37 protein-coding genes, 1 pseudogene and 2 riboswitches are annotated in these 43,045 nt (G+C 76.2%); of the genes and pseudogenes, 31 read left to right on the forward strand and 7 right to left on the reverse strand.

Going from position 1 to position 43,045, the window contains the following annotated elements; all coding sequences use genetic code 11:
* The 8 genes and pseudogenes from ACFU5J_RS19225 to ACFU5J_RS19260 all read left to right on the forward strand — a co-directional run.
* Nucleotides 1-1,135, forward strand: a pseudogene (locus ACFU5J_RS19225) (DUF5107 domain-containing protein); the annotation flags it as partial.
* 26 nt (nucleotides 1,136-1,161) lie between these two features.
* A complete protein-coding gene (locus ACFU5J_RS19230) occupies nucleotides 1,162-3,672 on the forward strand; it encodes a beta-galactosidase (RefSeq protein WP_430579788.1) in 2,511 nt (836 codons plus the stop codon).
* Entirely contained in the window at nucleotides 3,669-5,003 is a 1,335-nt protein-coding gene (locus ACFU5J_RS19235) for a cellulase-like family protein (protein WP_430579789.1), read from the forward strand. Before ACFU5J_RS19230 ends, ACFU5J_RS19235 begins: the two co-directional genes overlap by 4 nt.
* Before the next feature lie 168 nt (nucleotides 5,004-5,171).
* Nucleotides 5,172-5,876 (forward strand): hypothetical protein, encoded by a 705-nt coding sequence (locus tag ACFU5J_RS19240; protein WP_430575877.1) that lies wholly within the window; start codon nucleotides 5,172-5,174, stop codon nucleotides 5,874-5,876.
* A gap of 68 nt (nucleotides 5,877-5,944) precedes the next feature.
* Entirely contained in the window at nucleotides 5,945-6,640 is a 696-nt protein-coding gene (locus ACFU5J_RS19245) for a SipW-dependent-type signal peptide-containing protein (protein ID WP_430579790.1), read from the forward strand.
* 87 nt (nucleotides 6,641-6,727) lie between these two features.
* Nucleotides 6,728-7,735 carry a hypothetical protein gene (locus ACFU5J_RS19250; protein ID WP_430579791.1) on the forward strand — a complete coding sequence of 336 codons (1,008 nt, stop codon included), beginning with the start codon at nucleotides 6,728-6,730 and terminating at the stop codon, nucleotides 7,733-7,735.
* Nucleotides 7,732-8,370: a signal peptidase I gene (locus ACFU5J_RS19255; protein ID WP_430579792.1), complete on the forward strand. Its 639-nt coding sequence runs from the start codon at nucleotides 7,732-7,734 to the stop codon at nucleotides 8,368-8,370. Before ACFU5J_RS19250 ends, ACFU5J_RS19255 begins: the two co-directional genes overlap by 4 nt.
* Nucleotides 8,363-9,289 carry a hypothetical protein gene (locus ACFU5J_RS19260; RefSeq protein WP_430579793.1) on the forward strand — a complete coding sequence of 309 codons (927 nt, stop codon included), beginning with the start codon at nucleotides 8,363-8,365 and terminating at the stop codon, nucleotides 9,287-9,289. Before ACFU5J_RS19255 ends, ACFU5J_RS19260 begins: the two co-directional genes overlap by 8 nt.
* 81 nt (nucleotides 9,290-9,370) lie before the next feature.
* Here ACFU5J_RS19260 and ACFU5J_RS19265 read toward each other — a convergent pair whose 3' ends face one another.
* Nucleotides 9,371-11,953, reverse strand: coding sequence for a LuxR C-terminal-related transcriptional regulator (locus ACFU5J_RS19265; protein ID WP_430579794.1), 2,583 nt, complete (start codon nucleotides 11,951-11,953; stop codon nucleotides 9,371-9,373).
* A 76-nt stretch (nucleotides 11,954-12,029) separates the two neighbouring features.
* Here ACFU5J_RS19265 and arfB point away from each other — a divergent pair, with 76 nt between their 5' ends.
* Nucleotides 12,030-12,467, forward strand: a complete 438-nt coding sequence (gene arfB / locus ACFU5J_RS19270) for an alternative ribosome rescue aminoacyl-tRNA hydrolase ArfB (protein WP_430579795.1) — start codon at nucleotides 12,030-12,032, stop codon at nucleotides 12,465-12,467.
* Nucleotides 12,468-12,554: 87 nt separating this feature from the next.
* Here the strand turns inward: arfB and ACFU5J_RS19275 are convergent, their stop codons facing one another.
* Nucleotides 12,555-13,610, reverse strand: a complete 1,056-nt coding sequence (locus tag ACFU5J_RS19275; RefSeq protein WP_430575870.1) for a LacI family DNA-binding transcriptional regulator — start codon at nucleotides 13,608-13,610, stop codon at nucleotides 12,555-12,557.
* A 251-nt stretch (nucleotides 13,611-13,861) separates the two neighbouring features.
* Here ACFU5J_RS19275 and ACFU5J_RS19280 point away from each other — a divergent pair, with 251 nt between their 5' ends.
* From ACFU5J_RS19280 to ACFU5J_RS19300, 5 genes are all read left to right on the forward strand, one after another.
* Nucleotides 13,862-14,683 (forward strand): carbohydrate ABC transporter permease, encoded by an 822-nt coding sequence (locus ACFU5J_RS19280; RefSeq protein WP_430576470.1) that lies wholly within the window; start codon nucleotides 13,862-13,864, stop codon nucleotides 14,681-14,683.
* Between the two features lie 4 nt (nucleotides 14,684-14,687).
* Nucleotides 14,688-15,602 (forward strand): carbohydrate ABC transporter permease, encoded by a 915-nt coding sequence (locus ACFU5J_RS19285; RefSeq protein WP_430575869.1) that lies wholly within the window; start codon nucleotides 14,688-14,690, stop codon nucleotides 15,600-15,602.
* A 74-nt stretch (nucleotides 15,603-15,676) separates the two neighbouring features.
* The gene (locus ACFU5J_RS19290) at nucleotides 15,677-17,020 is read left to right on the forward strand and encodes an ABC transporter substrate-binding protein (RefSeq protein WP_430579796.1); all 1,344 of its coding nucleotides are present in this window, start codon (nucleotides 15,677-15,679) and stop codon (nucleotides 17,018-17,020) included.
* A 116-nt stretch (nucleotides 17,021-17,136) separates the two neighbouring features.
* Nucleotides 17,137-18,921 (forward strand): beta-galactosidase family protein, encoded by a 1,785-nt coding sequence (locus tag ACFU5J_RS19295; protein WP_430579797.1) that lies wholly within the window; start codon nucleotides 17,137-17,139, stop codon nucleotides 18,919-18,921.
* Between the two features lie 116 nt (nucleotides 18,922-19,037).
* The gene (locus ACFU5J_RS19300; RefSeq protein ID WP_430575848.1) at nucleotides 19,038-19,682 is read left to right on the forward strand and encodes a YrhK family protein; all 645 of its coding nucleotides are present in this window, start codon (nucleotides 19,038-19,040) and stop codon (nucleotides 19,680-19,682) included.
* A 27-nt stretch (nucleotides 19,683-19,709) separates the two neighbouring features.
* Here the strand turns inward: ACFU5J_RS19300 and ACFU5J_RS19305 are convergent, their stop codons facing one another.
* Entirely contained in the window at nucleotides 19,710-20,504 is a 795-nt protein-coding gene (locus ACFU5J_RS19305; protein ID WP_430575847.1) for a GTP pyrophosphokinase family protein, read from the reverse strand.
* Nucleotides 20,505-20,684: 180 nt separating this feature from the next.
* Nucleotides 20,685-20,798, forward strand: a riboswitch (SAM riboswitch).
* A gap of 372 nt (nucleotides 20,799-21,170) precedes the next feature.
* Here ACFU5J_RS19305 and ACFU5J_RS19310 point away from each other — a divergent pair.
* From ACFU5J_RS19310 to ACFU5J_RS19390, 17 genes are all read left to right on the forward strand, one after another.
* Complete coding sequence (locus ACFU5J_RS19310; RefSeq protein ID WP_430579798.1) at nucleotides 21,171-22,394, forward strand: LLM class flavin-dependent oxidoreductase; 1,224 nt, start codon at nucleotides 21,171-21,173, stop codon at nucleotides 22,392-22,394.
* 85 nt (nucleotides 22,395-22,479) lie between these two features.
* On the forward strand, nucleotides 22,480-23,424 hold the full coding sequence (locus ACFU5J_RS19315; RefSeq protein WP_430579799.1) for a DUF1684 domain-containing protein: 945 nt from the start codon (nucleotides 22,480-22,482) through the stop codon (nucleotides 23,422-23,424).
* Complete coding sequence (locus ACFU5J_RS19320) at nucleotides 23,421-24,470, forward strand: amino acid ABC transporter permease (RefSeq protein ID WP_430579800.1); 1,050 nt, start codon at nucleotides 23,421-23,423, stop codon at nucleotides 24,468-24,470. Before ACFU5J_RS19315 ends, ACFU5J_RS19320 begins: the two co-directional genes overlap by 4 nt.
* On the forward strand, nucleotides 24,467-25,315 hold the full coding sequence (locus ACFU5J_RS19325; protein ID WP_430579801.1) for an amino acid ABC transporter ATP-binding protein: 849 nt from the start codon (nucleotides 24,467-24,469) through the stop codon (nucleotides 25,313-25,315). Before ACFU5J_RS19320 ends, ACFU5J_RS19325 begins: the two co-directional genes overlap by 4 nt.
* Before the next feature lie 72 nt (nucleotides 25,316-25,387).
* Nucleotides 25,388-26,422, forward strand: a complete 1,035-nt coding sequence (locus ACFU5J_RS19330) for an ABC transporter substrate-binding protein (protein ID WP_430575842.1) — start codon at nucleotides 25,388-25,390, stop codon at nucleotides 26,420-26,422.
* A 90-nt stretch (nucleotides 26,423-26,512) separates the two neighbouring features.
* Nucleotides 26,513-27,697, forward strand: a complete 1,185-nt coding sequence (locus ACFU5J_RS19335) for an LLM class flavin-dependent oxidoreductase (RefSeq protein ID WP_430579802.1) — start codon at nucleotides 26,513-26,515, stop codon at nucleotides 27,695-27,697.
* A 33-nt stretch (nucleotides 27,698-27,730) separates the two neighbouring features.
* Complete coding sequence (locus ACFU5J_RS19340; protein ID WP_430579803.1) at nucleotides 27,731-28,120, forward strand: rhodanese-like domain-containing protein; 390 nt, start codon at nucleotides 27,731-27,733, stop codon at nucleotides 28,118-28,120.
* A gap of 31 nt (nucleotides 28,121-28,151) precedes the next feature.
* Nucleotides 28,152-29,303, forward strand: a complete 1,152-nt coding sequence (locus tag ACFU5J_RS19345; RefSeq protein WP_430575839.1) for an LLM class flavin-dependent oxidoreductase — start codon at nucleotides 28,152-28,154, stop codon at nucleotides 29,301-29,303.
* Complete coding sequence (locus ACFU5J_RS19350) at nucleotides 29,303-30,430, forward strand: LLM class flavin-dependent oxidoreductase (RefSeq protein WP_430575838.1); 1,128 nt, start codon at nucleotides 29,303-29,305, stop codon at nucleotides 30,428-30,430. Before ACFU5J_RS19345 ends, ACFU5J_RS19350 begins: the two co-directional genes overlap by 1 nt.
* Before the next feature lie 113 nt (nucleotides 30,431-30,543).
* The gene (locus ACFU5J_RS19355; RefSeq protein ID WP_430575837.1) at nucleotides 30,544-30,993 is read left to right on the forward strand and encodes a thioredoxin family protein; all 450 of its coding nucleotides are present in this window, start codon (nucleotides 30,544-30,546) and stop codon (nucleotides 30,991-30,993) included.
* A 37-nt stretch (nucleotides 30,994-31,030) separates the two neighbouring features.
* Nucleotides 31,031-31,492 carry a DUF4395 domain-containing protein gene (locus ACFU5J_RS19360; protein ID WP_430575836.1) on the forward strand — a complete coding sequence of 154 codons (462 nt, stop codon included), beginning with the start codon at nucleotides 31,031-31,033 and terminating at the stop codon, nucleotides 31,490-31,492.
* 185 nt (nucleotides 31,493-31,677) lie between these two features.
* Nucleotides 31,678-31,791: riboswitch (SAM riboswitch) on the forward strand.
* A gap of 75 nt (nucleotides 31,792-31,866) precedes the next feature.
* Entirely contained in the window at nucleotides 31,867-33,504 is a 1,638-nt protein-coding gene (locus ACFU5J_RS19365; RefSeq protein WP_430579804.1) for an ABC transporter substrate-binding protein, read from the forward strand.
* 1 nt (nucleotide 33,505) lies between these two features.
* Nucleotides 33,506-34,546, forward strand: coding sequence for an ABC transporter permease (locus tag ACFU5J_RS19370; protein ID WP_430575834.1), 1,041 nt, complete (start codon nucleotides 33,506-33,508; stop codon nucleotides 34,544-34,546).
* Entirely contained in the window at nucleotides 34,543-35,451 is a 909-nt protein-coding gene (locus ACFU5J_RS19375; RefSeq protein WP_430579805.1) for an ABC transporter permease, read from the forward strand. Before ACFU5J_RS19370 ends, ACFU5J_RS19375 begins: the two co-directional genes overlap by 4 nt.
* Nucleotides 35,448-37,190: a dipeptide ABC transporter ATP-binding protein gene (locus tag ACFU5J_RS19380; RefSeq protein WP_430579806.1), complete on the forward strand. Its 1,743-nt coding sequence runs from the start codon at nucleotides 35,448-35,450 to the stop codon at nucleotides 37,188-37,190. The genes ACFU5J_RS19375 and ACFU5J_RS19380 overlap by 4 nt, the downstream gene beginning before the upstream one ends.
* Nucleotides 37,187-38,563, forward strand: coding sequence for a M20/M25/M40 family metallo-hydrolase (locus ACFU5J_RS19385; protein WP_430579807.1), 1,377 nt, complete (start codon nucleotides 37,187-37,189; stop codon nucleotides 38,561-38,563). Before ACFU5J_RS19380 ends, ACFU5J_RS19385 begins: the two co-directional genes overlap by 4 nt.
* Before the next feature lie 60 nt (nucleotides 38,564-38,623).
* Nucleotides 38,624-39,142, forward strand: coding sequence for a gamma carbonic anhydrase family protein (locus ACFU5J_RS19390; protein ID WP_430575830.1), 519 nt, complete (start codon nucleotides 38,624-38,626; stop codon nucleotides 39,140-39,142).
* A gap of 78 nt (nucleotides 39,143-39,220) precedes the next feature.
* Here ACFU5J_RS19390 and ACFU5J_RS19395 read toward each other — a convergent pair whose 3' ends face one another.
* The 4 genes from ACFU5J_RS19395 to ACFU5J_RS19410 all read right to left on the reverse strand — a co-directional run.
* The gene (locus tag ACFU5J_RS19395; protein ID WP_430579808.1) at nucleotides 39,221-39,967 is read right to left on the reverse strand and encodes a GNAT family N-acetyltransferase; all 747 of its coding nucleotides are present in this window, start codon (nucleotides 39,965-39,967) and stop codon (nucleotides 39,221-39,223) included.
* A 33-nt stretch (nucleotides 39,968-40,000) separates the two neighbouring features.
* Nucleotides 40,001-41,410, reverse strand: a complete 1,410-nt coding sequence (locus ACFU5J_RS19400; protein ID WP_430579809.1) for an LLM class flavin-dependent oxidoreductase — start codon at nucleotides 41,408-41,410, stop codon at nucleotides 40,001-40,003.
* 10 nt (nucleotides 41,411-41,420) lie between these two features.
* Nucleotides 41,421-42,590: an LLM class flavin-dependent oxidoreductase gene (locus ACFU5J_RS19405; RefSeq protein WP_430579810.1), complete on the reverse strand. Its 1,170-nt coding sequence runs from the start codon at nucleotides 42,588-42,590 to the stop codon at nucleotides 41,421-41,423.
* A gap of 14 nt (nucleotides 42,591-42,604) precedes the next feature.
* The coding region (locus ACFU5J_RS19410; RefSeq protein WP_430579811.1) for a flavin reductase family protein at nucleotides 42,605-43,045 on the reverse strand (441 nt) is incomplete at its 5' end.

Below are 43,045 nucleotides of genomic sequence, written 5' to 3' on the forward strand. Positions count from 1 at the left end.
GCTGCACCGCGCCGACCTCGAGCTCGCCCGCGGCGACCGGGCGTCCGCCACCGACGCGCTCGAGCGGGCCCGGCGCGCCCCGCGGGACCGGGCGTTCCCGGCCGCGACCGACGACGACGCCCTGGCCCGGCTGCGCGCCGCCTGGCCGCACGACCCGCTCGTGGCGGGGCTGGCGGGCCACCGGCTCTACGCGGCGGGGCGGTACGCGGACGCGGTCGCCGCGTGGGAGGTCGCCGCGGCCGGCGACGGGACCGACCCGGTGGTGCTGCGGAACCTCGGCGTCGCCGCCCAGAACGTGCGCGGCGACGCGGACGCGGCGGCCGGCTGGTACGCCCGGGCGCGGGCCCTCGCCCCCGACGACGCGCGCCTGCTGTACGAGGCCGACCAGCTCGAGGCCCGGCGCGGCACCGCCGCGGCGCGCCGCCTCGCGACGCTGCTCGAGCGGCCCGACCTGATCGCCGTCCGCGACGACCTGTCCGTGCAGCTCGCCGAGCTCCTCACCGCCGCCGGTCGCGCCGCGGAGGCGGTCGACGTCCTGGCCGGGCGGTCCTTCCAGCCCTGGGAGGGCGGGGAGGGGCGCGTGCTCGCCGCGTGGGACGCCGCGCACCTCGACCTCGGCCGGCGCGCGCTGGACGGCGGCGACGCCGCGAGCGCCCTCGCGCACGCCACGGCGGCGCTCGCCCCGCCGGAGTCCCTCGGGGAGGCGCGGCACCCGCTCGCGACCACCGCCGACCTGCACCTGCTGCTCGGCGACGCGCTCGCCGCTGCCGGCGGGGCCCGGGACGACGAGGCCCGCGACGCGTGGCGGACCGCCGCCACCCAGCAGGGCGACTTCGAGGGCATGGCCGTCCGGGCGTCGGAGCGGACGGCGGCGTCCGTGCTCGCCCTGCGCCGGCTGGGCCGCGACGACGAGGCCCGGCGGCTGCGCGACGGGCTCGCCCGGTACGTCGAGGCGGAGGCCGGTCGTCGTGCGACCGTCGACTACTTCGCCACGTCGCTGCCCGCGATGCTGCTGTTCACCCGCGACGTCCAGCAGGACCACGACGAGCGCGTCCGGGCCTTGCGCGACCAGCTCGCCGCCCTCGACCGCGCACCCGCCACGGACCGGCACCCCACCGGCGCCGCGCCGGCCTGACCTGCCCCGCTGCTCGAAGGAGAGACATGCCCGACGACCTGGCGCGCCGCCGCTCCGCACCCCACCGCATGGTGGTCGCGCGCCCGGCGCCGCCGCGCCGCGGCCACCTCGGGCTGGGCGACCCGCCCGGGACGCCGGACGCGGTGGCGGTGACCGGCCGGCACCTCGAGCGGGCCGGCCGCCCCTGGCTGCCCGTGACCGGCGAGGTGCACTACTCCCGCATCCCGCGGCGGCGGTGGTCCGAGGTCCTGGGGCACGCGCGGGCGGGCGGGCTCGACACCGTGGCCACCTACGTCTTCTGGCAGGCGCACGAGCCCACGCCCGGCGAGTTCCGCTGGGACGGCGACCTCGACCTGCGCGCGTTCGTCGAGCTCGCGGGGCGCCACGGGCTCGACGTCGTGGTGCGCATGGGCCCGTGGGCCCACGGCGAGGCGCGGCACGGCGGCTTCCCCGACTGGCTCGTCGCGCGCGGCCAGGCCACCGGGATGGCGACCCGGACGAACGACCCGGCCTACCTGGAGCTCGTGCGCGCCTTCTTCGCGCAGACGGTCGCGCAGCTCACGGGGCTCGCGCACGCCGAGGGCGGCCCCGTCGTCGGCGCGCAGATGGACAACGAGCTGTACGACCAGCCCGAGCACCTGGCCACGCTGCGGCGCACGGCCGAGGAGCTGGGGCTGCGCGTGCCGCTGTGGACCGCGACGGGCTGGGGCGGTGCGCAGGTGCCGGCCACGCTGCTGCCGGTGTACAGCGCGTACGCGGACGGGTTCTGGGAGGACGCCGGCACCGCGTGGCCCGCGTTCGCGCCCGTGCACTTCCGGTACTCCGCCGTGCGCGACGACCTCGGCGTCGGCGCCGACCTGCGCGAGGCCCTCGACGGCGTGGTCGTGACGCCGGGCGCCGTGCCGCTCGACGGCGCGGCACCGCCGGACGGTGACGCCCTCCCGTACGTCACCTGCGAGCTCGGCGGGGGGATGCACGTGGCCTACCACCGGCGTCCGCTCGTGACCCCCGAGGACGTGGCCGCGCTCGCGCTCGCGAAGCTCGGCAGCGGCTCCGTCTGGCAGGGGTACTACATGTACGCCGGCGGCACCCAGCGCACCGGGGGGCACGGCACCGAGCAGGAGTCGCACGCCACCGGCTACCCCAACGACGTGCCCAACCGCACCTACGACTTCGGCGCCCCGGTGGGGGAGCACGGCCAGGTGCGCCGCCACCACCACCTGCTGCGCCGCCAGCACCTGTGGCTCCAGGAGGACGGCCCGGCGCTCGCGGCCATGACGGCGACGGTGGGCGGCGGCAGCGAGGACCCCGGCGAGCTGCGCTGGTCGGTGCGGTCGGACTCCCGCCGCGGGTACCTGTTCCTCACCACCTACCAGCCGGCCCGCCGCCCGCTGGCGGCGCAGCCGGGCGTGCAGGTGGAGGTGGTGCTGGACGACGCGGCCGTCGTCGTCCCGTCCCGCCCGGTGGACCTGCCGGCCGGCGTCTCGGTCGCGTGGCCGCTGCGGTTCCCGCTGGGTGCCGGGCTGGTGCTGCGCAGCGCGACGGCGCAGGTCCTCACGCGGCTCCCGGACGGCCCCGGCGTGGACGGCACGGGGGACGGGCTCGTCGTGCTGGTCGCGACCGACGGCGTGCCGGTGGAGCTGGTGCTCGACGGCGACGTCGACGCGACCGGCCCGGTGGCCGCCCGCCGCGAGGACGGTGCGACCGTCGTCGACCTCACGGGCGGCCCCGGCCCGGACGCCGTGGTCGGGCTGCGTGCCCCGTCCGGAGGCCCCGGCGTCCGCGTGCTGGTGCTCGACGAGGCTACGGCGGACCGGCTCTACCGGCTGGACGTGCTCGGCCGCGAGCGGCTCGTGCTCTGCGAGGCCCCGGTGCAGGCGCTGGACGGCGCGCTCGTCGTGCACACGGACGCCCCGGCCGTGACGGTGTCGCTGCTGCCCGCGCCCGCCGGCCTCGTCGCGTCGTCGGCCGCCGGCGCCGACTGCGCCGACAAGGCCCGGGTGGCCCCGGCTCCCGCCGGCCCGGACCGCGGCGCCGGCACCCTCTGGACCTCGTGGACCGTGGCGGTGCCCGGGGCGGGGACCCGCCGTCTCGCGACGGACCTGCGCCCGCACGCCCCCGCCCCGCCGGAGCCCGCGCGCGGCGGGCCGATGGACCGGCTCAGCGCGCCGACCGACTTCGCCGGCGCCGCCCGCGTGCACCTCGACGTGCCCGCCGGCGCGCTCGTGGACGTCGACCGTGCGCTGCTGCGCGTCGCGTGGACCGGGGACGTCGGGCGCGCCGTGCTGCACCGCGCCGGCGGCGACGAGGTCGTGGGCGACCACTTCTGGCACGGCCGGGACTGGGACGTCGACCTCACGCCCTGGCGCGACGACGTCGCCCGGGGCGGCCTGACGCTCGAGCTGCTGCCCTGGCGGCGTGCCACCGGCGTCTGGGTCGACCCGTCCGTGCGCGACGTGCCCGACGGGATCGCCGTCGCGGCGGTGGACGTCGTCCGCGTGGCGCGCGTGGTGCTGGTGGCGGGGGAGGACGCGTGAGCGCCGGGACGGCCCGCATGGTGACCGGCGCCGGGCAGGCGACGCCCACGGCAGGCCCCGGCCGGGCCGCGGTGCCCGCGCACCTGCCCCCGCGCCTGGCGATCACGCTCTGGGACTTCTCCTGGTACGTGCGCACCGGGCCGGGGGAGCCGTTCCAGGACCTGGACGCGGCGTTCGCCCGCGCCGCGGAGCTGGGGTACAACGCCGTGCGGGCCTGCGTGATGCCGTTCCTGCTGTTCCGCTCCGGCCTCGACACGACGGCGCTGCGGCTCGGGCCGATCGGCGGCGGCTACGCGTCGCGGGTGCGCTGGTACGACGTGCGGGAGCCGACGACGATCGACGCCCGCGCGCACCTGCTGGACCTGTTCCGCGGCGCCGACCGGCACGGCATGACCGTGATCGCGTCGTCCTGGGAGTACCAGCAGAGCCCGGCGTTCGCCGTCGACCGCGCCTGGTACGACGCCCTCGACGCCGTCGATCCCCAGGAACGGCTGACCGTGCTCGGCGAGGCGATGGCCGACCTCGTCGACCTGCTGCGGGCCGAGGGGCTGGACCACGTCCTCGCGTACGTCGAGCCGCACAACGAGGTCCAGGCGGGGCACCTCACCGCCGGGCTGCCCGGCGTCGAGGACCCGGTGGTGGAGCTGCGCGGGCGGCTCGAGCGCGGGATCGCCGCCTTCTCCGCGCGCCACCCCGACGTGCTGTGCGGGCCGAACTACGCCGCCGTCCCGGTCACCGCGATGCGCGGACTGCCCCGCAACGCCGGGGTGCTCGGCGTGCATCCCTACGTGTACGGCGTGCTGGACGACCTGGTCCGCGAGTTCGCGCTGCGCGGCGACCCCGCGGACTTCCCGCAGGACCGGGCCGACGCCGAGCTGCTGCGGCCGGGGGCCCCGCGGCTGGACGAGTGGGCACCGCCGGCCGACGAGGAGTGGAAGCGGCGCGCGTCGATCGTCGGCCACGCCGAGATCTACCTGCACGACTGGTGCGACCCGCAGGCGGTCGACCGGTGGCTGTACGAGCGGTACGGCGCGCACCGCCTCGCCATGGCGGAGCGCCTGCGCGAGTGGATCGGCGTCGCCGCCGACCACGCCGCGCGGCTCGGCGTCCCGCTCGTGCTCGGGGAGGGCTGGGTCGGCTACACCCCGCGCGACACCCGCTTCGAGGAGGGGCCGGTCGGGGCGCAGATCTGCCGCGACGCCGTCCGGCACGCGGACGCGGTCGGCGCGTGGGGCTCCGTCGTGTGCTCGAACGCGGCCCCGCAGCACGCCATGTGGCTCGACGAGGAGCTGCAGCGGGAGTGCACGGCCGTCATCCGCGGCCTGCGGTAGCGCGCCGGGCCGCGCTACTCACCCGGGGCCCGCGTCCCCACCCCTCGGGCGCGGGCCCTACTGAACGACGCCCGCGCGCCGCGCATCGAAGCGCTTGCGCACCTGAGTAGCGGGTGCCGGCCGCGCAGGCTCCTTGCATCGAGACCACCGATGCGAACGGAGCCCGTCGTGACCACCCAGCAGCCGCAGCCCGGACGTCGACCGACGCCCGGCCCGCGCGACCGCCGGCCCGCCGGCGCCGTGCGGCGTGCGGACACGCGGGCCGCCCTCGTGGCGGTCGTGCTGGTGTGCCTCGCGGGTGCCTCGTGGCTCGTGCGGTCCGCCGTCGTCGGCGACCCGGGCGCGCTCACCGACATGGACGGGCGCCAGGTGGTCCTCGAGCACGCCCCCGACGCGACGGGCGCGCAGGCCGCGCCGACCGGCGGTCACTTCGTCGCCCCCGAGCAGGGGCTCGACGTCCCGCTCCTCGCGATGACCGTCACCGGCCAGGTCGTCAACCCGCCCTCGCTGGTCGACGCCTACCTGCTGCGCGGGTACGGCTCGCCGACCGACCCCGGCTCGGGGCTGGTCGTCGTGGCCATGCACGCCGTGCGGGACGGGCACGCGCCCGGGAACGCCTTCGTGGACCCGGACGAGGGCGCGCAGGTGTCGCTCGACGCCGGGGACCCGCTCGTCGTGGACGGCGTGGCCTACGCCGTCGACGGGGTCGAGGTGCTCGGCAAGGACCGGGCGGCGCAGTCCCTGTGGGACGACGCGCCCGCCCGCGACGGCGAGCTGCTGGTCCTCACGTGCCTCCAGCGCCCCGGCACCGCCGGCGCCGCCGCCGAGAACCTCGTCGTGCACGCCACGCGCACGACCCGGGCCGGCGCCTGACCCTCCATACCCACCAGACCCGACAGACCCCACCGACCCCACCGACCCACCCACCGAAGGAGAACATCATGGCCAGCAGGAAGACCAAGGGAATCGTCGCCGGCGTCGCCGGCGGGGCGCTGCTGCTCGGCGCGGGCGGGACGTTCTCGCTCTGGGCCGACCAGGAGCAGCACCCCGGCGGCACGATCACCCCCGGCCACCTGAACGTCGACGCCGGGCCCGTGACCTGGTACGACTCGTCGCCGGACCGCCTGGACCCCACCGTCTCGTACACCCCCGGGATCGGCCAGTGGCAGGACTACAACCTGGGCCAGGAGGCCACCTGGAACGGCGTCTCGACCGACTTCGCCGGCTGGTCGGGGGAGATCGAGGGCCTCGAGAAGGACCCGAACATGTGGCGGATCGTCCCCGGGGACCAGTTCTTCGGCCACACCACCGTCAAGGTCCAGACCGAGGGCGACAACATGCGGGCGCACCTCCGGGTCGAGACCCCGGGCGTCAGCGGCGACCTCGCCGATGCGACCGGCCTGCGCTACCTCGTGGTCCGCCACGGGGGCGGGCAGGCGATGGGCGAGGCCCGGCCGCTGAACGAGCCGGTCGACGTCCCCGTCGAAGGCACCTACGGCGACGCCTTCGAGGTCCTCATCATCGGCGACTTCTCGGAGAACATCTCCGGCGGCCCCGGCGACGCGATGAGCCTCATGGGCCCGGACACCATGGCCCAGCTCGACAACCTCACGGTCACCCTCGAGCAGGTCCGCTGACCGCACCGCCGGCGCGGCACCCGACCCCTCGAGGGCAGGGTGCCCGTCGGCCTCGCCCTTCGGCGGCCCCAGGACAGGAGAAGGACCATGACACGCAGACGCGCGGCCGCGCTGACGGCCGCCGTTCTCTCCGCCGTGCTGCTCGCGGGCGGGGCGGGCGGGACCGCCGCCCGGTGGCACGCCGCGGCGCACGCCCCGGTGGGCTCCGTGGCGAGCGGCCGGCTCGCCGTCGACGTCGCCGACGGCCGGTGGGACCTCGACCCTGGGCAGCTGGAGACGCTCGAGCCCAACGCGAGCGTCGTGGGCACCTACGACGTCACGATCGACCTGCGCGGCACGAACCTGGTGTCCGACGTCGAGCTGGCGATCCCTGCGTGGGAGGGCAGCGACAACGTGCTCCTGGCCGCGCTGGACGTCGACCAGGTCGTGGACGTCGCCGGCGGTGGCACCGTGCCGTGGGGTCAGCCCTTCACCGTCGTGCCGCAGGGGCACGCCGATGCCGGCGGGGGCGGACCCGTCGTCGAGGCCGACGCCGACGGCGAGGTAGCCCTCCGGGTGACCGTCACCATCGGCGTGCCCGCCTGGCTCGGGAACGAGTTCCAGGGGAAGACGCTCCCGGACGCCGAGCTCACGGCGACGGCGGCCCAGGTGCGCGGCGGCGGCACGGCGGGCCTCTGGGACGACGCCGACGCGGCGCCCCTTCCCCGGATCGGGACGGGAACGCTCGGCGTCGAGATCGAGCGCAAGGCCACCGCGGACGACGCCGCGGACGACACGGCGCCGGACGAGAAGGCCCCGGACGAGACGGCCCCGGACGAGACGGCCCCGGACGAGGCGGACGTCACGCCGGCGCCGGACGACGAGGCACCGGCCGGGCCGGACCCGACCGCGGTGCCGGACGACCCGGCCCTGACGACGACGGAGCCACCCGACCCGGAGGACGCCGACCCGGCCGCGCCGTCGCCCGACACCCACACGACCGCCCCGGCCCCGGACGACGACCTCGCGTCCGCGAACGAGCGCGCGGGCGGCGCGACGACCGACGAGACCGACGGGCCGCGGTCCGCCGCCGGCACCGCCGAGGAGGACTCATGAGCACCGTCGAGAACGCTGCCGCACGGCCGACCTCGCCGTCGGGCGGCGCGCGCACCGAGGCCGAGAGCAGCGCGGCCGACACCAGCCCGGCCGGGACCACCACGGCGCCGCCGGCACGCCGGTCGGCGTGGGGACGGATGTCCTCGGCGGCGCTGACCGTCGTGGTGGTGGCGCTGCTCGCGCTGGCGGCCGCGGTGGTGCTGGTGCCCCGGTTGCTGGGCGCCGTGCCGCTGACCGTCCTGTCCGGGTCCATGGAGCCGGCGCTCTCCCCGGGCGACGTGGTGGTGACCCGGCCCGTCGACGCGGACCAGATCCGCGTCGGGGACGTGATCACCTTCCAGCCCGAGTCCGAGGACCCCACGCTCATCACCCACCGGGTGACCGGCGTCCGGACCGGCGCCGAGCCCGGCTTCGTCACGCAGGGCGACGCCAACGGTGCGCCGGACGCGCCGATCGTCGCCGACCAGGTGATGGGCCGCGTGGCCTACTCGGTGCCGTACGTGGGGCACCTGACCAACGCGTCATGGGCCCCGCAGGCCGTGACCGGCATCGCCGTGCTGCTGATCGCCTACGCGCTGGTGTCCGTGCTGGTCCCGGCCCGGCGACCCACCACGAAGGAGGCGCGCGATGCGTGACCTGACGACCACCCGCACCCGCCCCACCACGGCCCGGGACACGCTCGTGCGCGTCCTGGCGCTCGGCACCTGCCTCGGTGTCGCGGCCGGGGTCGGCGGCGCGTCGGCGGCCGCGGCCGCAGGAGGGACCGCGGGGACGGCGGCGGGCGAGGCCGACCCGGCCGTCGTCCTGCCCTGGGACGGCCGGGCGGACGAGGTCATCGTGGTCGACGGCGCCCTGTGGGGCCGCGTCACCGTGGTCCCCGGCGACGGGGACACCCGGTCGGTGCGCGTGCGCAACGACGGGCCCACGGCCGGCGAGCTGACCGCGACCATCGTGGACGCCGCCGCCCTGGACGCCGCGGACGACCCGACCTGGGTCGACGACGCCTTCTACGACGACCTGACGATCAACGGGGTCCCCGCCTCCGTCCTCCACCAGAAGGAGACCCTGATCCAGACGACGCCGCTCGCCGCGGGGGAGAGCACCGACGTGACGCTCATGTTCGCCTTCGACGGGCACACGGGGAACCGGACCGGCGGCGGCTACGACGAGGACGCCGGCGAGATCGTCAACCCCGACGGGGTGGGCCCGCGCGAGTTCGGCTTCGACGTGCTGCTGCGGCTGACCGGCGACGCCCCCGGTCCGGGCCCCGAGCCGAGCCCGGACCCGAGCCCGGACCCGAGCCCGGACCCGTCGGGCACGCCGAGCGAGCCCGGGGACCCCGGGCCGTCGACCCCCGCCGCGCCCGGCGGCGGTTCAGGTGGCCAGGGAGCCGGCGGGGAAGGCGTGGCCGACCACCGAGCCGGCGTGACGGGCCCGCTCGCCGCGACGGGCGGGCACGCCCTCGGCCGGGAGGGCTGGCTGCTGCTCGGCGCCGCCGCCCTCGTGCTCGTCGCCGGCGCGTCCGCGTGGGCGGCCCGCCGCCGGGCCGGCTGACGCCGCCCGTCGTCGGGCTCCCAGGCCCTCGGGCCCTCGGGATCTCGGGATCTCGGGTTCTCGGGATCTCGGCGGGCGGTCTCAGCGGCGCAGCGCGTCGGCGAGCTCGGCGCGGTGGGAGATGGCGAGCTTGCGGAACACGCGGAACAGGTGGTTCTCCACCGTCCGCACGGACAGGGTCAGCCGACGGGCGATCTGCTGGTTGGACAGCCCGTCGGCGGCGAGCTCGGCGACCTGCTGCTCCCGGTCGGACAGGTCGCCCGGCGGCGCCAGCGTCATCAGCAGGGCGACGGCCTCCGGCCCGTGCGGCTCGACGAGCGCCTGCGCGCGCTCGCGCTCCTCGGCCCGCCGCTGGGGCCCGTCCTGGCCGGCCGCCCGCACGGCGGCCACCACCGCCCGGACCCCCAGGAGGATCTGCCCGTCGGCCAGCAGGGAAGCCCCCAGGTGGCGGGCCTCGTCCGGGTCCTCGGTCACCAGGGCGCGGACGAAGCGCGCGGTCTGGCGGGCGTGCCCCGCGGGGAGGGAGCGGGCGAGCGCCAGCACCTCCTCCGCCCGCGCCGGGTCCGGGTGCAGGTCGAGCGAGTAGCCGGCCATCGCGACCGCCGCGATCCGGTAGCCGCGCCGCAGGAGGCTCTCGTACTCCTGCCACAGGGCGTCGGCGGCGTCCGGCTCACGCCCCTGCACGAGCCCGTCCCGCCCGGTGCCGAGTCGGGCGAGGGTCCAGCTCGGGGTGGTGCCCGGCAGCGGGCTGAGGCCGATGGAGCGGACGGACGCCTGGCCGGCGAACGCCCGCGCCGCCCCCATGCGGCCGTCCTGCAGGGCGATCCCCGACGCCAGCGACAGGTTCGCCGCCTCGTAGGGGCGCTGGGTGCCCGACGCGAGCCCCGTCGCGAGGACCGAGGCCAGGTGCTGGCGGAGCTCGGTCAGGCGCTGGCTCAGGAACAGCGCCATCGCGACCACGTAGCCGTGGCCGTGGATGGCGTCGACGTCGAGGCGGGCACGCCCGTCCGCCAGGTGCCGCCTCGCCCATGCCAGTCCCTCGTCCAGCCGTGCGTCGAGGACCAGCGTCAGGCCGTAGAGCACCTCGCGGCCCTGGCCGAAGTCCGACCGGTCCGGCGGCAGCCCCTCGAGCAGCTCGCGTGCGGCCGCCGGGTCGCCGAGGAACGCCAGCCGCTCGGCGCGCGTCGTCGCGACGGCGTCCGCGGCCTCGGGGGACATCGCCGCGCCCGCGAAGCGCTCCAGGGGGTCGTCGTCGGAGACGTCGTCGAGCAGCATGGCCAGGTGGGACTCGACGGCGGCGAGCATCGGGTCCCAGTCCTCGCCGGCGTGCGACCCGGCGAGCCGGACCTGAGCGGCGGGGAGGTCCTTCTCGACGAACGCGAGCACGAGGGCGTGCCAGCTCGTGAGGGTCGCCATGGCGCGCGGGTCGCCGTCCTGGGGCGTGCGCTCCAGGACGTCGCGCAGCGTCACGGCGTCCGCGTCCCCCACCAGGAGCGCGCGCAGGTACGCGACCGCTGTCGTGGGGGTGGACGACGTCTCCCAGGCGGCCTTGCGGACCAGGCGCTCGCGGCGCCAGTGCTCGAGCAGGAGCCGGTGGAACACCGCGTCCGACTCGTGCTCCGCCTCGGGTCCCGGCGGGCTCAGGGCCTCGGCCGCGGGGTTGGTGCCGGGGGTCCGGCCGTCCGGCGTCACGGCGAGCGCGTCGGCCAGGGTCTCGTCGAGGCGCAGGCGGCGGGCCGCCGACCCCGAGCGCCGCAGGTACTCCGCGACGATCGGGGGGAACACGCCCACGTGCGTCACGCCGTCGAGGGTGACGAAGCGCAGCAGCCGGCACTCGTCGAGCTCCTCGAGACGCTCCCAGCCCACCAGCCGCCGCACGAGCCGCGCCTCGAGCGTGCCCGCCAGCGCCAGGGTCTCGAGCGCCTCGCGGGCACCCACCGAGAGGTCCTGGAGCAGCGGCTCGACGGTGCGGGTCACCTCGGCGTGCCACAGGTCGGGGCCCGCCTCCCACACGCCACCCTCGCGGACGATCAGCCCGTGCCGGTCGCCCGCCCGCGCGATCGCCGCGACCAGCGCGGGGATCCCGCCGGACAGGCTGTGCACCCGGCGCGCCAGCTCCGTGGCGATCGCGCCCGGCAGGAGCTCGTCGAGCATCGACTGCGTCCCCACGAAGTCGAGCGCCCGGACCGTGATCTGCACGCCGGGCCGCACCTCCTCCGGGAGGCGGTGGGCCTCGCGCAGGCGCGCCGGCAAGGGGCGGGACACCGAGAGCAGCGGCGTCCGGGTGCGCGAGTGGAACGCGGTCAGCACCCCCGCCGTCACCGTGTCGAGGTCGTCGACGTCGTCCGCGATCACCACCGTCCGGCCGACGCGGGCGTGCGCGTCCAGGGCCTCGACGGCGGCGGCCACGGGGGAGCCGCCGTTCCGCGCCGGCACGAACCCGGCGACCGCGAGCACCTCCAGCGGGCGGTCGGACAGGGCGGCGAGGCCGTCCACCCGCACCACCTGCCACCCGTGGCCGTCGAGCAGCCGGGTCACCCCGCGGAGCAGCACGGAACGGCCCGAGCCCTTCACCCCCAGCAGGTCGACGCTCGACCCGGCCAGCAGGTGGTCGACGATCTCGACCTCGAGCTCCTCCTGGAGTGCGCGCGCACTGTCGGCCATCGCCCCATCGTCCGCCACGGCGGGACATGTCGCTCAGGCAGCAGCCTTGTGCCGGCGGGGGCGGCATGATGGGCCGGTGCCCCGTGACCCCCGCCCCGGCCTCCGGGTGACCCCTGAACTCGTCGTGCCCGAGGCCGAGCTGGCATGGCGCTTCTCGCGGTCGTCGGGGCCGGGCGGCCAGGGCGTGAACACGGCCGACTCGCGGGTCGAGCTGTCGTGGGACGTCGTGGCGTCCGCGGTGCTGTCGGACGCGCAGCGGGCGCGGGTGGTCGAGCGGCTGGGCGGCCGTCTGGTGGGCGGGGTGCTCACCGTGGCGGCGTCCGAGCACCGGGCGCAGCTGCGGAACCGGGAGGCCGCCCGGGTGCGGCTCGCCGCGCTCGTCGCGGACGCGCTCGCTCCGCCGGGGCCGCGCCGCCGCGCGACCCGGCCGACCCGCGGCTCCGTGACGCGCCGGCTCGACGCGAAGAAGCAGCGGTCGGGCGTCAAGAGGCTGCGCCGGCCGCCGTCGGACTGACCGTGCGGGTGCCGGCCGCCCGGACCGGTGAGCTGTCAGGGCCAGGGCGAGGTCTCCCCGGCGCGCGCCCTGACAGGTGCACCGGGGCTACCGCGGCGCGGGCCCGCTGCTCTGCCGCACGGTGAGCCGCACGGGCACGGTCTCGTGCGTGCCGCTGAGGTCGACGCCGTCGCGCACCTGGCGCAGCAGCAGGTCCACGAGGCTGCTGCCGATGCGCGCGAAGTCCTGCTCCACGGTCGTGAGCGGCGGCCACAGGTGCTCGGCGAGCGTGATGCCGTCGAAGCCGACGACGGACACGTCCTCGGGCACGCGACGGCCCGCCTCGTGCAGGGCGTGCAGCACGCCGGCGGCGGTCTCGTCGTTGGCGCAGAACACCGCGGTGACGTCGGGGTCGGCGGCGAGGCGGGCGCCGGCGGAGTAGCCGGTGCGGGCGCTCCAGTCGCCGTGCAGCGGGTCGGGGACGGGACGCCCGGCCGCCTCGAGCGTGGCCCGCCAGGCGTCGATGCGGCTCTGGGCGGGCAGCGAGTCGTCGGGGCCCGCGACGTGGTGCACGGTGCCGTGCCCGAGGTCGAGCAGGTGCTGCACGGCCAGGCGCGCGCCCTCGGTCTGGTCGGCGCGGACGGCGGGGTGCGTCCCGACGAACCGCGAGTCCGACACGACGACGGGCAGCTGGGCGGGCAGCGCCAGGGTGTCCGGGGTGGCGGACTCGGCGCGCACGATGACCAGGCCGTCGATGGCCTGGTGGGACAGCCGCGCGACGGCGGCGGAGACGTCGTCGGGGGAGGGGCTCTCGACGTCGACGATCGTCACGGTGTAGCCCTCGGCGCGCGCCGCATCGACGACGGCCTCGACGGTGCGGGACTCGCCGGTGCGCGCCAGGCGGTGGGCGATCACGCCGATGGTGCGGAAGCTGCCGTAGCGCAGGGCGCGGGCCGCGGTGTTGGGCGCGTACCCGAGCTCCGCCATCGCGGCGAGGACGCGCTCGCGCGTGGCGGGCTTGACGTTGTCCAGCCCCATGGAGACGCGCGAGACGGTCTGGGAGGAGACGCCGGCCAGCGCCGCGACCTCCGCCATCGACGGTGCCGTCCGCGAGCGCCCGCGTCCCTGGGGGCGCGCCTCGGGCGCACCGTTCGTCTCGACCATCCCTGCCCTCTCGTGACCTCGGCCGTCGGCCCGCGACGGCGACGTCGCGGGCCGGGTGCGGCGGCCGGGGCTTGACATCTCCCGCCGCCTCGCGACACTCTAATGCCGCCAGGATGTTTACGTAAACATTCGGCCCGTCCCCTGGGAGTTGCTCCGTGACCGCTGTCGCTCCGGCATCCTCGCCGCCCACCGTGCCCGTGCTGCGCCGCAGCGGCCGGCGCTGGACCGGGTGGGCGTTCGTCGGCCCCTTCATGCTGGTGTTCGCGCTGGTGTTCCTGGCGCCGATCGCCTACTCGCTCTACCTGTCCGTGTTCCGCACGCAGATGGTGGGCGGCACCACGTTCGTCGGCCTCGAGAACTACTCGCAGGCCCTCGCCGACCCGCAGTTCTGGGAGGGGCTGGGCCGCGTCGCCCTGTTCCTCGTGGTGCAGGTGCCGATCATGCTCGGCATCGCGCTGCTGGTGGCCCTCGCGATCGACAGCGGCCGGCTCTACGGCAAGAGCTTCTTCCGCATCTCGATCTTCATGCCCTACGCGGTGCCCGCCGTCGTCGCCTCGCTCATGTGGGGCTTCATGTACGGCACGCGCTTCGGCCTGGTCGGCAACATCAACGACGCGTTCGGCATCAGCCTGCCGAACCCGTTGTCGCCGGACCTCGTCCTCGCGTCGATCGGCAACATCGTGACCTGGGAGTTCGTCGGCTACAACATGCTGATCTTCTACGCCGCGCTGCGCGTGGTGCCGCACTCCCTGTACGAGGCGGCGGAGATCGACGGCGCCGGCCAGTGGCGCGTCATCAGCGCCATCAAGCTGCCGGCCATCCGCGGCGCGCTCGTCATCGCCACGATCTTCTCGATCATCGGCAGCTTCCAGCTCTTCAACGAGCCCAGCATCCTCAAGTCGCTGGCGCCGAACGCGATCACGACGTCGTACACGCCCAACCTGTACGCCTACTCGCTGTCGTTCTCCGGCCAGCAGTACAACTACTCCGCGACCGTGGCCATCATCATGGGCCTGATCACCATGGTGATCGCCTACGTGGTGCAGCTGCGCGGCATGCGCAAGGAGCCGTGACCCCGTGTCGACGCTGACCGCGACCCCCGCCCGTCCCGCCCCGCGCCTGCGCACGCCGCGCCACCACTCCGTGGCCCGCCCGCGTCGCAGCACCCTGCTCACCGTGCTCACCACGGTGGTGCTGGTGTACTCGCTGGTGCCCCTCGCGTGGCTGCTCATCAACTCCACGAAGACGCAGGCCGACCTGTTCTCCTCGTTCGGCCTCTGGTTCGGCGACTCGTTCTCCCTGTGGGACAACATCACGGCCACGCTGACCTACGACGGCGGCGTCTTCGTGCGGTGGTTCGCCAACACCGTGCTGTACGTCGTGGTGGGCGCCGGCGGGGCGACGTTCCTCGCCGTGCTCGGCGGCTACGCCCTGGCGAAGTTCGACTTCCCCGGCAAGCGCGGCGTGTTCGCGCTGGTCATCGGCGCGGTCGCCGTGCCCGGCACGGCGCTCGCCGTCCCGACCTTCCTGATGTTCAGCCAGATGGGCCTGACCAACACGCCGTGGGCGGTGATCATCCCTTCGCTCATCTCGCCGTTCGGGCTCTACCTCATGTGGACGTTCGCCTCCGAGGCGGTGCCCGGCGAGCTGCTCGAGGCCGCCCGGATCGACGGCGCGGGCGAGTTCCGCACGTTCTTCCGCGTGAGCCTGCCGCTGCTCGGCCCCGGCATCGTCACGGTGCTGCTCTTCACCATGGTCGCGACCTGGAACAACTACTTCCTGCCGCTGATCATGCTGCGCGACTCGTCCTGGTACCCGCTGACGCTCGGCCTCAACGCGTGGAACGCCCAGGCGGCCACCGCCGGCGGCGAGGCGATCTTCAACCTCGTGATCACCGGGGCCCTGCTCACCATCCTGCCGCTCGTGGTCGCCTTCCTGCTGCTGCAGCGCTACTGGCAGTCCGGCCTCGCGGCCGGGTCCGTCAAGGAATGACCGGGAGCGACCCGCACTCCCACCCGCAGTCCCGACACGCTCCACCCCCGTCTGACGATGAAGTGAGGACACCCATGAACGCACGACCCCGCCACCTGGTGCGCGGAACCGCCCTCGCCGGCGTGCTGGCGCTCGGCCTGACCGCCTGCGGCGCCGGCGACGACGGCGGCTCCGGCGGCGGCGACGCCGCGCCCGTCGACACCGCCTCCGTCCTCGACAAGGGCGGCGAGATCACCGTCTGGGCGTGGGAGCCCACGCTCAAGGACGTCGTGAAGGACTTCGAGTCGACGTACCCGAACGTCACGGTGAACCTGGAGAACGTCGGCACGGCGAACGACGAGTACACCGCGCTGCAGAACGCGATCGCCGCCGGCGACGGCGTGCCCGACGTCGCGCAGATCGAGTACTACGCGGTGCCGCAGTTCGCCATCTCCGAGGCTCTGGCCGACCTGGGCCCGCTGGGCGCCGCCGACCTGGACGGCACGTTCAGCACCGGCCCGTGGAACGCGGTGCACAGCGGCGACGGCGTGTACGGCCTGCCGATGGACTCCGGCCCGATGGCCCTCTTCTACAACAAGGACGTGTTCGACAAGTACGGCGTCGACGTGCCCACCACGTGGCAGGAGTACCTCGAGGCCGCCCGGACCATCCACAAGAAGGACCCGAAGGCGTACATCGCGAACGACATCGGCGACGCCGGCTTCACCACCAGCATGATCTGGCAGGCCGGCGGCCACCCCTACCAGGTGGACGGCACCGACGTGGCGATCGACTTCGCCGGCGACCAGGGCACCAAGGCCTTCACGGACGTCTGGCAGCAGCTCATCGACGAGGACCTCCTCGCGCCCGTGGGGTCGTGGAGCGACGAGTGGTACCAGGGCCTGGGCAACGGCACCATCGCGTCGCTGACCATCGGCGCCTGGATGCCGGCCAACCTCGAGTCCGGCGTGCCGCAGGGCAAGGGCAAGTGGCGCGTGGCCGAGATGCCGCAGTGGGAGGCCGGGCAGCACGCCTCGGCCGAGAACGGCGGCTCCTCGCTGACCGTGCCCGCCGCCAGCAAGAACGCCGAGCTCGCGTACGCGTTCGTCGACTACGCCACGCACGGCGACGGCGTGCAGACCCGCATCGACGGCGGCGCCTTCCCCGCGACGACGGCCGACCTCGAGTCGGACGCGTTCCGCGGCACGGAGTCCGCGTACTTCGGCGGCCAGAAGATCAACGAGGTGCTCGCCGACTCCGCCGCGAACGTCGTGGACGGCTGGCAGTACCTGCCCTTCCAGGTCTACGCGAACTCGATCTTCAACGACACGGTGGGCCAGGCGTACGTCTCCGGCACCACGCTGACGGACGGTCTCGCCGCGTGGCAGGAGCAGTCCGTCACGTACGGCAACGGCCAGGGCTTCACCGTCAACAAGTGAGCGCGGCCGCGTGACGCGGCGGCGGGGCGGTCCCCGCCCCGCCGCCCGTCGCGCGCCGTCCCGTGCCCGACGGCACGGCGCCCCCGAACCACCGCGACCGAAAGGCCCGCCACCCCATGCCCACGTTCGAGATCGGCGAGCGCGACTTCCTGCTCGACGGCCGCCCCTTCCAGGTGATCAGCGGCGCGCTGCACTACTTCCGCGTGCACCCCGACCAGTGGGCCGACCGGATCCGCAAGGCGCGGCTGATGGGGCTCAACACGATCGAGACGTACGTGGCGTGGAACTTCCACGCCCCCGAGCCGGACGCCTTCGACCTCACCGGCCGGCGCGACCTGGGCCGCTTCCTCGACCTCGTCGCCGCCGAGGGGCTGCACGCGATCGTGCGCCCCGGCCCGTACATCTGCGCGGAGTGGGACGGCGGCGGGCTGCCGGCGTGGCTGTTCGCGGACGGGAGCGCCGGCGTGCGCCGGCACGACCCGGCGTTCCTCGACGCGATCGGCACCTACTACGCGCACCTGCTGCCCGTCGTGGCCGAGCGCCAGGTGACCCGCGGCGGGCCGGTGCTCATGGTGCAGGTGGAGAACGAGTACGGCGCCTACCCGGGCGTCCCCGCCGACGAGCGCACCCGCTACCTGCGCGCGCTGGTCGACCTCACCCGCGCGCAGGGGGTCGACGTGCCCCTGTTCACCTGCGACCAGGCCGACGACGAGCACCTGTCCCTCGGCGGCCTGCCCGAGCTGCACAAGACGGCGAACTTCGGCTCCCGGTCCCTGGAGCGGCTCTCGGTGCTGCGCCGCCACCAGCCCACCGGGCCGCTGATGTGCACCGAGTTCTGGGACGGCTGGTTCGACTCCTGGGGCCTGGAGCACCACGTCACCGCGCCCGAGACCACGGCGGCCGACCTCGACGACCTGCTCGGCGCGGGCGCGTCGGTCAACCTCTACATGTTCCACGGCGGCACCAACCTGGGCCTGACCAACGGGGCGAACGACAAGGGCACCTACCTGCCCATCACCACGTCGTACGACTACGACGCCCCGCTGTCCGAGCACGGCGCGCCCACCGCCAAGTTCCACGCCCTGCGGGCGGTGATCGCCAAGCACGCGCCGGTGCCCGACGAGGTGCCGGTCGAGCCGGCCCCCGCGCCCGTGCTCGACGTCGCCCTCGACCGGCGCGTGGCGCTCGACGGCGTCCTGGACCTCGTGTCCGGGCGGACGTCGCGGACGTCGTCACCGCGGCCCCCGACGATGGACGACCTGCGCCAGTGGTCCGGCTTCGTGCTGTACGGCACGCGGGTCGGCGCCGACGACGCGGTCCTCGTGGCGGACGAGGTGCGCGACCGCGCCGTCGTCGCCCTCGACGGCGACCCGGTGGGAGTGCTCGACCGCACCACCCACGCCTGGTCGGTGCCGCTGCCGCGCCGGGCGGGCACGCTGACCCTGCTCGTCGAGGACCGCGGCCGCGTGAACTACGGCGCCCGGATCGGCGAGCCCAAGGGGCTCGTCGGGACGGTGCGCACCGCCACCCGCGAGCTCACCGACTGGGAGGCCCTGCCCCTGCGGCTCGACGTCGCCCCGGCGCTCCTGCCCGACGCCGTGTGGGGACCGGGCGACGACGTGGCACCGGCCGCCGGACCGTCGTTCCACCGCGGCACGTTCGCCTCCGTGGCGGGCGCCGACCACTTCCTGCGCCTGGACGGCTGGACCCGCGGCCTCGCCTGGGTGAACGGCGAGCTGCTCGGCCGGTACTCCAGCCAGGGCCCCACCGGCACGCTCTACGTGCCCGGCCCGCTGGTCCGCGCCGAGGGCAACGAGCTGGTGCTGCTCGAGCTGCACGGCACCGCCGCCCCGCGCGCGCGGTTCGTGGCCGAGCCCGACCTCGGCCCGACCGAGGCCTGACCGGCGCGGCGCGGCGTCCCGACGGCGCCCGCCCCGCGAGCCCCGCGGCGCGGACGTACGCTCACGACGCCGGGAGGAGCCCGGCGAGGGCCGGCCGCGACGTGGGGTGGTGCGCGATGGCGACCAGCACGCAGGGCACCCGCGAGCGCCGCCTGCGCCGGGAGGCGTGGGGGTTCGCGGCGGGGTCGGTCTGCTTCCTGGTGGGCGCGCTGCCCGCGTACGCCGCGTGGGCGGGGCCCGTCGGCACGGGGATCACGTTCGTCGTGGGATCGGTGCTGTTCACCGCGGCGGCGGTGGTGCAGCTCGCGCTGAGCGGCCGCCGCCCGCCCGGGCCCGGGGCGGTCGCCGCCGACCGGTGGGACTGGTGGTCGGCCGCGGTGCAGCTGCTCGGGACGCTGCTGTTCAACGTCAGCACCACCGTGGCGCTGACCGCGGCCGTGGTCGACCCGGGCGACGTCGGCGCGGGGTGGCGGCCGGACGCGTACGGCTCGGCCGCGTTCCTCGTGTCGAGCGCGATGGCCCTGGTCGCGACGTCCGACCGGGGGCGGCTGTGGGACACGGACGCCCGGACCTGGCACGGCACCTGGCTGAACATGGCGGGCTCGGTCGCCTTCGCCGCCTCCGCGGTGGGCGCCTACGTGGCGCCGGGCACGGACGCCGACCTCAGCCCGTGGTGGTCGACGGCGGGGACGCTGGTGGGCGCGGCCTGCTTCCTCGTCGCGGCGCTCCTGTCGCGGCGGGCGGTCGAGGCGGCGTCCTGACCGGGTCGCTCGGCGCCCTGCGCCGGCTCAGTCGTCGCGGGACGAGCGCATCGCGATGCCCTCGGCCCGGGCGGCGCCCCAGAAGTTGTGGAACAGCTCCTCGGGGGTGAGCTGGTCGTCGCGGTGCTCGACGGGGTCCGCCTCGCCGGCGATGGCCTTGACCTCCTCGTGGATGCGCTCCATGGAGCTGTCGAGGGACGCGGCGACGTCGGCGGCGAGCTTGAGCGAGTCGGTGAGGTGGCGGGGCACGTCGCGCTCGTACTTGTAGTAGATCTTGTGCTCGAGGCTCGCCCAGAAGTCCATCGCGATGGTGCGCAGCTGGATCTCGACGACGACGTCCTCGACCCGGTCGGACAGGTAGACCGGCACCTGCACGATGAGGTGCAGCGACTTGTACCCGTTGGACTTGGGGTGGGCGATGTAGTCGCGCTCCTCCAGGACGGTGAGGTCGGTCTGCCCGACGATCATGTCCCGCACCTTGTAGATGTCGGACACGAAGCTGCAGGTGACGCGCACGCCGGCGACGTCGAACATCTGCCCGCGGACTCCCTCGGGCGTGAGCGGGATGCCCTTGCGCCGGCACTTGGCCACGATCGACTCGAGCGACTTGAGGCGCGAGCTCACGTGCTCCACGGGGTTGTAGTTCTGCATGTGCCGGAACTCGTCGCGCAGGATCGAGATCTTGGTCATGACCTCGTCGATCCCGAACTTGTAGGTGAGCACCAGCCTCCGCAGCTCGTCCACCAGCGCGCGGATCTCGGCGGCGTCGGGGGAGAGGTGCCCGGGTCCGTGCCCGGGGAGGTGCTCGGCGTTCTGGCTCACGACGTCCACGGTAGACGGGTTCGCGCGAGGACCCGAAATCCGATAAAACCGGTCGGATCTGTTCGGTATGCGAGACGGACCCCGCGGACCGTTGACAGCCCGGGGTCCGGCACCTACTTTCCTGCGCACCGGGTCAGGCGACCGCGGCCCCTCGCGGGGGTGCGGCGCAGGTCCCGGGACGGTCATGAGCTCCGACGCGAAGCCCCGGCTCGTCGGACGGCAACCCCCTGCGCGGGTGGGTGCCCCGGGTGAGGACCAGGCCCGCCGCCGCCGGCGGTCGGGCAACACGCAGTCCCGCCTCGGCGGGCACCAGGAGAGGACGAGCATGAACCGCGACGCGACCACCGTGCGTCCCCTGTCGTCCCGGAACGACCAGGCCTCCGCGAGCGCCCCGTCGTACGCCGTCCCGAGCACGTCGAGCCGGCCGTGCACGCCGGGCGCCACCACCACCGCGTGGTGTCGACGCCGCTGACCGCGGCCTGACCCTCCGCCGCGCACCGCGGCGGACCGTCCCCGACCCGGCCTCCGCCGGGACCGGCCGCAGCCGGCGTCCCTCCGCCCCTCGCCGGCGGACGTCCTTCCCTGCCCTCCGGCAGCCGCGCCCACCGCGGGTCCACGACCCGACGGCGCCGTGCGCGCGCTCGCCGTGCCCCGATCGGAGCCGACGTGTCGTACCCGCAGTCCTCCTCGTCCCCCGCGCCCACCGCCCCCGCCGCCCGGCCCCTCGTGCTCGGCGTCGACCTCACGGCCGCCGGCGCGCGCCCCGGCGCCCACCGGGCGCGCGGCATCGTGCAGCCCCGGTCGTTCGACGGCGAGCGCTTCGTGCAGCTCGTCCGCCGCGCCGACGCGGGCCGCCTCGACCTCGTCACCCTCGACGAAGGGTTCCTGCTGCACCCCGGCCGCCGCCAGGTGGCGGGCCGCCTCGATGCCGCGGTCGCCGCCGCCCGGGTCGCGCCGCACACGACGCGCACCGGGCTGGTCGCCACGGTGGACACGGCCGACGTCGACCCCGCGCACGTCGCCCGGGCGATCGCCCGGGTCGACCAGGCGAGCGGCGGCCGCGCCGGCTGGCAGCCGGGCCTGCCCACGGGCGCCGTCGTGCAGGACGAGGCCTGGGCCGCCCGGGCCGGGACCGTCGCGGCCCGGGTGGCAGGGCACTGGGACGGGCCGGCGCGGGGCGACGGCGCGGTGGCCGTCGACGCCGACGGCCGCTTCCGCGTGGACCACGACGGCGTCCGGTTCGCCGTGCGTCCGCGGGCCGCGGACGACCACCCCCGTCAGGGCCGCCCTCCGGTCGTCGTCGCCGTGCGCTCCGAGGCGGCGCTCGAGCTCGCCGCCCGCTCGGCCGACGTGGCGCGGGTGGCGGCCACCGCGCCGGCCCGCGCGATCCACCTGCGGACGCGGCTGCGCGACGCCGCGGCCGCCGCGGGCCGCGACCCCGACTCCCTGGTCGTGCTCACGGAGGCGTACGTGGTGCTCGCCGACGACCGGGCGAGCGCCCAGGCCCGCCTCGAGCTCGTGGAGGCGCTCGAGGGACCCGAGATCTCCGGCGGCCTGCTCGTCGTGGCGGGCACGCCGGACGACCTCGCGGAGACGATCGTCGACTGGCGCGAGTCGGGGGCCTCCGACGGCTTCCTGCTGCGCCCCTCGTCGCTGGGGCCGGACCTGGACGCCCTCGTCGACGGGGTGGTCCCACGCCTCGTGCGCGACGGGGTGCTCCCGCCCGCCGCCCCCGCGCCCCGCACGCTGCGCGAGGCGCTGGGGCTGGGCGACGCGGGCCGTGCCCCCGCGGCCCCCGCGGCCCCCGCAGCCCGCGAGGCCGTCGGTGCGCGCCCCGTGGCCCGGCCCCGGGCGTCCCGGACGGCCGACGCACGGCTGGTCCGCGCATGACCCCGCGCCCGCGCCGCCGGCCCGCGCCGTGCGGCCGCCCCGACAGCGCCCGCACCCACCGTCCCCTCGCGACCGGAGGTCTCCGATGACCGTCACCGACAGCGCGCGCCCGCCGCGCGGCACCGACCCGAGCACAGACCCCGGCACCGAGCCTGAGGCCGGACCGCGGGCGCGCCGGCGCGCCGACCGCGAGCGGGAGCTCGCCGCCCCGCACGGCTGGCTGAGCCTCACCGCGTTCCACTGGCTGCCCGCCCGGCCCGCGTCGCTGCCGGGCCTGCCCGGCCTGTGGCTGGCCGACGACGCGGGAGCGCACCTGCGCCCCGGGGAGGGTGCCGGCCCCCTGCTGCGCGGGTCCGCCGTGCGCGACGGGTCGTTCGACGGCGACGTGCCCGAGGGCGGCAGCACGGTCCTGGGCACCTTCCGGCCCGACGGGCGCGAGCCGGTCGGGCCCGGCGCCGGGGCGGTGGCCCACGACCCCACCCGCGACGAGGCCCTCGACGAGCGCTCCGGCGAGACGTCCGAGGTCGCCGTCGAGCTGGTGCGCCGCACCGGGCGGCTCGCGGTCCGGCTGCGCGACCCGCACGCCCGGGCCCGGCTCGACTTCGCCGGCGTGCCCGTCTTCGAGCACGACCCGACGTGGGACCTGACGGTCCCCGTGCGGCGGTACGCCGCGCCGCGCGACGTCGTCGTGGGCGCCGCCCGGCCCGGCCTCGTGCACCACCTGGACGCGGTCGGCGAGGTGGACCTGACCCGCGGCGACCGCACGGTGACCCTCGTCCTCACGGGCACCCCCGGCGGCGCGCCGACGCTCCTGTTCAGCGACGAGGCCGACGGCGTCGCGCCGTGGCGCGTGGTGCGGCCGACCCTCCCGGAGGGCCTCGCGCCCGGCGCGTCGGGCACCGCGCGCCTCGACCTCAACGCCGCCGTCAACCTGCCGTACGCGTTCAGCGACCACGGCACGTGCCCCGCCCCGCCGCCCGGCAACCACGTGCCGTTCGCCGTCACGGCGGGGGAGAGGGCGCCCCGATGACCGCCGTCACCGCGCCTCCGCCCCGCGACGTCGTCGCGGCGCCGGCCGCGTCCCCCTACGACCGGCTGCCGATCGTCCCGGCCCGCCACCCCGGCCGGTGGGCCGCGACGGCCGGCGTGGCCCTGCTGCTCGCCATGGTCGTCAGCTCGCTGCTCACCAACGACCGGTGGGAGTGGGGCGTCGTCGCGCAGTACCTCACCTGGCCGTCGATCCTCTCCGGCGCCTGGGCGACGATCCGGCTCACCGCGGCGGCGTCGGTCGTGGGCTTCGCGCTCGGCACCGTGCTGGCCCTCATGCGGCTGTCCCGGTCGCCCCTGCTGGTGAGCGTCGCGTGGGCCTACACCTGGTTGTTCCGGTCGGTGCCGCTGCTGCTCCAGCTGCTGCTCTGGTACAACCTCGCCTACCTCTACCCGCACCTGAGCCTCGGCGTCCCGTTCGGGCCCGGGTTCCTCTGGTTCGACACCCTCGGCCTCATCGACAAGTTCGGTGCTGCGATCCTCGGCCTCGGGCTCTCCCAGGCGGCCTACTCCGCCGAGATCGTGCGGGCCGGGATCCTCAGCGTCGACCAGGGGCAGCAGGAGGCCGCCGCGTCCCTCGGCATCCCGCGCCGCCGCCAGGCGACCCGCATCGTGCTGCCGCAGGCGATGCGCTCCATCGTGCCGACGGCGGTCAACGAGGTCATCGGCCTGCTCAAGGGCACCTCGATCGTGTACGTGCTGGCGTACGGGGAGCTGTTCTACATCGCGTCCGTCATCTACGGCCGCAACGGCAAGGTCGTGCCCCTGCTCATCGTCGCGGCCGTCTGGTACCTCGTGCTGACCACGCTCATCACGGTCGTGCAGTACTACGTGGAGCGGCACTACGCGAAGGGCGCCGTGCGCACCCTGCCGCCCACGCCCCTGCAGCGCGTGCGCTGGACGGCGGCCGTCACCCGGGCCCGCCTCACGGGGCGGCCCGTGCCCGCCCACGTCCCGCCCGCCTTCGCCGCCCGCGCGCGGGTCGGCGTCCTCACCCGCACCGCCCGCACCTCGGGAGGCCCGGCATGACCGCCACCGCCGCCACCGCCGCCACGACCGCCGCCGCCACGACCGCTGCCGCTGCGGACAGCGGGAGCGCCGCCGCAGGCCGCGTCGAGGTGCACGGCCTGCGCAAGAGCTTCGGCACCCTGGAGGTGCTGCGCGGCGTGGACCTCACGTTCGAGCCCGGCACCGTCACCGTCGTCCTCGGGCCGTCCGGCTCCGGCAAGTCGACCCTGCTGCGCGCCATCAACCACCTCGAGAAGGTCGACGCCGGGTTCGTCACCGTGGACGGCGACCTCGTCGGCTACCGCCGCCGGCGCGGGCGGCGGGGCGACGTGCTGCAGGAGCTCAAGGAGCGGGACATCCTCGGGCAGCGCACCCGGATCGGGTTCGTCTTCCAGGGGTTCAACCTCTTCCCGCACCTGACCGTCCTGGAGAACGTCGTCGAGGCGCCGCTGTCCGCGCAGGGCCGGCCGCGCTCCGAGGTCGAGCCCGAGGCGCGGGAGCTCCTCGCGCGGGTCGGCCTCGCGGACAAGGCCGGCGCGCGCCCGCGCCAGCTCTCCGGCGGGCAGCAGCAGCGGGTCGCGATCGCCCGCGCCCTCGCGCTGCGCCCGCGCGTGCTGCTCTTCGACGAGCCCACGTCCGCCCTCGACCCCGAGCTCGTGGGCGAGGTGCTCGCGGTCGTCAAGGACGTCGCGAGCACCGGCGCCACCCTCGTCGTCGTCACCCACGAGATCGGCTTCGCCCGGGAGGTCGCCGACGCGGTCGTCTTCATGGACGACGGCGTCGTGGTCGAGCAGGGGCCGCCCGGCCAGGTGCTCGACCACCCGCGCCACGACCGCACCCGCGCCTTCCTCGACAAGGTCCTCTGACCGCCCCGTCCTCCCCCGCCCCACCCTCGACCACCGCCACCGCCCTCTCGACCCCCGACCCAGGAGATCCCCGTGACCGCACCGACCCGCCGCACCCGGCTGCTCGCCGCCCTCGCCACCGTGCCCCTGCTCGCCCTGGCGGCCTGCAGCAGCGTGAGCACCTCGGCCCCCGAGGCCGCGGGCACCGCCGACGGCGCCGACGCCCCCGCGGGCACCAGCTCCGAGGGCGCGTCCGCGGCCGGCCTCGAGGTGAGCACCAGCCCCGACCAGGACCGCATCCGCTCCACCGAGTCGGCCGAGGCCGTCGCCCTGCTGCCCGCCGACGTCGCCGCCCAGGACGAGCTCGTCGTCGCGGTGAGCGCCGGGGCCGCGCCGCCGCTCGGCTTCTTCGCCGACGACGACAAGACCCCGATCGGCAACGAGACCGACATCGCCCAGCTCGTGGCCGACGGCCTCGGCAAGGACCTGCGCCTGGAGGTCAAGGCGTGGGCCGACTGGCCCCTCGCGCTGCAGTCGGGCGACGTGGACGCCGTCATCTCCAACGTCACCGTGACGGAGGAGCGCAAGGAGACGATCGACTTCTCCTCCTACCGCAACGACGAGCTCGGCTGGCTCACGAAGGCCGGCTCCGACGTCACGTCGATCGCCGAGCGCCAGGACATCGCCGGCCTGCGGGTGGGCGTCGGCTCCGGCACCAACCAGGAGAAGATCCTCCTCGAGTGGAACGACCAGAACGTCGCGGCCGGGCTGGAGCCGATCGCCGGCGGCCAGCCGGAGTACTACGAGCAGCTGTCCGACGTCCTCCTCGCCCTCAAGTCCGGCCGCCTCGACGTCTACGTCGGCCCCAACGCGTCCCTCGCGTACCAGGCCAAGATCGCGCCCGACGAGCTCGCCGTGGTCGGGACCCTCAACGGCGGCTGGCCCGACACCGCCCAGATCGCCGTCGCGACCAAGAAGGGCGAGGACCTCGCCCCGGCCGTCACCGCCGCGCTCCAGCACGCCTTCGACGACGGCACCTACGCGCAGGTGCTGGAGCGCTGGGGCCTGGAGACCGAGGCGGTCGAGAAGCCCGAGACCAACCCGCCGGGCCTGCCGAAGACCGAGTGACGGCCCGGCACCGACCGGCCGCCCGCCCCCGCCCCCGACCTCGCGCCGCCCCGCGCCGCCCCGCGGCGCCCGCACTCCCAGGAGACCGCCATGACCGACCCCGCCCGGGTGCCCCTGTCCGTCCTCGACCTCGCCCTCGTGCCCGCCGGCGGCACGGGTGCCCAGGCCGTGCGCGATGCCGTCGACCTGGCCGTCGACCTCGACCGGCTGGGCTACCGCCGGGTCTGGTACGCCGAGCACCACCTGTCGCCCGGCGTCGGCTCCGCGTCCCCGGCCGTGCTCGCGGGGGCGGTCGCGGCGCGCACCGAGCGGGTCCGGGTGGGCTCGGGCGCGGTGCTCCTGAGCACGACCAGCCCGCTCGTCGCGGCCGAGCAGTTCGGCACGATCGCGGCCCTGCACCCGGGCCGCGTGGACCTCGGCCTGGGGCGCGCGTTCACGCCGCCCCAGGGCGGCGGCGCCCCCCGCCCCGCCCCGGCCGCGTCCCCGGCGGGCGGCGCGCGCGTCGTCGACGGGCTGTACGTGCCCCCGGCCCCGCCGACGGGCGGGGACTCCGCGCTCCGCGAGCGTGCGCTCGCGCAGGCGGCCGTGGTGGGCGCGTCGCGCACGCCCGCGAGCTTCCGCGCCGAGGTCGAGCTCGTCCTCGGGCTGCGGTCGGGGACCTACGCCGACGAGGCGGGCCGGCGCTACGTCTCGCCGCCGGTGCAGGACGCCGCCTTCGACCTGTGGGTGCTCGCGTCGTCCGGCGGCGAGAGCGCCCGCGTCGCGGGGGAGCTGGGCCTGCCGCTGGCCGCGAACTACCACGTCAGCCCGTCCAACACCCTCGAGACGGTGGCCGCGTACCGCGCGGCGTTCCGCCCGGGCGTGCTCGCCGCCCCGTACGTCGTCGTGTCCGCCGACGTCCTCGTCGCCGAGACCACCGAGCGCGCCCGCGAGCTCGCCGCGCCGTTCGCCGACTGGGTGCTGTCCATCCGCCGCGGCACGGACGGTGCGATCGCCTACCCGCGGCCCGCCGACGCCACGCCCTGGGCGGAGCGCCCCGAGGACGAGCGCGCCGTGGTCGCCGACCGCGTCGACACCCGCGTCGTCGGCGACCCCGCGACCGTCGTCGAGCGGCTCGGGACCCTGGCCCGCGTGACCGGGGCCGACGAGCTGCTCGTCACCACCGCCACCCACGACCCCGCCGACCGGCGCCGGTCGTTCGCGCTGCTGGCCCAGGCGTGGGGCACGGCCGGGGGCGACCCGGCGCGCCTGCCCGCCCTCGCCTCGTCCCTCTGACCCGCCCGACCCACGGACCTCCCAAGGAGCGACATGACCACCACCCCTGGCACGACCGGACCGACCACGACCTCGGGCACGCCCGCGCCGCAGCCCGCCGGCGAGGCCGGCGCGCGGGTCGAGCGCGGCGCCCTGCTGATCGACGTCCGCTCGGCAGGCGGGCGCGCCGCCACCGGCGACATCCCGGGCGCCACCCTGGCGGACCGGGACGACCTCGACGCGCTCTTCGGCCCCGCCGGCGCCCCCGCGATCTCGCTCGACACGCCGGTCGTCGTGGTGTGCGGCTCGATCAACGGCTCCGGCCCCGTCGCCGCGGCGCTCGCCGCCCGTGGCTACACCGACGTGACCCACGTCGACGGCGGCTTCCCCGCCTGGAAGGCCGCCGGGCTCCCGGCGACCGCGCCGACCGGCGCCGACAGCTGACCCACCCGGACACGCACGCAAGGAGAACCTCATGCCCGTCGAGTTCCTCGGCATCGCCACGACGAACGACGCCTCCGAGACGTCGGCCCGCACCACCGCCCCGTTCGACCCCGCCTACCTGGAGCGCATCGTGCGCGCCCACGAGGACCACGGCTGGACGCGGGTCCTGTTCGCGTACGGGTCCTCGGGCCCGGAGCCGGCCGCCCTCGCCGCGCACACGGCGGCGCGGCTGCAGAGCATCGAGCTGCTGCTCGCGCACCGGCCCAACGTGTCCTACCCGACGTACGCGGCCAAGACGTTCGCCACCCTCGACCAGCTCTCCGGCGGCCGCCTGTCGGTGCACTTCATCACCGGCGGCAACGACCACGAGCAGGGGCGCGAGGGCGACCGCCTCACCAAGGACGAGCGGTACGCCCGCACGCACGAGTACATCCGGATCGTCAAGCAGGCGTGGACGAGCCCGGAGGCCTTCGACCACCACGGCGACCACTACGAGTTCGAGGACTTCGTGCTGGACACCAAGCCCTTCGAGGGCCACGTGCCCACGATCTCCTTCGGCGGGTCGTCCGACGCCGCGTTCCGCGTGGGCGCCGCCGAGGCGGACATCTACGCCGTCTGGGGCGAGCCGCTGGCCCGCACCCAGGAGCAGATCGACCGCGTGCACGCCGAGGCCGCCGCCGCGGGCAGGACGACGCCGCCGCGGATCCATGCCGCGTTCCGCCCGATCATCGCGCCCACCGAGGAGCTCGCCTGGGAGAAGGCGCACCGGGTGCTCGACCGGATCGAGGGACGCAAGGCGGCCCTGGGGGGCCAGCTGTCGCGCCGGCACCCGATCGACGGGCCCGAGAACGCCGGCTCGCAGCGGCTGCTCGAGATCGCCGCGGCCGGCGAGCGCTACGACACCGCGCTGTGGACCGCCACGGCGAAGGCCACGGGCGGCGCGGGCAACTCGAACGCGCTCGTCGGCACGCCGGAGCAGGTCGCCGAGGCGCTGCTCGCCTACTACGACCTGGGCGTGCGGGTCGTCTCCGCCCGCGGCTACGACCTGCTCGACGACGCGATCGACTTCGGCCGGTACGTCATCCCCCTCGTGCGCGAGGGCGTGGCGGCGCGCGACCGTGCCGCCGAGTCCGCCGAGGCCGCGGCGGGCGGCGCCGCGCGCGCCGAGGAGCGGGTGGCCTGATGCGCTTCCAGCTGCTCGACATCGTGTTCAACCCGCCGCACCCGGTCACGGGCGAGGCGGTCGCGCCGGCCGACCGGCTCGAGCGCGTCGTCGAGCACGCCGTGCTGGCCGAGGAGCTGGGGTTCGACTCGTTCGCGGTGGGGGAGCGGCATGCCGGCGACGTGCTGTCGTCGGCCCCCACCGTGATCCTCGGGGCGGTCGCGGCCCGCACCCACCGGATCCTGCTCTCGACCGGCGTCACCGTGCTGTCGCTGCTGGACCCGATCCGGGTGGCCGAGGACCTGGCCACCGTGGACCAGCTCTCCCGCGGGCGGCTGGAGATCGTCATCGGCAAGGGCAACGAGGAGCTGCAGTACCCGCTGCTCGGCCTGGACATCGCCCGGCAGTACGAGTACCTCGAGGAGAACTACGAGCTGCTGCGGCTGCTGCTGTCGGAGGAGGACGTGACGTGGTCCGGCCGGCACCGGCACGCGCTGGAGCACGCCACCACGCTCCCGCGACCCTTCGCGGGCCCGTTCCGCGTCTGGCACGGCTCGGCGACGAGCGAGTTCGCCGTCGACCTGGCCGCCCGCTGGGGCGACCCGATCGTCAGCGCCAACGCGCTGCAGCCGCGGGAGAGCTACGGGGTGCTCATCGACCGGTACCGGGAGCGGTACGCGGCCGCCGGGCACGACCCGGCGCAGGGGTTCGTCGGAGCAGGGTCGGGCGGGCTGTTCCTCGCCGACACCACCGAGCAGGCGATCGAGCAGTACCGGCCGCTGTACGAGGGCCAGGTCGCGCGGCTGCGGGCGCGGGGCTACGACCCCGCCACCCACGTGGGCAAGGCCCTCGCGTTCGAGACGATCGAGGACGCCGTCGAGCGCGGGCCCGCGCTGGTCGGCTCGCCGGAGCGGGTGGCGGAGAAGATCCTCGACTACCACGGGACCTTCGGGCACGTGCTGCAGTCGGTGTCCGTGAACCACCTGCTCGAGCCGTCCCACCAGGAGGAGGTGCTGCGCCGGTTCGCCGCCGAGGTGGCTCCGGTGGTGCGCGCCGAGGTCGCGACGGACCTGTGGGGACCGGCGGACGCGCGCCGCGCGGCGGGCTTCACCGCGACCGAGCACGCCGCCGTCCCGGCCCCCGCCTGAGGTGCGCGCGTGAGGCCGACGGCGTTGTCCGGCATGCGGTCACGGTGTCGACCGGATCGTGAACGGCGAGGAGGATGTCCCAGGAACCGCCCGCGCGCCCCCGAGGGAGAACCGTGACCGACAGGCCGATCACCCAGCTCGTCGTCCTCGGCGTGCTCGTCGTCGTGACCGTCGTCCTCGGCGCGGTCTGGCGCTCGCGGCAGGGCCGCGTGCGCCCGGCGCCGGCCCGCCGGGACCTCGCCGTGGACTGGGCGGCCCGTGGCGTCCGCCTGGGGGAGCGGGTGACCTTCGTCCAGCTCTCGGCCGAGGTGTGCGCCCCCTGCCGCGCGACGGCCCGAGTGCTCCGCGGCCTCGCCGAGCGCGAGGACGGCGTCGTGCACCACGAGCTCGACGTCGAGGAGCACCTCGACCTCGTGCGCGAGCTGGGCGTGCTCAAGACGCCGACCGTGCTGGTGCTCGACGCGGCCGGGGCCCAGGCTGCCCGCAGCAGCGGCGGCATGTCGCCCGCCCAGGCGCGCCACGCGCTGGAGGCCGCGCTGCCGGTGCCCGCCGGCGCCGCGTGACCGTGCACCCACCCTCGACCGGACCCCGGAGGCGACGATGACCCGCGAGACCACCACCACGCAGGCACCGGCCGGCATCGACCCGCGCGGCCCACGCGTGGGCGCGGGCATCACCGCGCTGCTGCTCGCCGTCGTCGTCCTGCTGGGGGCGTCGCCGGCCGGCCTCGTGCTCCTCGCGGTCGTGGCCGCAGGGTTCCTGCTGGGCGCCGTCCGGGGCGCCCAGGGCACGGTGCAGGGCTGGCTCTTCCGGACGCTCGTGCGCCCGCGGCTCGCCCCGCCGGCCGAGCTGGAGGACCCGCGGCCGCCGCGGTTCGCCCAGCTCGTCGGGCTGGTCGTGACCGGCGTCGGCGTCGTCCTCGGGCTCGCGGGGGTCCTCGCCGCCGTGCCCTGGGCCGCGGGGATCGCGTTCGTGGCCGCGGGCCTCAACGCCGTCGTCGGGCTCTGCCTCGGGTGCGAGCTCTACCTGCTCGGCGCCCGCCTGCGGCCCGCCGCCCGCTGAGCCCGGCCGCTCCACGGCCCACCGCCGGCCCACCGGCGGCCCACCATCGCCCGGCCCCGCCCGTCTCCCGACGGGCGGGGCCGTCGTGCGTCCGGGCCACGTGCGCGGGCACCCCGACGTCCGTGATGTGAGACGACGCGTCCAACCCTTGACTCCCGCGGTCGCGGCGGCTTCCCTGCCGCCCAGGTGACGAGCGCCAGCACCCAGGCCCGGCTCGCTGGCCAGCAACCCTTCGACGTGACGGGGTGCTCCGGGAACGACCTGACCACGCCGCGCCCGCGGCGGGGTAAGCACGGCTCCGGTCGTCCTCGACCGTGCCCGGCGCGACGCCGGGCACGCGGACGGCCCGCCACGACCACGAGGAACCGCTCGCGATGACCACCACCCCCCGCACCCTGCGCCGCCCCGCCGTGGGGCTCGCCGCCACCGCGTCGGCCGCCGCGCTCCTGCTGAGCGCCTGCTCGACCGGCGCCGACGCCGCGTCCGGTGCCGGCGCGTCGGCGGACGCCGACCCCGTCGCCGGTGGCGACCTGACGTTCGCCATCACCGTCGACTCGCACTGCATCGACCCGCAGCAGGTGGGCAACAACGACGCGATCGCCGCCGCCCGGCAGACCGTCGCCTCCCTGACCGCGCAGGACCCGGGGTCCGGGAAGATCCTGCCGTGGCTCGCCGAGGGCTGGGAGGTGAACGACGACGCCTCCAGCTACACCTTCCACCTGCGCGACGACGCCACCTTCGCCGACGGCACCCCCATCGACGCTGAGGCCGTCAAGACCAACTTCGACGCCATCGTCGACCTGGGGGCCGTCGCGTCCCTCGGGTCGCAGTACCTGGTCGGCTACGCGGGCACCACCGTGGAGGACGAGCGCACCGTGACCGTCGACTTCGACGAGCCCAGCGCCCAGTTCCTGCAGGCCACGTCGACGTTCTCCCTCGGGCTGCTGTCGCCCGCCTCGGCAAAGCTGTCGGCGGAGGACCGGTGCGCCGGCAAGTACGTGGGGTCCGGGCCGTTCGCGGTGAAGTCGTACACCCAGGACCAGGAGATCGTCCTGGAGAAGGTCAAGGGCTACGCCTGGGGCTCGGAGGCGAACGCGCACACCGGCGAGGCCTACCTGGACACCGTGACCTTCAAGGTCATCCCCGAGGCCGGCGTGCGCACCGGCTCCCTGCAGTCCGGGCAGATCGACGCCACCGCCGCGCTCAACGCCGTCGACCTGCCGCAGTTCGACGGCCACGGGTTCTGGCTGCAGTACCGCGCCAACCCGGGCGTCGTGTTCAACCTGTTCCCGAACGAGTCCAGCCCGCTGGCCGCGGACGAGGCGGTGCGGACGGCGATCGTCAAGGGGATCGACCGGCAGCAGATCGTGGACACCGTCCTGACGCCGCAGGACCAGCCGGCCACGGGCGTCCTCTCCCACTCGACGCCGCTGTTCGAGGGCGCCGACGACCTGCTCGCCTACGACCCCGACGGCGCGAAGAAGATCCTCGACGACGCGGGCTGGGTCACCGGCGCCGACGGCATCCGGGAGAAGGACGGGACGAAGCTCTCGACGACGGTGACGTTCTGGCAGGTGCCCGAGCCGCTCGAGCTCGTGCAGCAGCAGCTGCGCCAGATCGGCGTGGACCTGCAGCTCAAGCACGTCACCGTCGCGGAGTCGGAGGCCGCCAAGGAGTCGGGCGACTTCGACTTCGACTACTACAACCTCACGCGGTCCGACGCCGACGTGCTGCGCACGATCTTCTCGGCGAACGCGCGCAACATCAACCAGCGCGATCCCGAAGAGGTCGACACGCTCCTCGACGACTCCGCCGCCGCCACCGACCCCGAGGAGCGGAAGAAGCTCGTCGCCGAGGCGTCCCGGCTCCTGATCGAGCGTGGGCACGCCATCCCCGTCTACGAGCTGTCGACCACGATCGCCGCCGCCGACCGCGTGCAGGGGCTCACGTTCGAGGCGTCCTCGCGGCTGGACTTCTACGACGCGTGGGTGACCGACGGGGCGGAGGGGTGAGATGACGCGCTACCTGCTGCAACGCGCCGGGCAGGGGGTCTTCGTCCTCTGGGCCGCCTTCACGGTCGCGTTCTTCGTCCTCTACCTGCTGCCGAGCGACCCGGCCGCGCTCGTGGCGTCCGGGGGCGGCGAGGTGAGCCAGGTCGACCCGGCCCAGCTCGCCGCCCTGCGCGCCGAGTACGGCCTCGACCGCCCGATCCTCGTGCAGTACGGCGACGCCCTCCTGGGCGCGCTCACCGGCGACTTCGGCAGCTCCTACGTGAGCGGCGCGTCCGCCACGTCGCTCGTCGCGCAGGCCCTGCCCGAGACCCTCAAGCTCACCGGGGCGGCCCTGCTGCTCGCCGTCGTCGGCGGGACGGCGGTGGCCGTGGCCAGCGTCTTCCCCCGGGCGCGCCCCCTGCGGCAGGCGCTGTCCGCCCTGCCGCCCCTCGGCGTCGCCCTGCCCACGTTCTTCGTGGGCCTGGTGCTGCTGCAGTGGTTCTCGTTCCGGGTGCCGATCTTCCCGGCGATCGGCAACGAGGGCGCGATCAGCCTCGTGCTGCCCACGGTCACCCTGGCCGTCCCGGCCGGGGCGCAGCTCGCGCAGGTCCTGTCCCGCTCCCTGCGCGGCACGCTCGGCGAGCCCTACGTCGAGACGGCGTGGGCGAAGGGCGCCGGCCGCGCCCGCGTGCACCTCGCGCACGCCCTGCGCAACGCCGCCATCCCGGCGTTCACCGTGCTCGGCGTGATGGTCGGCGGGCTGCTCGGGGGTGCCGTCGTCACCGAGACCGTGTTCTCCCGGGCCGGGCTCGGCCGGCTCACCGTGCAGTCGGTCAACCAGCAGGACGTGCCGGTGGTGCTGGCGATCGTCGTGCTCGCGGCGCTCGTCTTCGTCGTCGTCACCCTCGCGGTCGACCTCGCCTACCCGCTGCTCGACCCGCGGATCCAGCTGCGCGGCCCGCGGCGGGACCGGGCCCGGCGACCCGATCCCCAGCGGACCGGCCCCCAGCGGACCGGCCCCCAGCAGACCGACACCCCGCGCACCGGGGCGGTGACCGCATGACCCTGCAGACCCTCTCGCGCCCCGCGGCCGCCCCCGACGCGGCGCCCGCGCCCGCCGCCGAGCGCGGCGGGAGCCCCCGGCGCGCGGCGCGCGCCGCCCGCCACCTGCTGCGCCGGCCCGGGCTCGTGCTCGCCGTGGCCGTGCTGCTGCTCGTCGCCGCCTGGGCCGTGGTGCCACAGGCGTTCACCGCCCAGGACCCGCTGGGCGGCGTCCCCGCCGACCGGCTCCAGGCGCCCTCGGGCGCGCACTGGTTCGGCACCGACCACCTGGGCCGCGACGTGTACGCGCGGGTGGTGCACGGCGCGTCCCTCACGCTGCGCACGACCGCGCTCGCGGTCGTCGTCGGCCTCGTGGTCGGGTCGCTGCTCGGCCTGCTCGCGGGCTTCCTGCGGGGCTGGGTGGACGACGTGATCGGACGCCTGGTCGACGTGCTGCTGGCGATCCCGAGCATCCTGCTGTCGCTCGCGATCATCACGGCGCTGGGCTTCGGGCCGGTCAAGGTGGCGATCGCCGTGGGCATCGGCTCGGTGGCGACGTTCGCGCGGGTCATGCGTGCCGAGGTGCTGCGCGTGTCGACCTCGACGTACGTCGAGGCGGCGCGGGCGTCGGGCCTGCGCTGGCCGGCCGTGCTCGGCCGGCACGTGCTGCCCAACTCCTCGGGGCCCGTGCTCGCGCTGGTCGCCCTCGACCTCGGCACGGCCGTGCTGGCGGTCTCGGCCCTCAGCTTCCTCGGGTACGGCACGCCTCCGCCCGCACCCGAGTGGGGCGCGCTCGTGTCCGGCGGGCGCGACTACCTCGCCACCGCCTGGTGGCTCACCACCCTGCCCGGCCTCGTCATCGTGGCCGTCGTGCTCGCCGCCAACCGGGTGTCGCGGGCGCTGGAGAAGACGGGAGAGGACCAGTGACCGACATCCATCAGGAGCCCGCCCCGCCGGGCCCGGACACCCCGGTGCTGGAGATCAGCGGCCTCGAGGTCGCCTACCGCACCGCCGAGGGCGGCAGCCGGCCCGCCGTGCGGGGCGTCGACCTTCGCGTCGCGGCCGGCGAGGTCGTGGCGCTCGTCGGCGAGTCCGGCTCGGGCAAGAGCACGACGGCGCACGCCGCCCTGCACCTGCTGCCCCGCGGGGGCGAGGTGACGGGCGGGCGGATCCGGCTCGACGGCCGCGACCTGTCGGACCTCACCGCGAAGGAGTGGCAGGCCGTCCGGGGCCGGCACGTGGGCCTGGTGCCCCAGGACCCGACGGTGTCGCTCAACCCGGTGGTCCGCGTGGGCGACCAGGTCGCCGAGGTGCTCGTCATCCACGGGCTGGCACGGCGCGCGGACGCCAAGGTCCGGGCGGTCGAACTGCTGCGGCAGGCCGGGGTCGACGACCCCGCGGCGCGTGCCCGGCAGTACCCGCACCAGCTCTCGGGCGGGCTGCGCCAGCGCGTGCTCATCGCGATCGCCATCGCGGCCGGCCCGCGGCTGATCGTCGCGGACGAGCCGACCAGCGCGCTGGACGTCACCGTGCAGCGGCGCATCCTCGACCACCTCGACACCCTCGTGCGGGAGACCGGCACCGCGGTGCTGCTCATCACGCACGACCTGGGCGTCGCCGCGGACCGCGCGGACCGGATCGTGGTGCTGGAGGGCGGGGTCGTGGTCGAGGAGGGCCCGTCCGCGCGCCTGCTGGCCGACCCCCGGCACCCGTACACCCGCGCGCTCCTCGCGGCCGCCCCTAGCCTGGCGAGCTCTCGCCTGGTCGTCCGCGGCGGGAGTGGCGCCGCGCCCGCCGGCGCGGGTCGGGCGACCGACGGACGGCCCGACGCCGGGACCGCCGTGTCGTCGGCCGAGGGCACGGCCGCCCCGGTCCTCGCGCTCGACGGCGTCCGCAAGGAGTTCGCCCTGCCGCGCGGGGCCGAGCGGCGCACCCTCGTGGCGGTCGACGACGTGAGCCTCGCCATCGGGCGGGGGCGCACGTACGCCCTGGTGGGGGAGTCGGGCTCCGGCAAGAGCACGACCGCGCGCCTCGCGCTGCGCCTCGAGCGGGCGTCGGCCGGGCGGGTCGTGTTCCGCGGGCAGGACATCACGGCGGCGCGCGGCGGGGCGCTGCGGGCGCTGCGGCGCGGGTTCCAGGTGGTGTACCAGAGCCCGTACGCGTCGCTGGACCCGCGGTTCACGGTGGAGCAGATCGTGGCCGAGCCGCTGCGCGCCTACGGCGTGGGCGACCGCGCCGAGCGGGCCGACCGGGCGCGCGCCCTGATCGAGGACGTGGCGCTCCCGGCCGACGTCCTGCGGCGCGGCCCCCGGGAGCTGTCCGGCGGCCAGCGGCAGCGCGTCGCCATCGCCCGCGCCCTCGCGCTGCAGCCGGACCTCGTGGTGCTCGACGAGCCCGTGTCCGCGCTCGACGTGTCCGTGCAGGCGCAGATCCTCGAGCTGCTCGTGCGCCTGCAGGGCGAGCACGGGCTGGCCTACCTGTTCATCTCGCACGACCTGGCCGTCGTCCGACAGGTCGCGGACCAGGTCGGCGTGATGAGCCGCGGCCGGCTGGTCGAGTCGGGCGCCGCGGACCAGATCCTGCTGGACCCGCAGGAGGACTACACCCGAGAGCTCGTCGCGGCCATCCCCGGCCGCCGGGCCGTGCAGAGGCTGGAGACGGCATGACGACCACGACGACGACCCCGACGACGGCGGGCCTCGGACGCGCCCTGACGACCGAGGAGGAGCTCGCGGGCCAGACCGTCGAGCTGCTGCAGGCGCTCATCCGCAACGCGTGCGTCAACGACGGCACGGTGGGCAGCGGGCAGGAGGCCCGCAACGCCGCCACGATCGCGGACTTCCTCGACGGGTCCGGGCTGGACCTGGAGCTCGTGGAGCCCCAGCCCGGCCGCACGTCCCTCGTCACGCGGGTGCGCGGCACCGACCCCACGGCGCCGAGCCTCGGCCTGGTGGGCCACACCGACGTCGTGCCGGTCGAGCCGGACGGCTGGAGCCGCGACCCGTTCGGCGGGGAGCTCGTGGACGGCTGGGTGTGGGGCCGCGGCGCGATCGACATGCTCGGGCTCACGGCGGCGTACGCGGTGGTGACCCGGGCGCTCGCGACCTCCGGGCGGCCGCCCGCGGGCGACCTGCTGCTCGCCGCCGTCGCGGACGAGGAGCACGGCAGCGTGTGGGGCGTCGACTGGCTCACCACCCACCGGTGGGACCTGGTGCAGGCCGACCACGTGCTCACCGAGTCCGGCGGCGTGCCCGTGGGCCCGCGCGGGGCGCGCACGCTGGCCGTGGGGGAGAAGGGCGGCGCCGGCCGGCTGCTGCGCGTGCACGGCCGTCCCGGGCACGGCTCCGGCCCCTGGGGCAGCCGGAACGCCATCGTCATCGCGGCGGAGGTCGTGCGGCGGATCGCCGCCGCCCGCGGCCCGGTCGTCGTCGGCGACCTCTGGCGCCGCTACGTCGACGCGCTGGCCCCGGAGCCCGCCCTGCGCGCGGCGCTGCTCGACCCCGACCGCCTCGACGACGCCCTCCCGCAGCTCGGCGCCCTCGGCGCGGTCGCGCACGCCACCACCCACACGACGCTCGCCCCGACCGTCATCGGCGCGGGGTCCAAGCCGAACGTCATCCCGGGCCTGGCGGAGGTCACGCTGGACATCCGCGTGCTGCCCGGCACCCGCCCGGGCGACGTCGAGGCGCTGCTGGCGGCGACGCTCGGCGACCTCGCCGAGCACGTCGAGGTCGTGGGCGACCGGTTCGGCGAGCCGTCGCTGTCGCCCACGGACACCGACCTGTACCGCGTCATCGAGGGCGCCGTGTCCGCGCGCACGGGCGCGGCGGTGCTGCCGACCCTCGGCACGGGCGGCACGGACGGGCGCTTCTACCGGCGCCGCGGCGTCCCCGCCTACGGGTTCGGCCTGCTCAGCGCGGGCTGGGACCCCGGCACGTGGCGCGGGCTGTTCCACGGCAACGACGAGCGCGTCGACGTCGCGTCGCTGGAGCTCACCACCGCCGCGCTGCACGACGTCGTGACGAGGTTCCTGGGCTGACCCCGGACGCGGGCCGGGGCGGGACTCCGGCGGCCGGGCACGGACGGTAGGGTCGCCGGCATGGCGACGGTGCTCCCCTTCGACGGCCACACTCCCCAGATCCACCCCACGGCGTGGGTCGCCCCGACGGCGACGATCGTCGGGAACGTGCGCATCGAGGCGCACGCCAGCGTGTTCTACGGCGCGGTGCTGCGCGGCGACATGGACGCGATCGTGCTGGGCGAGGGCTCCAACATTCAGGACAACTGCGTGGTGCACACCGACACCGGCGTGCCCGCCACCATCGGCGCGGGCGTGGGCGTCGGCCACGGCGCGATCATCCACGGCGCCACGGTGGGCGACGGCAGCCTGGTCGGCATGGGCGCCACGCTCCTCAACGACGCCGTCGTCGGCGCGGGCGCCTTCGTGGCCGCCGGAGCCCTCGTGCGCGAGGGCCAGGAGATCCCCGCCGGGCACCTCGCCGTGGGCGTGCCCGCGAAGGACCGCGGCCCCCTCGACGCCGAGGGCGCCGAGCGGGTGCGCCGCAACGCGATCGAGTACCGGGAGCTGGCCGAGCGGCACCGCCGCTCGGTCGGCTGACGCCCGCCGCCGGGACGGCGACGGCCCGCGCCCCGTGGTCGGGGCCGCGGGCCGACGTCGTCGCGGCGAGGGCCGCGGCTAGGCGCGGGGCGAGGCGAGCGGAGCGCGCACGGCACCGAACGCGGTGCGGGCGCGCAGGCGGAACCCGAGGTGCTCGTAGAGCCGGATCGCGGTCGCGTTGTCGCCGGCCGCGTGCAGCATCGGCCGCGCGCCGCGCTCGCGGACGTGGTGGGCGACGTCGAGCACCAGGCGCGTGGCGAAGCCCTGGCCGCGGTGGTCGGGGTCGGTCGTGACGGCGCTGATCTCGGTCCAGCCGTCGGGCTGCAGACGCTCGCCGGCCATGGCGACGAGGCGGCCCCCGCGGCGCACGCCGACGTACCGGCCCATGAGGTACGTGCGCGGCAGGAACGGGCCGGGCCGCGACCGCTCGACGAGCGCGAGCATGTCGGGCACGTCGTCGGCGCCGAGCACCACGGCGTCGTCGTCGGGCCGGGTCTCGAGCCGGTCGGTGTCGACCAGCTGCACACCCTCGTGGAGGGCGAGCCGCTCCCAGCCCGGGGGGAGCGGCACGGACGCCGGCGGCGTGGGGAACTGCCCGCCGGGGCCGACGAGGTCCACCACGGCGTCCCACACGTCGGGGTCGTCCCACGACCGCACGGCGGCGAACGGGGACACGTCGGCCGGGTAGCGCCGCACCAGAGCGTTGCCCTCCGCCAGGTGCGCGTGGGCGCCGGTGAGGGACGACCAGCGGGGGTTGTCGAGGACGGCCTCGGAGGGGTCGCCGGGCGTGGTGGTGGGGCTGGTGATGGGGGCGGTGGTGGTCATGGTCCTCCTGTCGGGCCGTGGCAGCCTAGGCGCTCACGGCGCCGGGACGAGCGCCGGTTCGCTCTCGGCGTCGCGGGCGGCGCGCCGGGTGAGCGGCGCGCGGAGCCCCAGGTGCTCGCGCAGCGTGGTGCCGGCGTACGCGGTGGGGTAGGCGCCGCGCTCCTGCAGGGCGGGCACCACCCGGTCCACGACGTCGTCCAGCCCGGCCGGCACGATCCACGGGCTGAGGTTGAACCCGTCGACGGCGCCGGTGCGCACCCAGCGGGTGAGCTCGTCCGCCACGGCGCCCGGGGTCCCCGTGAAGCCGCGCTCGCCGGCGTTGCGGATCACCAGCTCGCGGATCGACAGGCCCTCGGCCTCCGCCACGGCGCGCCACTGCCGGGCGATCTCGTGCGTCCGCGCGCCGGTCGTGGCGGAGCCCCGCTCGCCACCGAGCTCGGCGACCACCGGGTCGTGGGCCGGCAGCGGGCCGTCCGGGTCGTAGGACGAGAGGTCCTCGCCCCAGACGTTGCCGACGACCGACAGCGCGGTCGCGGGCGTGACCTGGGCGCGGCGCACCCAGCGCGCCTTCTCCTCGGCGTCCGCGGGCGTGTCCCCGACGACGATCGCGGTGCCGGGGAAGATCTTCACGTCGTCCACGGGCCGGCCGGCCGCGACGACCCGGCGGCGCACGTCGGCCGCGAACTCGAGCGCGTCGGCGAGCACGGAGCCGTGCCGGGAGAAGATCACGTCGGCGTGCGCGGCCGCGAGGTCGCGGCCCTGGGGCGAGTCGCCCGCCTGGAAGATCACGGGGTGGCCCTGCGGGCTGCGGGGCGTGGTGACGTCGAGGGCCAGGTCCCGGGGCGTGCGCAGCGCGGCGCCGGGCACCGCCACGCGCGCGACGTCGCCCCCGCCGTCCGGGAACGCGTCCCAGACCCCGCGCGCGACGGCCAGCATGGCCGCGGCCCGCTCGTACCGGTCCGCGTGGTCGAGGTACCCGCCGCGGCGGAAGTTCTCCCCGGTCCAGGCGTTGTCCGTCGTGACGACGTTCCACGCGGCCCGGCCGCCGGACAGGACGTCGAGGCTCGCGAGGCGGCGGGCCAGCTCGGCCGGGTCGTGGTAGGTCGTGTTCTGGGTGGCGACGAGGCCGATGCGCTCGGTGATCGCGGCCAGGGCCGCGAGCTGGGTGATCGCGTCGGGGCGGCCCACGACGTCCAGGTCGTGGATGCGCCCGCGGGACTCGCGCAGGCGGAGCCCCTCGCCGAGGAAGAAGGCGTCGAAGAGCCCGCGCTCGGCCGTGCGGACCACCTGCTCGAAGGAGGCGAAGTCCGTCTGCGACCCGGACTCCGGGTCGGACCAGATCGTGGTGTGGTTGACGCCCTGGAAGAAGACGCCGAGGTGGACCTGGGCGTGCGGCCGGGTGATCGGGGCGTCGGGGGCGTGGGGTGCTGTGGGTGCGCTCATCGTCGGCTCCTCAGGCGTGCGCGGCCGCGGGCTGGGCGTCGCGGGTGACGGTGCGGGGGCGGGTGTCGTAGCGGTTCGCCGGGCGGGGCAGGCCCAGCGTCTGCCGCAGGGTGGCGCCGGCGCGGGGCGCGGCGGTGAGCCGGGCGGCCCGGAGCGCGGGCAGCACGTCGCGGGCGAGCACGGGCAGGTCCGCGTCGAGGGCGGCGGGCAGCAGCCGCACCCCGGCGACGTCGCCGGACGCGGCGAGCCCGGCGAGGAGGCCCGCCAGCCCCGCGGCGTCGCCGGCGTACCGCAGCGCGCCCGACCCCCAGGGGCCGCGGGTGCCCGGCGCGGCGGCCGCGTCGAGCTCGGCGAGCCGGGCGGCGCCGGTGCGGCCGCCCGCGTCGAGCGTGACCTCCAGGTCGACGACCGCGAGGGGCGACGCGTCGGGCTCGTGGTCGGTGGCGACCCGCGCCGCGGCCCGCACGGCGGCGACGTCGGTCCCGCCGACGAGGGCGACGTCGACGAGGGCCTCGTCGCGCACCGACGGTGCCACGTCGCCTGCCGCGGCCAGGACGACGGGCTGGCCCTGCGGCGGGCGGGGCGTGATGAGCGGCCCCTTGACGGAGAACGACTCGCCGACGAAGTCGACGTGGTGCAGGCGGTCGCGGTCGACGAACCGCCCGGTGGCGACGTCGCGGATCACGGCGTCGTCCTCCCACGAGTCCCACAGGTCGCGCACCACCTGGACGACGTCGCGCGCCTCGCGGGCGAGGTCCGTCACGGGGTCGCGCCCGTAGGCGTCGGCGGTGCCCGGGTGGTCGGTCACGGCGGCGAGCCAGCCGGCGCGGCCGGACGCCGCGATGTCGAGCGACGCGAGCTGCGTGGCCACGTGGAACGGCTCGGGGTAGGTGGTGGGCACCTGCGGCACGAGGCCGATGGCGTGGGTGGTGCGCGACACGAACGCCGCGCGGGTCACGGCGTCGAGCCGCGCCGAGGACGGCGACCCGGGCAGGGCGGGCAGGAGCGCGTCGGCGAACGTCGCGAAGGTGACGCCGGCGTGCTCGGCCCTCCGGACGGTGCGGGCGAGGCGGGCGGCGCCGACGAGGTCCGCCGGCGCGAGCCCCGCGACGGCGGCGGCCCCGGGATGGGCGCCCGCGCCGTCGACGTCGAGCCCGACGAGGAAGGGTGTGCTGGTCATGGGTCTCTCCGGGATCAGATCGCGGACTCGTCGCCGAGCCGGTGGTAGGTGCGGTCGAGGTAGACGAGCGGCGACGCCTCGTCGGACCCGGACTGCAGGGCGCGCAGCGAGACGAGGTAGCTGTCGCCCACGGGCGTGCGCTGGACGACGCGGGCGCGCACCCACGAGACCGCCCCGTCGACGACGGGCTCGCCCGTGGGCAGGGCGGTCCAGCCGCCGGCCGCGAAGCGGTCGATGCCGCTGGTCGCGAAGCGCGCGGACAGGTCGTCCTGGTGGTCGGCCAGGAAGCTGATCGCCAGGGTGTCGGCCCGCGAGACGGCGGGCCACGAGGACGACGTGGACGCCAGGGAGAACGCGAGGAGCGGCGGAGCCGCCGACACCGAGATGACGGACGTGGCGGTGAACCCGACGGGGCGGCCCTCGTGCTCGAGCGCGACGACGGCGACGCCGGCGGG

This window comes from Isoptericola sp. NPDC057559 (assembly GCF_042801555.1).
In the GTDB taxonomy this organism is placed as follows: Bacteria; Actinomycetota; Actinomycetes; order Actinomycetales; family Cellulomonadaceae; genus Isoptericola.

Coding starts and splice junctions, on each gene's coding strand:
- ACFU5J_RS19230 (WP_430579788.1), top strand. CDS start 1,162: ATGCCCGACGACCTGGCGCGCCGCCGCTCCGCACCCCACCGCATGGTG.
- ACFU5J_RS19245 (WP_430579790.1), top strand. CDS start 5,945: ATGGCCAGCAGGAAGACCAAGGGAATCGTCGCCGGCGTCGCCGGCGGG.
- ACFU5J_RS19250 (WP_430579791.1), top strand. CDS start 6,728: ATGACACGCAGACGCGCGGCCGCGCTGACGGCCGCCGTTCTCTCCGCC.
- ACFU5J_RS19255 (WP_430579792.1), top strand. CDS start 7,732: ATGAGCACCGTCGAGAACGCTGCCGCACGGCCGACCTCGCCGTCGGGC.
- ACFU5J_RS19260 (WP_430579793.1), top strand. CDS start 8,363: ATGCGTGACCTGACGACCACCCGCACCCGCCCCACCACGGCCCGGGAC.
- ACFU5J_RS19265 (WP_430579794.1), bottom strand. CDS start 11,953: ATGGCCGACAGTGCGCGCGCACTCCAGGAGGAGCTCGAGGTCGAGATC.
- ACFU5J_RS19275 (WP_430575870.1), bottom strand. CDS start 13,610: ATGGTCGAGACGAACGGTGCGCCCGAGGCGCGCCCCCAGGGACGCGGG.
- ACFU5J_RS19280 (WP_430576470.1), top strand. CDS start 13,862: ATGCTGGTGTTCGCGCTGGTGTTCCTGGCGCCGATCGCCTACTCGCTC.
- ACFU5J_RS19290 (WP_430579796.1), top strand. CDS start 15,677: ATGAACGCACGACCCCGCCACCTGGTGCGCGGAACCGCCCTCGCCGGC.
- ACFU5J_RS19295 (WP_430579797.1), top strand. CDS start 17,137: ATGCCCACGTTCGAGATCGGCGAGCGCGACTTCCTGCTCGACGGCCGC.
- ACFU5J_RS19300 (WP_430575848.1), top strand. CDS start 19,038: ATGGCGACCAGCACGCAGGGCACCCGCGAGCGCCGCCTGCGCCGGGAG.
- ACFU5J_RS19315 (WP_430579799.1), top strand. CDS start 22,480: ATGACCGTCACCGACAGCGCGCGCCCGCCGCGCGGCACCGACCCGAGC.
- ACFU5J_RS19320 (WP_430579800.1), top strand. CDS start 23,421: ATGACCGCCGTCACCGCGCCTCCGCCCCGCGACGTCGTCGCGGCGCCG.
- ACFU5J_RS19325 (WP_430579801.1), top strand. CDS start 24,467: ATGACCGCCACCGCCGCCACCGCCGCCACGACCGCCGCCGCCACGACC.
- ACFU5J_RS19335 (WP_430579802.1), top strand. CDS start 26,513: ATGACCGACCCCGCCCGGGTGCCCCTGTCCGTCCTCGACCTCGCCCTC.
- ACFU5J_RS19340 (WP_430579803.1), top strand. CDS start 27,731: ATGACCACCACCCCTGGCACGACCGGACCGACCACGACCTCGGGCACG.
- ACFU5J_RS19345 (WP_430575839.1), top strand. CDS start 28,152: ATGCCCGTCGAGTTCCTCGGCATCGCCACGACGAACGACGCCTCCGAG.
- ACFU5J_RS19350 (WP_430575838.1), top strand. CDS start 29,303: ATGCGCTTCCAGCTGCTCGACATCGTGTTCAACCCGCCGCACCCGGTC.
- ACFU5J_RS19360 (WP_430575836.1), top strand. CDS start 31,031: ATGACCCGCGAGACCACCACCACGCAGGCACCGGCCGGCATCGACCCG.
- ACFU5J_RS19365 (WP_430579804.1), top strand. CDS start 31,867: ATGACCACCACCCCCCGCACCCTGCGCCGCCCCGCCGTGGGGCTCGCC.
- ACFU5J_RS19370 (WP_430575834.1), top strand. CDS start 33,506: ATGACGCGCTACCTGCTGCAACGCGCCGGGCAGGGGGTCTTCGTCCTC.
- ACFU5J_RS19375 (WP_430579805.1), top strand. CDS start 34,543: ATGACCCTGCAGACCCTCTCGCGCCCCGCGGCCGCCCCCGACGCGGCG.
- ACFU5J_RS19385 (WP_430579807.1), top strand. CDS start 37,187: ATGACGACCACGACGACGACCCCGACGACGGCGGGCCTCGGACGCGCC.
- ACFU5J_RS19390 (WP_430575830.1), top strand. CDS start 38,624: ATGGCGACGGTGCTCCCCTTCGACGGCCACACTCCCCAGATCCACCCC.
- ACFU5J_RS19395 (WP_430579808.1), bottom strand. CDS start 39,967: ATGACCACCACCGCCCCCATCACCAGCCCCACCACCACGCCCGGCGAC.
- ACFU5J_RS19400 (WP_430579809.1), bottom strand. CDS start 41,410: ATGAGCGCACCCACAGCACCCCACGCCCCCGACGCCCCGATCACCCGG.
- ACFU5J_RS19405 (WP_430579810.1), bottom strand. CDS start 42,590: ATGACCAGCACACCCTTCCTCGTCGGGCTCGACGTCGACGGCGCGGGC.